Origin of the sequence: Nonomuraea sp. KM90, from assembly GCF_052246675.1 — a bacterium.
Taxonomy (GTDB): Bacteria; Actinomycetota; Actinomycetes; order Streptosporangiales; family Streptosporangiaceae; genus Nonomuraea.
Map to the genome: position 1 here is coordinate 1 of NZ_JBQQCB010000074.1, position 54,610 is coordinate 54,610.

38 protein-coding genes, 6 tRNA genes, 1 pseudogene and 1 riboswitch are annotated in these 54,610 nt (G+C 71.6%); of the genes and pseudogenes, 20 read left to right on the forward strand and 25 right to left on the reverse strand.

Features of this window, described 5'->3' with window-relative positions; translation table 11 throughout:
- A partial coding sequence (locus ACTWPW_RS42780; protein WP_443172060.1) for a DUF6351 family protein occupies positions 1 to 1,034 on the reverse strand: 1,034 nt, incomplete at its 3' end.
- Positions 1,035 to 1,148: 114 nt separating this feature from the next.
- On the reverse strand, positions 1,149 to 2,012 hold the full coding sequence (locus ACTWPW_RS42785; protein ID WP_443172061.1) for a TIGR03620 family F420-dependent LLM class oxidoreductase: 864 nt from the start codon (positions 2,010 to 2,012) through the stop codon (positions 1,149 to 1,151).
- Positions 2,013 to 2,244: 232 nt separating this feature from the next.
- On the opposite strand from ACTWPW_RS42785, the gene ACTWPW_RS42790 reads away from it, so the two are divergent.
- Positions 2,245 to 2,394, forward strand: a complete 150-nt coding sequence (locus tag ACTWPW_RS42790) for a hypothetical protein (RefSeq protein WP_443172062.1) — start codon at positions 2,245 to 2,247, stop codon at positions 2,392 to 2,394.
- A gap of 182 nt (positions 2,395 to 2,576) precedes the next feature.
- Positions 2,577 to 4,733: a DUF6055 domain-containing protein gene (locus ACTWPW_RS42795; RefSeq protein ID WP_443172063.1), complete on the forward strand. Its 2,157-nt coding sequence runs from the start codon at positions 2,577 to 2,579 to the stop codon at positions 4,731 to 4,733.
- Between the two features lie 98 nt (positions 4,734 to 4,831).
- On the opposite strand, the gene ACTWPW_RS42800 is transcribed toward ACTWPW_RS42795, so the two are convergent.
- Positions 4,832 to 5,983 carry a PucR family transcriptional regulator gene (locus tag ACTWPW_RS42800; protein WP_443172064.1) on the reverse strand — a complete coding sequence of 384 codons (1,152 nt, stop codon included), beginning with the start codon at positions 5,981 to 5,983 and terminating at the stop codon, positions 4,832 to 4,834.
- A 381-nt stretch (positions 5,984 to 6,364) separates the two neighbouring features.
- Between ACTWPW_RS42800 and ACTWPW_RS42805 the strand changes: the two genes are divergently transcribed.
- From ACTWPW_RS42805 to ACTWPW_RS42835, 7 genes are all read left to right on the forward strand, one after another.
- Positions 6,365 to 6,742, forward strand: coding sequence for a hypothetical protein (locus tag ACTWPW_RS42805; RefSeq protein WP_375109690.1), 378 nt, complete (start codon positions 6,365 to 6,367; stop codon positions 6,740 to 6,742).
- Positions 6,739 to 7,905, forward strand: coding sequence for an acetamidase/formamidase family protein (locus tag ACTWPW_RS42810; protein ID WP_443172065.1), 1,167 nt, complete (start codon positions 6,739 to 6,741; stop codon positions 7,903 to 7,905). Before ACTWPW_RS42805 ends, ACTWPW_RS42810 begins: the two co-directional genes overlap by 4 nt.
- A 459-nt stretch (positions 7,906 to 8,364) precedes the next feature.
- Entirely contained in the window at positions 8,365 to 8,646 is a 282-nt protein-coding gene (locus ACTWPW_RS42815; protein WP_443172066.1) for a hypothetical protein, read from the forward strand.
- 68 nt (positions 8,647 to 8,714) lie between these two features.
- Positions 8,715 to 9,068, forward strand: coding sequence for a hypothetical protein (locus tag ACTWPW_RS42820; RefSeq protein WP_443172067.1), 354 nt, complete (start codon positions 8,715 to 8,717; stop codon positions 9,066 to 9,068).
- 10 nt (positions 9,069 to 9,078) lie between these two features.
- Entirely contained in the window at positions 9,079 to 10,953 is a 1,875-nt protein-coding gene (locus tag ACTWPW_RS42825; protein WP_375109686.1) for an N-acetylmuramoyl-L-alanine amidase, read from the forward strand.
- A gap of 522 nt (positions 10,954 to 11,475) precedes the next feature.
- Positions 11,476 to 12,060: a class I SAM-dependent methyltransferase gene (locus ACTWPW_RS42830; protein ID WP_443172068.1), complete on the forward strand. Its 585-nt coding sequence runs from the start codon at positions 11,476 to 11,478 to the stop codon at positions 12,058 to 12,060.
- Positions 12,060 to 12,983 carry an NAD(P)/FAD-dependent oxidoreductase gene (locus ACTWPW_RS42835; protein ID WP_375109684.1) on the forward strand — a complete coding sequence of 308 codons (924 nt, stop codon included), beginning with the start codon at positions 12,060 to 12,062 and terminating at the stop codon, positions 12,981 to 12,983. The genes ACTWPW_RS42830 and ACTWPW_RS42835 overlap by 1 nt, the downstream gene beginning before the upstream one ends.
- Positions 12,984 to 13,031: 48 nt before the next feature.
- Here the strand turns inward: ACTWPW_RS42835 and ACTWPW_RS42840 are convergent, their stop codons facing one another.
- The 7 genes from ACTWPW_RS42840 to ACTWPW_RS42870 all read right to left on the reverse strand — a co-directional run bounded on the left by ACTWPW_RS42840 (position 13,032) and on the right by ACTWPW_RS42870 (position 30,744).
- A complete protein-coding gene (locus ACTWPW_RS42840) occupies positions 13,032 to 15,473 on the reverse strand; it encodes a methyltransferase (protein WP_443172069.1) in 2,442 nt (813 codons plus the stop codon).
- A 31-nt stretch (positions 15,474 to 15,504) separates the two neighbouring features.
- The gene (locus tag ACTWPW_RS42845; protein ID WP_443172070.1) at positions 15,505 to 16,950 is read right to left on the reverse strand and encodes an ABC transporter ATP-binding protein; all 1,446 of its coding nucleotides are present in this window, start codon (positions 16,948 to 16,950) and stop codon (positions 15,505 to 15,507) included.
- Positions 16,947 to 17,705 (reverse strand): ABC transporter permease subunit, encoded by a 759-nt coding sequence (locus ACTWPW_RS42850; RefSeq protein ID WP_443172071.1) that lies wholly within the window; start codon positions 17,703 to 17,705, stop codon positions 16,947 to 16,949. Before ACTWPW_RS42850 ends, ACTWPW_RS42845 begins: the two co-directional genes overlap by 4 nt.
- A gap of 125 nt (positions 17,706 to 17,830) precedes the next feature.
- The gene (locus ACTWPW_RS42855) at positions 17,831 to 18,727 is read right to left on the reverse strand and encodes an ABC transporter permease (protein WP_443172072.1); all 897 of its coding nucleotides are present in this window, start codon (positions 18,725 to 18,727) and stop codon (positions 17,831 to 17,833) included.
- A gap of 52 nt (positions 18,728 to 18,779) precedes the next feature.
- On the reverse strand, positions 18,780 to 20,333 hold the full coding sequence (locus ACTWPW_RS42860; protein ID WP_443172073.1) for an ABC transporter substrate-binding protein: 1,554 nt from the start codon (positions 20,331 to 20,333) through the stop codon (positions 18,780 to 18,782).
- An 11-nt stretch (positions 20,334 to 20,344) separates the two neighbouring features.
- Positions 20,345 to 26,848 carry an SDR family NAD(P)-dependent oxidoreductase gene (locus tag ACTWPW_RS42865; protein WP_443172074.1) on the reverse strand — a complete coding sequence of 2,168 codons (6,504 nt, stop codon included), beginning with the start codon at positions 26,846 to 26,848 and terminating at the stop codon, positions 20,345 to 20,347.
- Positions 26,845 to 30,744, reverse strand: a complete 3,900-nt coding sequence (locus ACTWPW_RS42870; protein ID WP_443172075.1) for an amino acid adenylation domain-containing protein — start codon at positions 30,742 to 30,744, stop codon at positions 26,845 to 26,847. The genes ACTWPW_RS42865 and ACTWPW_RS42870 overlap by 4 nt, the downstream gene beginning before the upstream one ends.
- Positions 30,745 to 30,857: 113 nt before the next feature.
- Here ACTWPW_RS42870 and ACTWPW_RS42875 point away from each other — a divergent pair, with 113 nt between their 5' ends.
- From ACTWPW_RS42875 to ACTWPW_RS42885, 3 genes are read left to right on the forward strand one after another with little or no spacing between them, the layout of a single operon-like run.
- Positions 30,858 to 31,976: a class I SAM-dependent methyltransferase gene (locus tag ACTWPW_RS42875; protein ID WP_375109676.1), complete on the forward strand. Its 1,119-nt coding sequence runs from the start codon at positions 30,858 to 30,860 to the stop codon at positions 31,974 to 31,976.
- 60 nt (positions 31,977 to 32,036) lie between these two features.
- Positions 32,037 to 33,980, forward strand: coding sequence for a phosphopantetheine-binding protein (locus ACTWPW_RS42880; RefSeq protein WP_443172076.1), 1,944 nt, complete (start codon positions 32,037 to 32,039; stop codon positions 33,978 to 33,980).
- The gene (locus tag ACTWPW_RS42885) at positions 33,977 to 35,050 is read left to right on the forward strand and encodes a saccharopine dehydrogenase NADP-binding domain-containing protein (RefSeq protein WP_443172077.1); all 1,074 of its coding nucleotides are present in this window, start codon (positions 33,977 to 33,979) and stop codon (positions 35,048 to 35,050) included. Before ACTWPW_RS42880 ends, ACTWPW_RS42885 begins: the two co-directional genes overlap by 4 nt.
- Positions 35,051 to 35,371: 321 nt before the next feature.
- Here ACTWPW_RS42885 and ACTWPW_RS42890 read toward each other — a convergent pair whose 3' ends face one another.
- Both ACTWPW_RS42890 and ACTWPW_RS42895 read right to left on the reverse strand, forming a co-directional pair.
- Positions 35,372 to 37,339, reverse strand: a complete 1,968-nt coding sequence (locus ACTWPW_RS42890) for an alpha/beta fold hydrolase (RefSeq protein WP_443172078.1) — start codon at positions 37,337 to 37,339, stop codon at positions 35,372 to 35,374.
- A 126-nt stretch (positions 37,340 to 37,465) separates the two neighbouring features.
- Positions 37,466 to 37,978: pseudogene (locus ACTWPW_RS42895) on the reverse strand (cupin domain-containing protein); the annotation flags it as partial.
- 565 nt (positions 37,979 to 38,543) lie between these two features.
- Between ACTWPW_RS42895 and ACTWPW_RS42900 the strand changes: the two are divergent.
- On the forward strand, positions 38,544 to 38,834 hold the full coding sequence (locus tag ACTWPW_RS42900) for a hypothetical protein (protein WP_443172085.1): 291 nt from the start codon (positions 38,544 to 38,546) through the stop codon (positions 38,832 to 38,834).
- Complete coding sequence (locus tag ACTWPW_RS42905; RefSeq protein WP_443172079.1) at positions 38,725 to 39,093, forward strand: alpha/beta fold hydrolase; 369 nt, start codon at positions 38,725 to 38,727, stop codon at positions 39,091 to 39,093. Before ACTWPW_RS42900 ends, ACTWPW_RS42905 begins: the two co-directional genes overlap by 110 nt.
- A 154-nt stretch (positions 39,094 to 39,247) precedes the next feature.
- Here ACTWPW_RS42905 and ACTWPW_RS42910 read toward each other — a convergent pair.
- From ACTWPW_RS42910 to ACTWPW_RS42960, 11 genes are all read right to left on the reverse strand, one after another.
- A tRNA-Leu gene (locus tag ACTWPW_RS42910) sits at positions 39,248 to 39,321 on the reverse strand.
- Between the two features lie 115 nt (positions 39,322 to 39,436).
- A tRNA-Pro gene (locus ACTWPW_RS42915) sits at positions 39,437 to 39,512 on the reverse strand.
- Between the two features lie 231 nt (positions 39,513 to 39,743).
- On the reverse strand, positions 39,744 to 40,817 hold the full coding sequence (locus ACTWPW_RS42920; protein WP_364121851.1) for a mechanosensitive ion channel family protein: 1,074 nt from the start codon (positions 40,815 to 40,817) through the stop codon (positions 39,744 to 39,746).
- 19 nt (positions 40,818 to 40,836) lie between these two features.
- Entirely contained in the window at positions 40,837 to 41,832 is a 996-nt protein-coding gene (locus ACTWPW_RS42925; protein ID WP_375109671.1) for a ribonucleotide-diphosphate reductase subunit beta, read from the reverse strand.
- Between the two features lie 12 nt (positions 41,833 to 41,844).
- Positions 41,845 to 44,016, reverse strand: coding sequence for a ribonucleoside-diphosphate reductase subunit alpha (locus tag ACTWPW_RS42930; protein WP_375109670.1), 2,172 nt, complete (start codon positions 44,014 to 44,016; stop codon positions 41,845 to 41,847).
- Positions 44,017 to 44,135: 119 nt separating this feature from the next.
- Positions 44,136 to 44,332, reverse strand: a riboswitch (cobalamin riboswitch).
- Positions 44,333 to 44,336: 4 nt separating this feature from the next.
- Positions 44,337 to 45,302, reverse strand: coding sequence for a tripartite tricarboxylate transporter substrate-binding protein (locus tag ACTWPW_RS42935; RefSeq protein WP_443172080.1), 966 nt, complete (start codon positions 45,300 to 45,302; stop codon positions 44,337 to 44,339).
- Between the two features lie 97 nt (positions 45,303 to 45,399).
- Positions 45,400 to 46,161 (reverse strand): SAM-dependent methyltransferase, encoded by a 762-nt coding sequence (locus tag ACTWPW_RS42940; protein WP_375109668.1) that lies wholly within the window; start codon positions 46,159 to 46,161, stop codon positions 45,400 to 45,402.
- Positions 46,162 to 46,221: 60 nt separating this feature from the next.
- Positions 46,222 to 48,042 carry a glutamine--fructose-6-phosphate transaminase (isomerizing) gene (gene glmS, locus ACTWPW_RS42945; RefSeq protein ID WP_375109667.1) on the reverse strand — a complete coding sequence of 607 codons (1,821 nt, stop codon included), beginning with the start codon at positions 48,040 to 48,042 and terminating at the stop codon, positions 46,222 to 46,224.
- Positions 48,043 to 48,054: 12 nt separating this feature from the next.
- On the reverse strand, positions 48,055 to 48,330 hold the full coding sequence (locus ACTWPW_RS42950) for a hypothetical protein (RefSeq protein ID WP_364121835.1): 276 nt from the start codon (positions 48,328 to 48,330) through the stop codon (positions 48,055 to 48,057).
- A gap of 69 nt (positions 48,331 to 48,399) precedes the next feature.
- Positions 48,400 to 49,185, reverse strand: a complete 786-nt coding sequence (locus ACTWPW_RS42955; protein ID WP_375109665.1) for an ABC transporter permease — start codon at positions 49,183 to 49,185, stop codon at positions 48,400 to 48,402.
- A complete protein-coding gene (locus tag ACTWPW_RS42960) occupies positions 49,175 to 49,981 on the reverse strand; it encodes an ATP-binding cassette domain-containing protein (RefSeq protein ID WP_443172081.1) in 807 nt (268 codons plus the stop codon). The genes ACTWPW_RS42955 and ACTWPW_RS42960 overlap by 11 nt, the downstream gene beginning before the upstream one ends.
- Before the next feature lie 56 nt (positions 49,982 to 50,037).
- Here ACTWPW_RS42960 and ACTWPW_RS42965 point away from each other — a divergent pair, with 56 nt between their 5' ends.
- The 6 genes from ACTWPW_RS42965 to ACTWPW_RS42990 all read left to right on the forward strand — a co-directional run bounded on the left by ACTWPW_RS42965 (position 50,038) and on the right by ACTWPW_RS42990 (position 53,454).
- Positions 50,038 to 50,646, forward strand: a complete 609-nt coding sequence (locus ACTWPW_RS42965) for a TetR/AcrR family transcriptional regulator (RefSeq protein ID WP_364121826.1) — start codon at positions 50,038 to 50,040, stop codon at positions 50,644 to 50,646.
- Positions 50,647 to 50,710: 64 nt separating this feature from the next.
- Positions 50,711 to 52,990 (forward strand): N-acetylmuramoyl-L-alanine amidase, encoded by a 2,280-nt coding sequence (locus ACTWPW_RS42970; RefSeq protein WP_443172082.1) that lies wholly within the window; start codon positions 50,711 to 50,713, stop codon positions 52,988 to 52,990.
- Between the two features lie 90 nt (positions 52,991 to 53,080).
- Positions 53,081 to 53,152, forward strand: a tRNA-Gly gene (locus tag ACTWPW_RS42975).
- A 15-nt stretch (positions 53,153 to 53,167) separates the two neighbouring features.
- A tRNA-Cys gene (locus tag ACTWPW_RS42980) sits at positions 53,168 to 53,238 on the forward strand.
- Positions 53,239 to 53,288: 50 nt separating this feature from the next.
- Positions 53,289 to 53,360: transfer RNA gene (locus ACTWPW_RS42985), tRNA-Gly, on the forward strand.
- 19 nt (positions 53,361 to 53,379) lie between these two features.
- Positions 53,380 to 53,454: transfer RNA gene (locus tag ACTWPW_RS42990), tRNA-Val, on the forward strand.
- 202 nt (positions 53,455 to 53,656) lie between these two features.
- Here the strand turns inward: ACTWPW_RS42990 and ACTWPW_RS42995 are convergent.
- Complete coding sequence (locus ACTWPW_RS42995; RefSeq protein ID WP_443172083.1) at positions 53,657 to 53,872, reverse strand: hypothetical protein; 216 nt, start codon at positions 53,870 to 53,872, stop codon at positions 53,657 to 53,659.
- Between the two features lie 205 nt (positions 53,873 to 54,077).
- Positions 54,078 to 54,610, reverse strand: a 533-nt coding sequence (locus tag ACTWPW_RS43000; RefSeq protein WP_443172084.1) for a GNAT family N-acetyltransferase, incomplete at its 5' end; no start/stop codon positions are given.

A 54,610-nucleotide genomic window follows, 5' to 3' on the forward strand; every position in this document is an offset into this window, starting at 1 on the left:
AAGTTGTCACCCAGGTTGTGCAGCGACAACACGGGCACGCCGATCCTGCCCGAGACGCCGGGCACCTCGGTCAGCCGCCACGTCCGGCGTGCCACCGGGTCGGCCGGATCCACCCGCTGGACGCTCGCGTTGACGTTCACGGGCGTGGCGGGGCGGTAGACGGTGCCGCGGTTGGTCGCCACCCTGGCCGGCTCCTGCGCCAGGGTGCCGCCCGCGTCGGCGTCGGCCAGCCCGAACAGGAAGTCCTGCCAGTACGCGAACGCCGCCGCGGCCCCGGGACGCTCCCCGCCGCTGAGGTTGACGACGATGGAGCGGAACTGCCTGCCGAGCTCGCCGGCCGGCTCGGTCCCGCCGGTCAGCCCCAGCCGCTCCTTGATCTGCGGCACGACCGAGGTCGCGTAGTCCTCCGGGATCGGATAGGCGGGCACGTCGGCCAGGTCCTGCGCGACGAGCTGGAAGTCGAGGAAGAAGTCGAACAGCTCGTGGTCGCCGAGCACCCCGCACATGGGCAGCGCGGCGTCGTACAGGCCGGGGTACTGCTCGATGGAGCGGGCCGTGACGTGACCACCCATGGACACGCCCGCGATGTACGTCCGGTGCGGCCGGCCCACCGTCCTCGTGAAGCGCTCGACGAGGTCGCGGGTGCTGAGCACGCCCGCCCGCACGTCGTAGTCGTTGGCGTAGTAGGAGGAGGCGGCCCAGGCGTATCCCTGCTCCAGCAGGCGCTGCCGCAGGCCGTAGCCGGGCGGGTCCACGGTGAGCACCCGCGTGGCACCGCGGTATCCGTGCGCCCACATCACCAGGTCGCCGTTCCAGCGCGGCGGCACCTCGATGTCGAAGGCCGCATGCTCGTGAACGCCCTGGTGGACCCGGGTCGGCTTACCGTTCACGATGGCCGGGGCCAGGGGCGGGTTGTCGATGGTGTAGCCCGGTAAGGGCTGGTCATCGGGGACGTCGCCGGTCGCTCCCGCGGCGGGTACGGGCAGGATCACGCACAACACGGCGACCAGAACGACCGAGAGGGGGGAACGCATCGGCCGTCACCTTTCTCCTCAGGCGCTCCAGGGAGCGCATGCCAGGTGCATGACCATGACACTATGACGCTCACCGCCCGAGGGGACCCTGGTGCCCCGGTCAGGTGCCGACGCTCATCGCAGGGCGGCGGCGAGCAGGCGCCACTCCCGCCGGGGGAGCACGTTCGAGTCGGCGGTCACCACCTGCACGCACACATGATCCGCTCCGGCCGCGAGGTGCTCGTCCAGCCGGCGCAGGATCGCCTCCTCGTTCCCCCACGCGATCACGTCGTCGAACAGGCGATCGCTCACCGAGGCCAGCTCTTCGGGCGAGTAGCCGAGGCGGAGCAGGTTGTCGGCGTAGTTGGGCAGGGCCAGGTAGCTCCGCAGCCAGCCATCGCCGATCGCCCGCGCCTCCTGCCTGTCCCTGCACAGGATCACGGTCTGCTCCGGAAGCAGGAGCGGGCCGTCGCCCAGTGCCGCTCGCGCGCGCCGGGTGTGCTCAGGGGTGACGAGATAGGGGTGGGCGCCGCGCGCCCGCTTCGCGGCCAGGTCCAGCATCTTCGGGCCGAGCGCGGCAAGCACCCGGTTCGCGGTGGGCACGGGCTGATCCGCCTGGTCGAGCTCGTCGAGGAAGGCCCTCATCGCCTCCATCGGTCTGCGGTAGCGAGCCGGCTCCTGGTCGGTGTTGATCGCCACCGCGTGGCTCACGCCGATGCCCATCAGGAACCGGCCGGCGTACGTGGCGGACACGGACGCGTAGGCAGCGGCGACGCCGGCGGGTTCGTGCATCCAGAGGTTGAGAATGCCCGTGGCCACGACGATCTCGCGGGTGGCGGTCAGCAGGTTGGTGACCGCGTCGAAGACCGGCCCTCCGGCGTCCGGGAACCACAGGGCGCGAAATCCCAGCTCCTCGAGCTCCGCGGCCGCGTCGGCGGCTTCACCCGGGTCGCCGTAACGCAGATGGTGGCTCCACACGCCCACACCGGAAAGGTCCATGACAACCTCCGCCTTCACCTGGCACACCAGCGCCGCCGGTCGACGGCTCAACCCTATCGATGAAGATCCGAAACGTGGAAGCGGGAGACGAGCCGGAAGCGTCGCGCCGCTCCGGACTGAAAGGCGCACGTCCATTTCGCCCGTTCACTCCGCACGACCTCGCCGGGCTCCACAACCCTCCGCGCACCAATACGTCTCGGTCGCGGAGACCGACCACGCCATCGCCGGCTACGTGGCCTGGAGCGTCGACACGGCGCGCAGGAACGGGGTCATCTCCTTCCACGCACCCGCCAGGGCGCTGTACGAGAAGCTCGGGTGCACGGCGCTGCCGGTCGCCTTCTACTACCACCGGCTCTCGGCCCCCGCTCCTCCAAGGGCGTGACCCGGAAAGGCGCCCATGTAATTTTCAGGCCGGCCCGCAGGTCGCCACGGCGATACTTCACGGACGACTCGCTGGACCTTGACAGAGCCTGTTGCGGTGTCGAAACTCAAGCCGCTCAAAGCCATGTGACATACCGCGAGCGCGTTCAGGATGTTAGCGCTAACAGATCCGGAGGACTGCTGATGAGACGATCGCGGGCGGTCGCCACCGCCCTTGTCCTGCTTCTCGGCCTGTTATTCGTGCCCACGGCACCCGCGCAATCCGCGGCCCTGGCCAAGACGGTCTACATCCCGTCGCGCTGGGCCACCAGCGGCGAGGTGCCCTGGGTCCAGGCGCGTACGAAGGAGTCGGCCAACTTCATCCTCCTGTGGGGCGATCGGTCGGGCACCGACCCCAGGAACGCCCCCACGCAGTACCGGTTCGACCCCGACAACATCCTCGGCCAGCTGGAGAACCTCTACTCCTTCTACGTGAACACCATGCGGTTCACGCCCGAGACGGGCCTGCTGGCCCAGCACAAGATCATCGTGATCATCACCAGAACCTGGTCGAACGCCCCGCTCGACGCGTGGGCGACGGGCGGCTCGACGGACGGCAGGGTCGGCGTCATCAACATCGCCCCCGGGGCCGCGCAACCGGGGTCGTGGGGGCTGGCGCACGAGCTGGCGCACGTGTTCCAGAACTACACGTTCCTCGGCAGGCCCGGGTACGGGTTCACGCACGCGAGCGCCGGGACGTTCTGGGAGGCCAGCGCCGAGTTCATGGCGATGCAGGTCTACCCGAAGACGGCCGCGGGCGACCTCACGAGGTTCATCCGCACCGAGAACCTCGCCTACAGCAGCAGCCGCCACCACTACGGCGCCTGGATGCTGCTGCAGTACATCAAGGACCGCGACGGCCTGGCCATGTTCAATCGCCTCTGGAACGAGGCCAGGAACACCGAGCACCCGCTGGAGGTCTACCGGCGCATCGCCGGCATCGACCAGGCGGAGCTCAACCGCCGCGTCGGCGAGTACGCCCAGCGCAACGTCACCTGGGACTACTCCAACCGGGCCGACTTCATGCCGTTCATCAACAGCCTCTATCCGTTCGTCACCGCCTACAACGGCGTGGCGGTGGAGGCCGTCAACGCCTCGGCCGGGCATTTCCGCGTCTCCGACGCCATCGCGCCGTCCGACTACGGCTACAACAAGATCCGCCTCGTCCCGAGCAGCGACGGCGGCCTCATCCGGATGCGCTTCCGAGGCCACATCAACGCCTCCGCGCAGTCCGGCTGGTCGTACGGGTTCGTCGCGGTGAAGAACGGCACGCCCCGCTACGGCCCGGTCCACTCCTCCGCCAACGGCGAGGTGACCTTCCAGACCCAGCCGGGCGAGAAGGACGTCTACCTCGTGGTCGTCGGCGCGCCGGCAACCGTGCACAAGTACGCCTTCCTCGACGGCTACCCCCGCAACTACCGCTACCCGTACCAGTTCCGCCTTCAGGGCGCCACGCCGTGGGGCTTCGAGCCGGGCCATGTACGGCCGTCCGCGCCGGGCAACGGGCACTGGCACTCCAACGGCGGCGGCTGGGTGGACAACCGGGCGAACGTGGCCGCCACCGCCTACGTCGGCCCCCGAGCCGCCGTCTACGGCAACAGCACGGTCAGCGGCAACGCCCGCATCGAGGACCTGGCCTGGGTCAACAGCGGCGCCACCGTCTCCGGCAACGCGGTGGTGAAGAACAGCGCCCTGGTCCAGGGCGGGGCCAACCTCAGCGGCAGCGTGGTCATCGGCGGCGACGCCGAGCCGGCCACGGCCTGCGGCTCCGGGACGTACCTGATGTTCAATCCCGACCGCCGCTGCGACGGCGCCGGCGGCGAGGCGGACGTGAACCCGGCTCACCCGATCTTCAGTGACGACGACCTCGCCTTCGGCGGCGGCTCCACCCCGGATCCGGTCAACCTGGCCGCGAGCGCCACCCCCTCGGCCTCGTACACCTCGCCCTGGGAGAGCGCCGCGGCGATCAACGACGGGGTCGTGCCCAGCCCGCGCTGGGGCACCTGGCCCGAGACCGGCTCCCAATGGGCCGAGCTGACCTGGTCCTCGGCCCGGACGATCAAGTCGGCGGAGGTCTACTTCTTCGACGACGGCGGAGGCGTGCGCGTGCCTGCCTCGTGGAAGCTGCAGCACTGGAACGGCAGCGCGTACTCCGACGTGGCCGCGCCGAGCGGATACGGGATCACGGCCGGCACCTACAACCGGGTCACCTTCACCCCCGTCAGCACCACCCGCCTGCGGGTCGTGCTGGAGAGCGGCCAGGGCTCGGTGGGGCTGCTCGAGGTCCGCGCGTTCGGCTGACGGCCCATGGTTGGCGGCTCCCGGCCCGGGGGCCGCCACGCCGGCGCCGGCACCCTGTCACGCGCGGGCGCGCCACAGCCCGCGGAACAGGCTTCCCTTCATGGGGACGACCGAGGGTTCGATGCGGGCGAGTCTGCGGCGCATCCGCTCAGACGGCGTGCCTTCAGGGCAAGGTGCAGGTGGGAACGCACCAGCCCGTCGTGGAGGTCCGCGCCGAGCATCGCGGATATCCGGTCAAGCCGGTAGTAGACGGTGCTCCGGTGCAGGTGCAGCGACGCCGCTGTGCGTTGGACGTCACAGCCGACATCGAGGTACGTCTCCAAGGTGTGCAGAAGGCCTCTGTCACCTTCCAGCGGGGCGAGCACCGGGTCCGGCCCCGGCGCCGCGACGGGGAACAGCATGCGGTACGGCCCGGCGGCCGACCAGGGCAGGGTACGCGGCAACGCCGGATCCAGCGCGGCCACCTGTGCGGCTGCCCTGGCCTGACCGTACGCCTCGCGTATCGCAGGCACCTCGAAGGGCACCGGATCGCCGATCCCGATGGCGAAGGGACGACGGGCGGCCTTTCGCAGTCCCTCGTCCAAGGCGGTGGCACCACTGCGGCCGTGCGGGAGCAGTGCGGCCACGTGCGTGGGGGTGACGAAGCAGACGAACGCCCGGGGCAGCGCCGCGCCGAGGCGCTCCAACTCGCGGGCGGACAGGGCGGGCACGCGTTCGCGGCTGCGGCTGATCGGCACGGCGGCGCAGAGGAGAACCTCGGAGCGGAGCAGCAACGGATCGAGCACGGCCAGCCGGTCACGGGCGGCTTCCCCGGTCTGGTCCGGATCGAGTAACCGGCGGAGCAGGACCTCGCGCTCGCCGCTCCGCCCGGCGAGGACCCGGGCCAGTTCGCCGGCGCCACCGGTGAGCGTGCCGAGCGCGACCTCGTCAAGCGCCTCGCCGTCCGCGAGGGCCCACAGATAGCCGAGGCATCGCCCGCCGTGCCTGACCGGGACGCACCAGCGAGCTCCTATGCCGAGCTCGGCGTTCGGGGGCAGGCGGACGATCCCGGTCGCCCTGGCGATGCCGTACCGGTTCTGCCATTCACGGATCTCCGGCGCGACCCGGCGCGACAGGATCGAGGCGACGCGTGCCGGGTCCGCGTGTGCGTCCTGCTTGCTGTAGCCGACCAGCCGGCCGTCCGTCGAGTCCAGCAACAGCCCGCGGCCGAGCCGCTGGGCGAGGTCTTCGAGCAGGTCCTGAAGATCCATGCCTGATTCTCTCCATCAGGGTGCGACAGATGTCGAGACCATACGGGGACGATCTCGGCATCGATCCGATGCGTCGACCGCCGGCCGCTGCTTACCGTCGAACCAGACGCGCCCGAACCCGGAGATGAGACCGTGATGCGTGCCCGCTTTCCCCGTCCCTGGATGTCCGCCGCGAGCGAGCGTTTGACCCGCGAAGTAGCCGGCGCCGCGGTCGGACAAGCGGTGTCTGGCCGAACCCGCTGCGCGAGGGCGCGCACCTGGTCACGATGAGTACGTACAAGAGCCTCGGCGGGCCGCCCGGCGGGCTGATCGTCACCGACGACGAGGAGCTGGCGCAGCGCCTCGACGCCATCGCCTACCCCGGGCTGACCGCCAACTCCGATGCCGGCCGCATCGCCGCGCTCGCTGTCACGCTGCTCGACTGGAAGGCGCAGGTCGCACCAGTTCGCCGTACCCGCGCACCGCTACGGCGGCGGGCAGCACGCCTCTCACCGGCTGCGTGCCGCCAACCTGCTCGCAAGCGGCATCGGTCTGCCCATGGAGCCGGTGGCCGGCGACCTGAACGGCCTGCGGCTCGGCACCCCGGAGATCACCCGCATCGGCATGGACGAGGACGACATGTCCACCCTGGCCGTCTTCATCGCCCGCGCCCTCGCCCCCCACGGCGCGCCCGCCACGCTGGCGACCGAGGTCACCGCATGGCGTGCGCCCTTCACCACAGTGCGCTTCACCGCCGCCCCGACCAGTAAGGGCCCATGATGCAGCCGTTCTCCCGCCACAGCGACCGCTATCTGGACGTGCCTCGCCTCACCTGCGACATCGGCGTCCCACTCGCCGAGCAACCCGAGATCGGGCACAACCGCTGGCATCCCGAGATCCCCCCGGCTGTGACGGTGGATCCGGGCGGTGAGGTGATCCTGGAGGCGGCCGCCTACGACGACTATCAGATCCACGACAACGGCAGCCTCGACGAGCTGCGCCGGGTCGACCTGTCCCGCATGCACCCGCTGACCGGACCGGTCTACGTCAACGGCGCACGTCCCGGAGACGTGCTGGTCGCGGAGGTGCTCGGCGTCGAGCCGCTGAGCGGCATCGCCTTCTCCAACATCCTGCCCGGCACGCCGGGGCTGCTCAGCGAGACCTTTCCTGACGGTTACCGATCGACGTGGTACGCCCGCGGCGCCATCGCGGAGTCACCCGAAGTGCCCGGCGTGCGCATCCCCACCCAGCCGCATGCCGGAACCATGGGGGTCGCGCCGTCGTTCGAGCTGATGCGTCTATGGGACATGCGCGAGAGCCCTCTGTACGCCGACGGCCGCGCCTTCGCCCCCGACCCCCGGAACGCGTTGCTGCGCGGCCTCGGAGTCGAGGCCGCGCGAGTTGCGGCCCGCACCCAGCCGCCCCGGGAGAACGGCGGCAACATGGACATCAACACGCTCGGCCCGGGGGCCACGGTCTACTTCCCGGTGTTCGTGGACGGCGCGCTGCTGTCGCTCGGCGACCACCATCTCTCGGCGGCGGACGGCGAATGCAGCTTCAACGCGATGGAAATGGACGGCCGCAGCTGGCTGCGGCTCCATGTCATCAAGGACGGCATGGCCCGCCACCGGATCACCACGCCGATCGTCCGTCCAGCGCCACTGGTCGCTCAGCTCGGCGCCGCCCGCTACCTCGGCTTCACCGGCTTCTGCTTCCGCGGCAGGGAGCAGGGGTATCAGGACGCGAGCTTCGCGGCCCAGGAGGCGGTCCACCGGGCCGTGGACTACCTGATGGGGCTGGGCTACAGCGGCGAGCAGGCGTACGTGATCCTCAGCGTCGCGCCCGTCAAGATCCATGTCAGTTGTATCGTCACGATCCCGAATCCGACGGTGACGCTCTATCTGCCGATCGACATCTTCGACCGGGACATTCTGCCGAGCTGACCTCCATCGTCCGGAGCGACACGCGGACGTGGACAAGGCCCCCGCCCCGGTTCTGGCTCCTTCGACACGCACGCGACAGCCCGCAGTCCGCAAGGTGTGGGCTTCGGACCCCTGCTGCCCTCGAATGCCGCCCCTGGAGGGTGAGTACAACGCCGGGTACCGGTGGCGTACGACGGGTCGGTGAAGCGGCCGCCGTCGGTGTCACCCAGGTTGTGCAGCGACAACACGGGCACGTCGATCCCTGAGGTTGACGACGATGGAACGGAACTGCCTGCCCAGCTCGCCGGCCGGCTCGGTCCCGCAGCCGCTCCTTGATCTGCGGCACGACATCTCGATCCCCTACGGCCTGATCAGGCTCTATGTCCAAAACCAGACGACGCGTCGATGCGACACCCCGCGATGCATGGCGGCTGAGGAAAGGCTGACATTGTCGGTCTCGGGCCAATCGCGGACACCCGGGTGCACATCGCCGGTCTCTTCGGCGGCGGCCTGCACAGCACCACGCCGGACGGCTGGGCCCTCGACGTCGTCAGCCCCGAATGGCCCAACGACCGCGTCCTGCTCTCTGCGGACGGCGACATCTACAAGGACCCGCCGGGACAAGGCTGGTGGCACGTCTTCCACTCCAACTACTCCACCTTCCGCGCCGCCGGATTCTCGCCTTCAGGCCTCACCCTTGCCGTTGCCACCAGCAGCGATCTCACCCTCTGGACGCGGCCGGCTCTCAACGTGCAGGCATGAGGACGGAGCCGGCCTCACCCCATGATCCTCGGCGCTAGGCTCCCGCCGACGTCAACCTCTTCGGTGAGGTGCTCGGCCCGATCCTCGGCATCGACCACTGGATCGCCAAGTACGCCGTGCCCTACCCCAACCTGCCCGTGGTCATCTCCGGCGAGCCCTTCACCGCCACCGCCGCCGTGCCGACCCAGCAGGAGCAGGGCGAGGCGGTCGCAGGCCGGGTACGAGGCCCGGGCCGCGATTGCTCGGCCGGCCGGGCGACGGCCTCGTTGTGGACGGCGCGGGTCTCGGACCGGCTGTGGTGCCGGGCGTACCAGGTCCGGGTGCGGTCGGCCAGGGCCGGCAGGCAGGGATCGTCCGGCGGACGGTTAAAGGCTGCAGGCACTGCTACAAGAAGGCGGAAAACTATGACATATCGCCCCTAGCTGGGCGCGTATGCATGCGACGGTGCAGGTGGAGGTGGTGGTGATGACCACGATGCCGAAAGCGTTCGAACAGGCCGCGAGGAGACACGGCGTACCGGAGAGCGTCCTGCTCGCCGTCTCGTACATGGAGTCGCGCTGGGACTGTAACGGCGGCAAGCCCAGTACGGCCGCCGGGTTCGGCCCCATGCACCTCACCGACGGTGCCGCGCTGAGCACCTCGCGGCACCACCACATCGACGGGGACGAGGACCCCCGCGGCGACGACTCCCGGCCCGCGCTGCGTCCCATCGAGCCGGCGGCGCGGCAGGACGGCCTGCCCGCGTCCCTGCACACCCTGGACCGTGCCGCCGAGCTGACCGGGGAGAGCATCGAGCGCCTGCGCAAGGACCCGGCCGCCAACATCGACGGCGGCGCGGCGCTGCTCGCCGACTACCAGCGCACCCTGGGCGCCCCGCCGAGCGCCGACCCCGCCGACTGGTACGGCGCGGTGGCGCGCTACTCGGGCGCCACGGCCGAGGAGACCGCGGGGGGCTTCGCCGACGAGGTGTACGAGGTCATCCACGAGGGCGCCACCCGGATGACCGACACCGGTACGGAGGTGACACTGCCGCCCTCTCCCGAGGTGCACCCGTCCCGCTCCTGGCTGGCCAGGCTGGACCTGCCCCATCTGGCCCGCGCCGACGGCGTGGAGTGTCCCGGTTCGCTCCCCTGCGAGTGGATCCCGGCGCCCTACAGCCAACTGCCGAACGGCAAGTACGGCAACCACGACCTCGCCGACCGCCCCACCAGCCAGACGATCCACTACATCGTCATCCACGACACCGAGGAGCTGTACGACAAGACGCTCGCCCTCGTACAGGACCCGTCGGAGATGAGCTGGCACTACACGCTGCGCTCACACGACGGTCACCTCGCCCAGCACGTGCTCACCAAGGACGTGGCCTGGCACGCCGGCAACTGGTACGTCAACGCCAAGGCGATCGGCCTGGAGCACGAGGGCTTCCTCGCCGCCGGCGGCACCTGGTACACCGAGGCGATGTACCGCACGTCCGCCAAGCTCGTGCGTTACCTGGCCGACAGGTTCGGCGTCCCGCTGGATCGCGCCCACATCCTCGGCCATGACAACGTGCCCGGCCTGGTGCCGGAGAAGGTGAAGGGGATGCACGAGGACCCGGGCCCGTACTGGGACTGGGCCCACTTCTTCGACCTGATGGGGGCTCCGCTGCGCCCCGACGGCGATTCCGGCACGGCCACGGTCATGATCCTGCCCGACTACGACCGCAACCGTCCGCACTACACCGGCTGCGACAAGAGCCACCCCGCAGCCGCCTGCCCGGCGCACGGGTCGGCCTCGGTCTGGCTGCACACCGAGCCGCGCGAGGGGTCGCCCCTCGTCAAGGACATCGGCAAGCACCCGACGGGCCAGTCCACGTTCAGCGTGTACGATCACGCCGCCCGCGCCGTCACCGGGCAGCGCTACGTCGTCGCCGAGCGGCGGGGTGACTGGACCGCCATCTGGTACCTGGGCCAGAAGGCGTGGTTCCGCAACCCGGGCTCCGCTCCCGTGGCCGTGCCCAGCCGGACCCGGATGGCGACGCCCCGGCCTGGCCTGGCCTCCGTTCCCGTGTACGGCCGCGCGTACCCGGAGGCGGCGGCGTACCCGCCGGGTGTGGCGGTGCAGCCGCTGATCCCGCTGCAGTACACGTTCGCGGCCGGGCAGTCGTACACGGTCGGCCTGACCACGACCGGCGAGTTCTACAAGGCGACGACCTTCGACACCACGCAGCATCGTGTGGTCCGCGGCGCCCAGGAGTACCACCAGATCCAGTTCGGCCACCGCGTCATGTTCGTCAGGAGCGAGGACGTCGTGGTGACCGAGGCGTGAGTGCCCGGAGTCACCGGTGGGCGAGACCTTCGCGAGTGCGGCGAAGGAGCTCCGGAACGCGGGGTTCGAGCTCGTGGCCGGTGCCGAGCAAGCGGTTGCGGTGCAGGTGGACATGGCTGCGGCACACCGCAGGAGGGGGGCGGGTGGACGGCAGGTTCTTACGGCGGACGGCGAGCTTGGGCCCGGGCTCGACCTGGAGCACCGGATTCGATGGGATCTCGCCGAGGCGGAGCTCCGGCCGCGCGTACCGGCCAGGTCTGCCTACCCAGAGCGAAGGCTCGAATCCGAACGGTCCGCAGAGCCGCGTCGCGGTTGGGGGTCTGTACGGGCCGTTCAGAGCATCGGCCGCGAGCTCCTGGTCGAGGTGTCTGATCCCTGCGCTCGCCCCCCTGCCGATTGGCGTTGGTCGGCATGGAGCAGAGCGCACGGCCGGGCCGGTCGGGCTGGAGCCTTGACGGTCACTCCCTTTGCTCTCTAGTCTCAAAAAATGGTAATGATTATCAAATTGACTAGAAGGTGAGCGTGACCGACGAATACGAGCGATCCGCAGAGTTCGTCGATGTGCTGCTCGCGCCGCACCGGGCAGGACTGGGTCCGCCGCTGTCAGCGGCACTGCGCGGGACGACCGGCCCGATCGTGGACGTGGGCGCCGGCGGCGGACAAGGCACTCGGGTGATCGCGAACTCGGTGGCCGAAGCGGAGATCGTGGCCGTAGAGCCGTCGATGACGTCGCGGACGACCCTGCCGGCCCGGGTGAGCGAGAACGCGGAGCTGCGTGACCGGGTGACGGTGCTCCCGGAGCACCTTCTCGAGGCGGCGCTGCCACACCGGCTGGGCGCCCTCGTCGCGATGAACGTCATCGGCCACTTCGACGCGGCCGGACGGCAGGCGATCTGGACGATGCCCGCCGATCGGCTCGCGCCCGGCGGCCGGGCTGTACTGAACCTGGAGCCCCCTGGGGCGCCTGTGACGGTGCCGGAGTCCAGGTTCGCCGACGTGCGGATCGGGCGGCGCAGGTACGAGGGGCGGGACCGCGCCGAGCCGGTGCCCTCGCCCATCGGTCCCGTCGAGCCAGGCATGCACGTCATCAACGGAGGAGACGCGTGATGTACGAGGTGGTCGTGGTCGGTGGCGGGCCCGCCGGGCTCAGCGCGGCACTGGTGCTGGGCCGGCAGCGGCGACGGGTCCTGGTCGTGGACGCCGGCCGGCCGCGTAACGCGCCGGCCGCGGAGATGCACATGTTCCTCGGCAGGGACGGCGGTTCCCCCGCCGAGTTGCTGGCCGACGGCCGCACCGAGGTGAGCACCTATCCGACGGTCGAGCTCAGGCAGGGGCGTGTGAGCTCGGCGGAGGGCGAGGCCGGCCGTTTCCTGCTGACCCTGGAGGACGGCGAGCGCGTCGAGGCGTCCCGGTTGGTGCTGGCCAGCGGGCTGACCGACGAGCCTGTCGCGATTCCCGGGCTGGCGGAGCGGTGGGGAAAGAGCGTGTTCCATTGCCCCTTCTGCCACGGCTACGAGACGAACGGGAAGGTGCTCGCCGTCGTCGGGAACGGCTTCGAGGCGATGCTGGCCGCCTATGTCGCCGATCGATACAGCGATGACGTGGTGCTGTGCACGAACGGCCCGAGCGCCCTGCCCGAACCGGTGGCCGCGGCCGTCAAGGCCCGCGGTGTCCAGGTGATCGAGACGCGGCTGGCGGGCATCGAGGGCGAGCTGGGCGCGCTGGCCCTGAGCTTCACGGACGGGACGACGCTGGCGCGCGAGGCCGTCTACCATCGGGCGCCCACCCGGCCGAACACCGACCTGGCCGTTCAGCTCGGGTGCACGCTGCTGCCCGATGGTTGCGTCGAGGTAGACGAGTACGGCAAGACCAGCGTGCCCGGTGTCTACGCGGCCGGGGATGCGGCCCATCTGAAGGCGGTGCCGGATCCGGTGACGTTGGTGGGGCCGAGCGCGGCCGATGGGGTGCGGGCGGCGGTCTGGCTGGAGCAGGAGTTGTTCCGTGCCGGGTTGCCGGTGGCATTGGGCTGACCCCCGCTGACCGGTACGGCGGGCCCGCGCGCCCGCCGTACCGGAGTGTCAGAGCCTCGCCGCGACGAACAGGTGCTGGGCGGGCGAGGCCAGTGGGGAATCGGCCTTGGGAAGTTCGAGGATCGGGCGCAGCCCGGCCTCCGCCAGCTCGGCCGGAAGCTCCCTACCGGTGAAGAAGACCTTGCCCGTACCGCCGCGACGGTCGCCGGCACCGAGATCCGGCTCCCCTTCCCTGGGGGACAGCAGGAACTGCATGGTGGCGAGCACCAGGTAGTGCTCGCGGATCGCCTCGGTGACCACTACCAACCCGCCGGGCGCCAGCAGTTCCCTGATCCAACGCAAGGATCGTCCGGCGTGCCGCGCGCAGTGGAGCACGTTGGCGGCGATCACCAGGTCGGCGCCGCCGCGTGCCGCTCCCTGGGCGACGAGGTCGGCGTTGATGTCCAGCAGGGCGTAGCGGAGCCGGTCGCCGAACCGGTCCTCGGCCGCCATCGTGAAGAATCTGGACACGTCGGTGAAGAGGTAGTCGGCCTTCGCGGCGCCGAGCCCGTCCAGCGCTGCGGCGGTACTGCCGCCCGCGCCTCCACCGAGCTCCACCACGCGCAGGGGTTCGGCTCGGCTGACCGCCGCCCGCGCCACGAGGTGCCCCATGGCGGCGTTCAGGTAGGTGTTGCTGACGTTGTTCTGGTCCTTGCTGAGCGAGGTGAGCAGGTCCCCGTCGGGGAACAGCAGCGCCTGGGCCATGATCTCGTCCCGGAGCAGCTCGGGAAGGCGGGCGAGAGCGGTGCGGAAGAAGGTCGCCATCTGTTCGGGATAACCCAGCTCGGCGCAGGCGCGATCCAGGCTCGCTCCGTCGTCCTGCGCCGGGATGTCGGCGTCCACGACCTCGAACCGGCCGCCGGGACCCCGGCGAGCGAGCCCTTCGGTCGTCAGCACCTCCAGCCAGCGCCTGACGATCCATTCGTGCCGGGAGGCCACGCCGAGCGTCGCCATGATCTGCTCGGCCGTCTGCGGTCTGCCGGAAGGCACGGCGTCGGCGATCAGCCTCGTCAGCGCCCGTAGCGCGATCTCGTCGAACCGCCGGACGGCGTGCGGGAGATGCGCGAGTGCGGTGTCCGGCACCGGCTCCGATGTCCTCCGCTCCCTCATGACCGGAATCATGCGTGCGAGGGCGAGGCGCCCGGCCAGATCGGCATCGACCGCCTCGCGTGTGAGGCTGACGGCGTCGCGCCCGGGGCCGCTGGAGGTCTGGGTTGTCAGTTCCTCTGGGATCGGCAGCTCCGCACGCCTGAGCTCTCGGCGGGCCACTTCCGCCAGCCGTGCCCGGGCGAACGCGCCCAGCGGCTCGTGCGGCCGGGCCACTCCCGCCGGCACGTCGGGTGCCATGGCGGCGACCGCGGCCGGAATCGCGACCTGCAGCCTCATGGGATCGTCCGGGTCGAGCAGCACCACCCCTTCCGTTCCCTCCAGTGTGGCCCGCAGGCTCGCCCCTGTCGGAGCCGATGTGCCGGGGTCGAACAGGCCGTTGGGGATGCCGGCCAGCCGAACGGGTTCGCCTCCGCGCGCCAGCCCTGCCAGCGCGGCCACCGGGTCGGGCCCGAGAGCGTCCCACAGGTGCGTGGTGGCGGGCGGGCCCTGCGGCGGCTCAACGTGCAGCACGGCGTCGAACCGGTATCGGGTCAGCTCGGTGTCGGCCGTGAGGGTCTTGGCGAACAGGCTGATGGTGACCCGCCGGCCCGCGCTCGCGGCCACGGCGGCGAGCGTCGCGGGGTCGAGCAGCAGCTCGGTGTCGGTGGCGGCACGCTGCGCGGCCCGGTCTGCTGATCCGGGTTCGAGCAGGCGGCAGTGCTCGTCGAGCAGTCCCGAGTGGCGTACGTCCCCGACGACCACGGTCCCTCCCGGCGCCACGAGTTCGATGGCGTCGTGAAGCACCGCCGCCAGGTACTCCACGCTGGGGAAACACTGGGTGACGGAGTTGAGCAGAACGCAGTCGGGCCGTTCGCCGAACCGGGCCACGGCGGAGCGCACCGTGCTGCCGTTGATCTCGTGGGCGGCGGCGCGTACGACCGTGACGCCGTCCAGGCCGAGCCCGTTCAGCCGGGTCACGACGTGCTCGGCGATGTCGGTCCCCACGTAGCCCTTGAGGTGGGGGTGGAGACGATGCAGCAGCATGCCGGTTCCGCAGCCGAGCTCGAGCAGATGGGAAGGCCGGTGTCGCAGGACCAGTTCGGCGGTGCGGTCGGCCCACTCGGCCATGTGCTCGGCGGGCAAGGGCCGGCCCGTGTCGCTGGCGCGCCAGCCGGACAGATCGAGGTCAGGGCGGTGTGCGCCCTGGCGGGAGCGGTAGGTCCAGTCGTAGACCTCTCCCCAGTGTTCGAGATGCTCCGCCACCAGGTCGCCGAGCACGGGCGGCCGTCCCGGCTCATGTCGCACCGCCAGCGCCGCGGGGTCGACCGTGACGACGAGCCCGCCTGTGCCGGTACGGTCCACACGGGCGATCCATGGATGGGCGAGCAACGTTTCATAGGGCGTCAAGAGAGGGCCTCCGGTCATCGTGGTGAGAACAGGGATGGGAGTGCAGCCGGCCTCCTTCGACCTGGAGCACGCGGTCGGCGCGGGCGGCCACGGCCGGGTCATGGGTGACCGCGAGGACGGCGAGGCCGGTGTCATGGCGCAGCGTGTCGATCAGGTCGAGGACCAGGCCGACGGTACGAGCGTCCAGGGCGGCGGTGATCTCGTCGGCCAGCAGCACGGCCGGGCCCCCGGCGAGCGCTCTGGCGAGGGCGACCCGCTGGCGCTGACCGCCCGACAACGCGGCCGGATAGCGGTACGCCAGCTCCACCGGCAACCCGACGGTGGCCAGCAGTTGGAGAGCCTCCGCGCGGGCGACCCTGCGGGAGAGCCCGCGTAGTGTGCGCAAGGGCCGGGCAAGTGCCGCCCCGACGGTGCGGGCCGGGTTGAGCACGTCGAGGGGGTTCTGCCCCACCAGGGCCAGAGCCCGTACCGCGGCCGGGCTCCGCTCGGTCACGACCCAGGGCAGCGGTTCCCCGGCTACGGTGGCGCGTCCGTGTTCGGCGGGGTGCAGCCCGGCGAGCACCCGCAACAACGTGCTCTTCCCCGAGCCGGACGGCCCGAGCACGGCCACGGTCTCGCCTGACGAGATCGCAAGATCGACATCCGACAACAGCGGCAGCCCACCGGGCGGCTGCGCGATGGTCATCCCACGCACCTCCAGCACCGGCTCGCCGCCCGCTCCCGGTCTCCGGGTCGTCTCAGGACGGACCGGCGTCCGTGGTGCGACGTCGTTCCCCTCACCCGGGTCGAGCCGTACGACGTGGTCCGCCAGCTCGCTCACCACGCCCATGTCGTGCGAGACGATGAGCGTCACCGAGCGGCCGTCGCCGCGACGCCGCCGCACCCGCTCCAGGGCCAGTGCGAGCGCGGCCGGGTCCAGTGCGCTGGTCGGTTCGTCCAGCACGAGCAGTTCGGGGTCGGCCGCCAGGGCGCGGGCGAGTGCCACTCGCTGCGCCTGCCCACCCGAGAGCTGGTGGGGGCGGCGTTGACCGATATCGGCGGGGTCCAGGCCGACCTCGGCGAGCGCCTGTTCTTCGGCGCCGCCGGCGCGCGCGGATCTGGGCAGAGCCTCGCGCACGGCCGCCCGCGCGTCCAGCAGGGGATGCAGCGCGGATGCCGGGTCCTGGCCGAGGAAGCCGACAGTGCGCCGGCGCCAGCGACGCGGAGCTCGTACGGAGGCGCCGTGCCACTCGATCCGCCCGCCCGCGTGCGTCAGGCCGAAGGGCAGCGCACCGAGCACGGCCCGCAGCACGGTGGTCTTGCCCGCTCCGGACGGCCCTACCAGGGCGAGCACCTCGCCGGGTGCGATCCGCAGGTCCAGCCGGTCGACGATCACCGTCCCGGTCCTGTCTGTGACGGTGAGCCCGCGAACGGTCAGGCCGCGCCGGCTCACGAGAGGCCGTCCCGGGCGACGAGGGAGTGGGAGAGTGCCGCCACGCTGCCGGCCAGGACCGCCAGGGCCACCGCCGGGGCGATCGTCGCCGCGGGGTTGAGCCCCAGGCCTTGGAGGTTCTCGCGGAGCATGGCGGCCCAATCCGGCGCGGGCGGCGCGGGTCCGAAGCCGAGGACGTTGAGCGCGGCGGCGAGTTGCACGGCCAGCACCATGCGCTGGCCGAGGTCCGCGCAGACGAGCCCAGCGTGCGCGGGAAGGACCTCGCGCAGCAGTACGGCGCCACCCGTCTCCCCTCGGGACAGCGCCGCCTCGACATAGCCCGCCTGCCTCGCCGCGGCCGTGGCGTCGGCGACCACCCGCAGGGTCAGCGGCGTGCCGCCCAGGACGGTGCCGGCGATCACCGCCGCCGGACCCGGCAACGCCACCACCGCGAGCAGCGCGAGCAGCAGCAAGGGCAGGGCCAGCAGCAGGTCGGCGGCCCCGGCGACGGCGCGCCCGAGCCGTCCGCGGCTCCAGCCCACCCAGAGCCCGCCCGCCACTCCCAGAGCCGATGCCGTCAACGCGGCGGCCAGCGAGGTCAGGGTCAGGTCCCGGCCGCCGGCCAGGACCCTGACGAGCACGTCCCTGCCCAGCGCGTCGGCACCGAGGGGCGATCCCGATGCGACCTCCGCCCATGGGGCGGCCACTATCGCGGCCGGGTCGTGCCCGGCCACGACCTCACCACCGAGCGCCACCAGGAGCACAACGCCGGACAAGCCCCCGAAAACGAGCATGGAACGGCGCCCGGCCGGCGGGGATCCGTCCTGTGCGGCGCTGCGCGCCGGAACCGACCTGTCCACCGCATCCCCTGAGCGCTTCAGGAGAGAGCCGTTCGCACGCTTCATAGGCGGGCTGCCTTGGCACGTCGGCGTGGGGCGACAGCATCGGCGGCGAGGAGACCGGCCACCACAACCGCCGCAGCCAGCAGGGCAACGCTCTGGACGACCGGCACGTCCCGTGTGGAGACGGCGATGACCAGCAACTCCCCCAGCCCCGCCAGCCCGAACAGGGTCTCCGCGACGGCCGCGCCCGCCACCAGCCCACCGAGAGTCACGGCGAAGAGGCGGGTGGCGGGCGCCGCGATCATCGGCAGCACGTACCGGAGCGCGATGGCGGCCGGTGACAGGCCGCGCAGTTCGGCGTCACGCACATAGGGCCGGGCCACCACGTCCGCGATCGCCCCGCGGAGCAGGGCGGCGCCGTACGCGGCGATCGGCAGCGCGAGCGTGAACACGGGAAGCACCAGCAGATCGGGCCGGCTCCAGGGAGGCTCTCCGGCGGGCAACATCGACACCGGCGGGAACAGCCCCCATGCCGCGGACAGCCAGGCCACCAGCGCGGCGGCCACCACGGCCTGCGGAAGGGCCGCGCCCGCCACGATCAACGCGTTCGCCGCGGGCCGCAGCCACCTGGGGCCGCGCACGGCCGTCCAGGCCAGGGCCGCCGTAAGGGGGACGCTGACCGCCAGGGCCGCCACGGTCAGGGTGAGCGTCACGCCGGCCCGCTCCGCGACCAGCTCGCCGATCGGCCGCCCGGTGATGAGAGAGACTCCCGGATCGCCGGTCAGCACCCCAGACAGCCAGCCCAGGTAGCGGACGTGCAGGGGACGGTCCAGCCCCTGCTCCGCCCTCAGCCGAGCGAGCTCGTCAGGAGTGGCACGACCGCCACTGACGAGGTCCGCCGCGTCCCCCGGCAGCGCCGCCGTGCACAGGAAGATCACCGCTGAGGCGGCCCCCATCAGCAGTACGCTCCTGGCCAGTGCACGGCCCGGCCACGGCACCCGGCGCATCTCAGCCGTCCAAGCTCACCTGGTCGATGAACGCCGAGGCGAATCCGATCCCCTCGGGAACGCCGCTCAGCCCTGCCTTGGCCAGGTCGAGCCGATCGCTCAGCGCCCAGATCGCGTAACCGCCCTGGTCGCGGAGCCTGGCCTGCAGCTCGCCCAGGAGCCCGCGCCGCTTGGCGTCGTCCGGCTCGGCCAGGGCTTTGTCGAGGTCCGCTGACCAGGTACGGTCCTGCCACGCCGTCTCGTTGGTGGGAGAGTCAGGCGTGAGTGCCACCCGCACCACGTCGAGGAAGGGAATGCCGCCCAGGTAGCTGAGGTAGAAGGGCTTGCGGGCGTAGACGGCGGAGAAGTAGGTGTCGGCCGGCTCCACGGCCACCTTCACCCGCATCCCGATCTCGGCCAGCTGCTGGGAGATCAGCGTGGCGGCGCTGTCCATCCCCGGGTAGGCCGTGGTGGTGTGCAGCGTGAGCTCGACGCCGTCGGCGAGACCGGCATCCGCCATCAGCTTCTTGGCGCGGGCGAGGTCGCGGGTGGTCTGCGCCAGGTTCGCCGGGCTGGTCGGGTCTTTGGGGGTGATGAGGTCGTTGCCGATTTCGCCGTAGCCGAGGAAGGCGGTGTCCAGGAGCTGTTGCCGGTCGAGGGCGAGCCGTACGGCCTCGCGTACCCGCAGGTCGTCGAAGGGCTTGGTGTCCATGCGCATGACCAGCGGGTACAGGGTGGCGCCCGGCCGGCGGAGCAGCCGTACCGCGTTGTTGCCCTCCTGCTGCTTGGCCAGCGTGGCGGGCACTCCCCCGGCCAGGTCGACCTGGCCGGACAGCAGCGCCTGGGCGCGCGCCTGCGGATCGGGCACGGCGCGTACCTCGATGGTCCTGGCCGGGGGCTTGGGGCCCCACCAGTCGTCGTTCCGCTCGTACACCACCGCTTGTGCCCCGCCCTTGTTCGTCGGGCGGAAGGGGCCGGAGCCCGGGACCGGCTTGCCGAAGTCGTCGCTCCCCTCCGGCACGACGAATGTCGCGCCCTCCAGCGCCTTGCCGACCTCGGCGTAGGGCTTCCTGGTCACCAGCTCGAAGGTGGTGTCGTCGATCACCTCGGAGGCGTCGAGGTCGAACATGGCCATGCGGCCGAAGTTCTCCGCCGCCTTCTTGCCCATCCGGCGCAGCGAGAACAGCGCGTCGGCCGCCTTGACCCGGCGACCGTCGGAGAAGGTGGCGTCGCCGCGGATGGTGACCCGCCACTTGGTCAGGGTGGCGTCGGGCCGCCATGCGGTCGCCAGGCGCGGTTGGGTCGAGCCGTCGGCGCCGGGAAGGGTGAGAACGTCGTAGGTCAGGGCCATCCTGACCACATCGCTCTCGCCGGGCAGCAAACCGTGCGGGTCGGTGACGGCGTTGGACGGCGAGCCGGGCGCGGCGTAGCGCACGGTGCCCGTGCCCGTGCCGGAGCCGGTGCCGGTGCCGGTCGGCTGGGCGGCGGTGCCGGCCGGCGCGGTGCCGGAACAGCCCGTCAGGAGGGCGACCGCGGTGACGACCGCCGCCGATCGGCGGCGGAGTTGGGAATGCATGGGAACCTTTCTCAAAGTCGCGCCAGCGCCCTGTCGAGCGCGGCGTTGATCAACCGGGCCACGGCGGGCAGCACGGGAGGGTGCAGGAGGCCGTAGTGGTGGGCGTCGACTCCGGTGGCCTCGACCGGCCCGGCCAGGTAGCGTCCCCAGCCGAGGTCGGGCCGGCCCGGCGGGGTGTCGTCGACGCCCATCCCGATGCCAGAGTTGCGAGGTGAGGGCCGCTCCGCCCGGATCAGCAACGTGGCTGTGTCCGGGTCGGCCAGCCGCCGTGGGGTGTGGGCGGCCAGCGCCCGCAGGTGCCTGGCGAACACGGCCACCCGCCCCGCCAGGTCCTCGCCGCGGCCCAGCAGCCGGTGCTCGCGTAGCCGGTCGGCGACCGCGCTCATGCGCCCTTCCTCGGGTACGTCACCGATGCTCAGGTCGATACCGAGGTAGGCCTCCAGGGCGTGCAGGTGCCGTACCGTCACCTCCCATTCGATCCCGGCGGCATCACGGCCGGGAACGTCGCGGATGAGCGCGGGATCGTTGGAGTCGAGCATCGCCAGCAGCGCGGTGTGCCGGCCACCGGCGTGCAGCAGCCGGGCCATCTCCTGGGCCACGGTGCCGCCCATCGACCAGCCGCCCAGCAGCCAGGGGGCCGTTCCCGGGCCGCCGGAGGCGTCGATCGCCCGCACGTACTGCTCGGCGATGCCTTCAACGGTCTCCGGTCCCGGCCCGTACGCGCCCGACAGTTCGGGATCGGCGAGTGCCACGACGTCCACGCGGGGGTCCAGCAGCCGGGACAGCTCGGCGTAGCACAGCACGTCACCGCCCGAGGGGTGGGCGAGGTACAGCGTGGGGCGGGCCGTTCCGCCCGGCTCGGCCCGCAGCGGCAGCACGATGTCCCGCACGGAGCCGGCCTGGTTCACCACCGCTCGCGAGGCCGGCTCTCGGGGCGCGGGTGGTGCGGCACTGCCCGAGGAAGGAGCGGCTTCTCCCGAGGGCGCCGGAACGGTGTGCCAGGGCTCGGGCCGGATCCAGGCGTCGGACGATCGGGCCAGCTCGCGCACCCGTGTCACGTGCTCGGCGAGCGCCGCCTCCAGCTCGTCGCCGGGCAGGACGCCCTCCAGGACGTCCCATTGCAGCCGCAGTTCGCCGTCGTGTTCGAGCACCTGGTGGTCGAGCCAGGTCTGCGGCGTCTGTGAGACCGCGTATACCTGCTCGCCGGCCCATTCCAGGTGGCCGCCGTCTTCCACCATGTCCGTGATGCCGAGCGCGCTGGTGAACACCACGGGCACCGGCCGTACCTCTCCCGTCCTGGCGGCTTGCTCGGTGAGCACGTCCAGTGCGGAGAAGCCGCGGTGGTCGAGGTCGTCGAACATCCTCGCCTGGGTGGCGGCGGCCCGGTCGGCGAAGACGGCTGCGGGCTCGGCGGGGACCTCGTGCAGCAGCAGGGAGGTGAAGTCGCCGACAACCCGGTTGACGTGCGGATGGATGGCCGGGCGGTCGAAGAGGGTCAGTGTCACGCAGAACCCGGCTGCCCCCGACCAACGGGCCAGTACGTCGGCGTAGACGGTCAGCAGCGCCGCCGCCGGGGTGACCCGGTGCCGGGCGGCGGCTTCCCGAAGCGCTGCCCATTCCTCGCGGTCCAGCCGTGCGGAGCGCCGTACGAACTTCGGGGGTGACCCTTCCGGGTCGTGGACCGGCAGGCGGGGCGGGCCGGGGAGTGTGTCGAGGCGCCGGCGCCAGTAACGCGCGGCGCGGTCGTCACGCCGTCGCTCCAGGGCGGCCGCGCAGGCCGCCGGGTGCAGATCCAACGGCGGCAGCGGGGCATCAGGGTTCTCGTAGAGGGCGTGCAGTTCGGACTCGATGATCCACCAGCTGGCGGCGTCGCAGATGAGCACGTCGACTCCGATGAACAGCCTGATCATGTTTCCGGGCAGCCGGGCTGCCTGGATCTGCGCCAGTGGCCAGCGGTCGGGCGGGCCGGGCTTGGTGGACAGCTTCTCCCGCAGCACGGCCAGCCGTTCCGCCCGGCGGCCCTCTGTCGTCGCGGTCAGGTCGTGCGCCCGGATCCGGTAGCGCGGCAGGTTGTCCAGCACGCGAAGCCGTCCCTCGGGCGTGGCCACGGCGCGGAGCATGGGATGGCGGGCCACGACCTGGTTCCAGGCCTCCTCGAAGCGGTTGAGGTCCAGGTTGTGGCAGTCGTACTCGAGGAAGAAGTGGCAGGGCAGCTCCCCCCACTGGTAGCCGCCGTCCCGCCCGATCCAGTAGGCGTGCTGGACCCGTGTCATGGGGAAGGTGCCGTCGCCGTCGACGGCGTCCTCCTCCGGCGTGCTCTCCTGGGTCGGGTACGGCTGCGAGCCCGCCGATTCGACCAGCTTGGCGATGCCCGCCACGGTGGGCGAGGCCAGCAGGTCCCGCATGCCCGGCCGGACGCCGAAGCGTTCGCCCAGCGCGGCCAGCATTCGCACGCCCAGCAGGGAGTGGCCGCCGAGCGCGAAGAAGTCGGCGTCGGGATCGTTCACCGGGATGCCGAACAGCTCCGACCACAACTCGCTCACCGCTCGCTCGGCCGGAGACAGGCGCGCAACGTCGCCGCCGGTGGCCACGATCGGCCTCGGTTTCCCCGCCGCGATGATGCGCGGGTTGAGATCGGTCCCGGCGACCGACACGATCGGGGGCACCGTGCCCGACTCGCGCGCGGCCAGCAGGCGGTCCAACGCCTTGGTACCGGTGACCGCGTCGAGCGCGCCGGCGAGGACGACGGTGGCCTCGGCACCGTCCTCGGCCACCCGCCAGCCGTCCCAGACCGCGCTGACCCACTGGGTGGCGCCGGGCGCCGCGAGGCCGAGCGCGTCCATCGCGGCGTTGGCCGCCGCGTAGGGGCCCATTCCGACACCGCCGACCAGGGCGGTCACCGAGGACATGAGCAGCACTGTCCGGGGACGGCGCTCCGGCGGCAGCGCGGCGATCGCGTCCCTGAGGGCGAGCACTCCCCCGGCCTTGGCCCGTACATGTGCGGCCGCTTGGCCGGGGTCGAGCGACCGCAGCGGGTCCAGCCGCGCCCCCGCGACCACGCCTGCCGCATGGATGACGAGCTCGATGGGCTCGCCGGCGGACAGCTCCTCCATCAGGGCAGAGGTCGCGGCAGGGTCGGCGGCGTCACAAGCCCGCACGTCCACACCGGCCTCGGCGAGCGCGGTTCCCCGGTGACCGGCCGTACGCGATGTGACGACCACCCGATGCCCGCGCGCGGCCAGATGCCGGGCGAACAGTTGCCCGACCGCCCCCAACCCACCGGTGATCAGCACGCTGCCGGTCGCCGTGGCGCTCCCTCCGGTGCGGGCCGGGCTCCAAGGCGCCAAGCGGCGTCGCCACCTGGTCACGCCACGCATTGCGGTTTCCGTTCCCGTCCCTTCTCCGCTCGCGAGGGCGCTGAGTTCACGGAGCACGGCCCTCGCCTCGGTGGCGGGCTCGGCCTGCGTGCCCAGGTCGAATGTGGCCCATCGCAACCCGGGCTGTTCCTGGCCGAGCACTCGCGGGAGCACGCGGACGGCCGCCTGCGCCGGGTCGGGTGGTGGATCGCCACCGACCTGCTCGCCGTGCCGGGTGACCAAGAGCAGACATGGCTGCTCCGCCTGCCCGGCCAGCTCGGCCGCCACGGCGGCGACCTCGACGAACGCGAGCACGGCAGCGACGACGTCGTCGGCGGCCGGCGTGGCGGCCCGCTCAGCGCCGTCTCCCGTCGCCACCGCGACCAGTCCGGTCAAGGGCTCGTCGGCAGCCGTGAGATCGGCCGCCTCCAGCCGGGCACGCAGCTCATCCGCCAATGTGCCGGTCCCGATCACGGCCCAGCGGCCGGCCGGGACCGGCTCCGACTCGGCGGGGAGGACCTGACTCCACACCGGGACCTGCAGCGGCTCCTCCGCATCGACCTCCAACGACGTGTCCGAAGCTGGAGGGTCGATCCACAGGCGGCGGCGCTGGAAGGCGTACCCCGGCGCGTGCACCCGCCGCCGACCGGCTGCGGACAGCGCGGCGAGGTCCACGGTCCGGCCGTGGGCCCACAGTGTGGCGACTGCCTGCCGCACGCTCGCCGGCTCCGGCTCGTCCGGCACCAGCGTCGCCAGGACCGACCGCAGGCCCGGCAGGGTGTTCCTGCGCGCGAGGGCGGACAGCGTGGTGCCCGGTCCGACCTCCACGAGCAGGGTGTCTTCCCCGGGGCCGAGTGCTGCCTCCAAAGCCTGCGCGAACCGTACGGGGTCGCGCAGTTGCCGCGTCCAGTGACCGGCGTGCGCCAGTTCGGCGCCGATCGAGGCGCCGGTGACCGTGCTGAACACGGGCACGGCGGGGGCGCCGCCCGTCAGTCCGGCCAGTGCCGCGCCCAGGCCGGACAGCTCCGGCTCCATCAGACGGGAGTGCATCGCGGCGTCCACCCGCAACCTCGTGCCCGTGATGTGACGTCCGCGCAGCTCATGCGCCAGCCGGGCGACGGCCGCCGCGGGCCCGGACACCACGCAGGCGGCCGGGGCGTTGACGGCGGCGAGATCGAGGCCGGGATGGCGCGACAGCAGTTCGCGTGCCTCTTCCTCGCCGAGCGGGACGGCGAGCATCGAGCCGCCACCGGCGGCTCGGGCCGCGGCGGCGCACCGGGCGGCGACCAGCTTGGCGGCCTCGGCGAGCGGCAGCGCGCCGCTCACCACCGCGGCTGTGCACTCACCCAGGCTGTGTCCGACGAGGGCGTCGGGCACGATGCCCCATGATGCGAGCAGCCGCGCCAGTCCGTACGACACGGCGAAGACGGCCGGCAATCCGAAGCCGGCGTCGCGGACGCGTGCCTCGCTGATTCCCGGGTCCAGGGCGTCGCGGACGTCGGCGCCAAGCAGCGGGCGCAACCGCTCCGCGCACTCGTCCACGGCCTGGGCGAAGACCGGCTCGTCACGGTAGAGCGCGTTGCCCATCCCGGGATAGGCGCTCCCCGCGCCGGGGAAGGCGAACACCAGGCGCGGGCCGGCCGCCTTGACCGGCGTCGCCGCGGCCAACCCGGCCCGGCCCACGCCCGCCACCCGGTAGGCCAGCTCGGCACGTCCCGTGGCCAGCGTGTAGGCGAGATCGGCCTCGTCGGGTTCGGGCCGGGACGCCAGAGCGCGGGCGGTGGCGACCGCCGCCTCAGCTGTGGCGGCCGAGACCGCCAGCACCTGGGGCCGCCGATCGGCGGGGACGGGCGGGCGGTGCGGGGCCGGCCCGAGCACGGCGTGGCAGTTGGTGCCGCCGATGCCGAACGAGCTCACCCCTGCCAGCGAAGGGGCGTCCCAGTCCCGGGTCTCGGCGATCACCTCGAACGGCGACCCATCCAGGCCGAGCAGCGGGTTGAGCGGGTAGGCGTGCAGTGACGCGGGCAGCACCCGGTGCTGTACGGCCAGGACGGCCTTGATGAACGAGGCGATGCCGGCGGCGGAGTTGGCGTGGCCGACGTTGCCCTTCACCGAGCCCAGCCCGCACCACGCCGGTCCGGTCTCACCGAACACCCGCCGCAACGCGGCCACCTCGATGGGATCTCCGAGCGCGGTGGCGGTGCCGTGCGCCTCAATGAGTCCGATCTCGTGCGGCGACGCGCCGGCCACCGCGAGCGCCTCGGCCACCGCCCGGGCCTGGCCCCGCATGGACGGCGCGGTGAACCCGGCCTTGTCGGCTCCGTCGTTGTTCACCGCCGAGCCGTGCAGCACGGCGAGCACCGGGTCGCCGTCGGCCAGCGCGTCGTCCAGGCGGCGCAGCACCACCACGCCCACGCCCTGGGTGTAGACGATGCCGGTGCCGTCCGCGCTGAACGGCCTGATCGTCCCGTCCGACGCGTACACGCCGCCGGCGACGTGCACGTACCCCTGCCCTTGCGGCACGATCAGCGACACCCCACCGGCGAGCGCGGTGTCGCACTCGCCGGACAGCAGCGACTGCGCGGCCAGATGCACGGCGACCAGCGAGGTCGAGCAACTGGACGCCACCGCCACCGCCGGGCCCGTAAGGTTCAGCCGGTAGGCCGTCTGCAGCGGCAGGTAGTCGGCCTGGGTCGAGATCGCCGTCTGCAGGCTGCCGAGCGGGTCCCGTCCCGCGCCGGTCGGGTTCCACCGCTCGGCGAGGTTGCTCGCCAGGTAGGCGCTCTGCATGGCGCCCCCGAAGACCCCGACCGCGCCGGCCCCGCGTCCGCCGCCATGACCGGCGTGTTCCAGCGCGTGCCAGGCACATTCGAGGAACAACCGCTGCTGAGGGTCAAGCAGGGCCGCCTCGGCGTCGCTGAACCCGAACGGCTCGGGGTCGAAGTCGGCCTGGCCCTCAATGAGCCCGCCGACGGGGACGAACCCTGGGTGCGCCCGCAAGCTGCCCGGCACGCCTCGGGCGGTCAACTCGTCGTCGGTGAACCTGGTCAGCCCTTCGCGACCGTCCCGCAACAGCGCCCAGTACGCTTCGGCGTCAGGCGCCCCGGGAAAGCGGCAGGCCAGGCCGACGACGGCGATCGGATTCTGCGCGGCGCTCATCCGGCGAGCTCCGCCGCACGCGCTCGGGCAGCCCTGCGAGCGGCGGCTTGATCAGAAACGAGATCGGGCTCGGCTGCCGAGGGCGGATCTTCTCGAGGTGACGGGGTGGCGGGGCCGATGCTGCCGGACGCCTCTCTGCGGGCGGTGATGAAGGCGGCCAGGTCCCGGACCGTGGGCCGGGCGAACATGTCCACCACTGTCAGTCCTTCGTCCAGCTCGGCTCTTAGGGCGCGATGGGCGAGCACGACGGTCAGGGATGACGCTCCCAGCCGGAAGAAGGGCGTGGTCACATCGACCGGCGTCTTGAGCAGCTCGCTGAAAACCCTGGCCACGGCCCGCTCCACCTGCGGATCCGGCACCGCGTCCGACCTGGCGGGGACAGGGTGGGGCGGCTCCTGCCGGCCCGCGAACGTGTCGGGTTGTGGCTCGACGGTGGGCGTGGCGAGACGCGGCGATGTGGCGACGTCAGTCGTGGGAAGCCCGTCGGCGCCACCCTCGACGACGAGCTCCATCACCCCGTCGGGCGACACAGTGAGAGTGAGACGTAGCCCGCGCGTGACCGTGGCGCTGATCGCCTGCGCAGGCCGTGCGGTCATCGCAGGAAGGAACGCCCGCGCGCTGGGGGTGGTCTCTCCGGTGACGGCCGTAGGCGCGTTCATGACCGCTGGGCTGCGAGCCTCGTCCCGGGCCGGAGCCCCGGTCGGCTGGTACGGGTTGGCGAGCGCCTTGTAGTCGATCTTGCCGTTGTCCGTGATCGGCAGGGTGTCCATGATCAGGAAGCGGTTGGGCACCATGAACCCGGGCAGGCTCGCCCGCAAGGCCTCGATCAGCTCGTCGTCCGCCGGAGGCGCCGCGGGATCGGCGGGCACCACGTAGCAGACCAGCCTCGGCCGGTCGTCGGGCCCGGGCACCGCGCGGGCCACCGCCTGCCGCACGGCGGGGAGCCGGTCGAGGGTGGCCTCGATCTCGCCGAGCTCGATCCGGTGGCCGCGGATCTTGACCTGCCGGTCCAGCCGGCCGAGGAACTCGATCGTCCCGTCGTACCGCCAGCGTCCGAGGTCGCCGGTCCGGTAGAGACGGCGGCGCAGGATGGGGTGCGTGATGAACCGCTCGGCCGTCTGCCCGGGGTCCCCGACGTAGCCGCGGGCCAGCCCGTCGCCGCCGATGTGCAGCTCGCCCGGCTCGCCCACCGGGCAGGGCCGGCCGTGTTCGTCGAGGATGTGGAAGGACTGGCCGCGTAGCGCCCGGCCGTACGGGATGCTCGGCCAGGACGGGTCCACCTCCTCGATGGGATGGCAGATCGACCAGATCGACGCCTCGGTCGCCCCGCCCAGGCTGACCACTCTGGCGTCCGGGGCCAGTGCCCGGAGCCGGTCGGGCAGCGTCACCGGGATCCAGTCGGCCGACAGGAACACCAGACGCAGCGTGGCCAACGCCTCGCGCACCACCTGCGGCTCCAGCTCCGCGTACTCCACCAGCATCTCCAGCAGGGCAGGAGCGGTGTTCCACACGGTGACGCGGTGGCGGGCCATCAGCTCCAGCCAGTGGCCGGGGTCGCGCTGGCGGTGGGCCTCGGGCAGGACCACGGCGCCCCCCGACCCGAGCACCGAGAAGATGTCGTAGACCGACAGGTCGAAGCTGAACGCCGACAGGGCCAGCACCCGGTCGTCCGGGGCGAGGGGGAACCGGTCGGCGAGATCGTCCAGGGTGGTACGGACCGCACGGTGCTCGACGGCCACCCCCTTCGGCCGCCCGGTCGAACCCGAGGTGAAGATCGCGTAGGCGAGGTCGTCCGGGGCGGGCCGGCGCGGCTCGGACCCGTCCGGAAGCCGGAGAACGCCGTCGGCGTCGAGCCGATGCACGCTGACCTGGTCCGGCCACGCGGTGTCGTCGGCCTCCGCCGCAAGCAGCGCCGTCCGGATCGAGGCCTGCTCGCACAGCGAAGCCACCCGGCCCGCGGGCCAGGACGGTTCGACGGGCACGTACCCGGCTCCGCCGGCCAGCACTCCCAGCAGGGCGGTGACCTGCGCGACGCCCTTGTCCGCCACGACCGCCACGAGATCGCCGGGCCCGATCCCGAGCGCGGCCAGCGCCCGGCCCGTGCGCGTGGCCTGCTCGCTCAGCTCCCGCGCTGTCACCTCGCCGGTCAGGTCGAGCAGGGCGGGCGCGGACGGGTCCCGTTCGGCGGCGGCGCGCAGCGGGTCGTCCAGGAGCGGACCGGCCCCGCCGAACGCCCCACCCGCCACGTCCTCGTCGGCTAGGAACGAGGGGTCCCAGGCGAGCGCGGAGTCGGTCCACAGCTCCGGCTCCGTGGCCAGCCGCCGCAGGAGGCGGACGTGCGCGGCCAGCATGCCGTCGGCGAAACCGGCCGGCAGCGCCCCGTCGACGACGTCCCACGCGATGCGGAGCCTGCCGTCCTCGTCCCAGACGATGTGGTCCAGCATCACCTGCGGCGTCTGCGAGACGCCGAAGACCTCGGCGCCGAGCCAGGCGGTGGGCGCCTCGCCGGGCCCCGCCAGGCCGACGCCGCTGGTGAAGACCACGGTGTGGGTGGGTACGGGCAGCCCGGTGGCGGGGTCGGTCACCCGGGGACGCTCCCCCGACTCGATCGCCGTACGCAGTGCCTCCATCCCCGAGACTGCCCGGTGGTCGAGGTCGGTCCAGAACTGCCGGTTGACGGCCGCGGCGTAGCCGGTGAAGCCGTACCAGCGGCCGGGGTCGGCCATGGGGATTTCCACCAGGACGGTGCTGGTGAAGTCGCCGACGACACTGTCCAGGCCCGGGGTGTCATCTGCGAGAGCCAGGTCGTCGCGGTCGAAGAGGGTGGTGTTGAGGCAGAAGGGATCGCGGGCGCCCCAGCGCTGCAGCACCAGGCCGAAGGCGGCCAGCAGCAGGCCGGTGGGGCTCAGCCCGTGCGCCGCACCCTGCTTGCGCAGCTGCGTCCAGTCCTCCGCGGACAGCTCGGCGGCATGCCGGACGATGCGGTGGCCGCTGAAGTCGGCCGGGCCACGGGTCCAGGGCAATCCCGGGCCGTCCGGCAGGCCGGCCGCCCGCCGCGCCCAGTAGGCCGCGTCGATCTCGCGCCGCCGCAGGTCAGCCGGGTCCTCCAGCCGGCGCCGTACGAGGTCGGCGAAACCGAGCGGCGGTGCGGGCAGCTCCAGGTCAGGGTCGGCCGCGTACTGGCCCCACTCCCTCATCAGCCGCATCCAGCTCATGAGGTCCAGGGCCAGCACGTCCACACCGACGAACAGCCGGGTCCGGCCGTCCGGCAGCAGGGCCGCACGCAGGTCGAACAGCGGCCACCGGTCGGCGGGCAGCACCTGGTGCGAGCATTTCGCACGCAACGCCTCCAACGCCTGCTCCGCCCGTTCCGGACTCTCACCACGCAGGTCCGTACGGGCGATGACGTAGTCGGGCACCTGGGCGAGCACTCTCTGCCTGGCGTCGGCGTCCACGACCATGCGCAGCATCGGATGCCGCCGGACCAGCCGATTCCACGCGCTCTCCAACCGGTCGAGGTCCGCGTCCTGGGCGTCCCGCGGCACGCGGTCGTACTCGAAGTAGTAGAAGGTCGCCACTCCGCCCAAGGGGAAGGCCGGGTCCCGGCCGACCAGGTAGGCGGTTTGGATGGGAGTCAGCGGAAAAGACTCCCCTGCCTCGGCGGGGTCGTCCGGGACGATCCCGGCGGCGACCGTGCGCGCGGTCGCCGCCCCGAGGAAGGCCGTCAGCGGGAGCTCGAGTCCGGACTCCTCCACCAGGCGGCGGCGCAGGCGTACGGCAGTGAAGGACTCCAGCCCCAAGGCGGTGAGCGGGGCGTCGGGGTCCAGATCCGAGGGCCGGAGTTCCAGTACGTCGGCCAGGCGGGCGAGCACTTCTTCGACGGTGGCGGAACCCAAGGGGTGACCCCTTCCACAGAGATAGCAATGGAAACGGTTTTCATTGCTACACAACTTCTCACATTTGTCCAGATCTTGAAAATGATTACCGTTATTTCGTACGATCTCGCCCTATGTCGCTGCTGAACGACCGCGCTGACAGTGCCGCGCACGCCGCCATCGCCGGAACCGGCATCGGTGACGCGGCCGGAGCCGTCCATGACCTGGACCGGCTGATCCTGCTCGGCATCGCGGCCGACCTGCACCGGCGCACCCGGCTGCGCTCGGGCCTGGCACACGGGCCCGGCGCGGTCGCGGACGACCTGGGCGCCGCGCCCCGGCACCGCTGGATCGCCGGGCACTGGCTGACCGCCCTCCACGAGGCCGGCCTGGCAGGCCGGGACGCCACTGGCCGATACCACGACCTGCACGGTCCGCGGCGGGCGGAGCTGGCCGCCGCCCGCACCCGCATGGAGGCCGCGCGGCTGGCGCTCGGCTACCCCACCGAGCTGGCCGAGCTGATGCTGCGCTCGCTGCGGCTGCTGCCGTCCCTGCTGCGCGACGAGATCGGCGTGCAGGCGCTGCTCTACCCCGACGGGGAGCCCGCCACCGCCGAGGCCGTCTACCGCGGCAACGTCATCAGCCGCTACCTCAACGCCGCCGCGGCCGAGGTGGTCCGGGACCTGACCGAGCGCGTCACCCGGCCGCTGCGGATCCTGGAACTGGGCGCCGGCATCGGCGCCACCACCGCCGACCTGCTGCCGGTGCTGACCGGCCGACCGGTCGAGTTCTACCTGTTCACCGATCTGTCACCGTTCTTCCTCGACACCGCGCGCCGCCGCTTCGACGCCGGCTTCCTGCGGTACGCCCTGCTCGACATCGCCCATGACCTGCCGCAGCAGCCGGGCGGGCTGGACCTGGTCGTCGCGGCGACCATGGCGCACAACGCCCCGCATGTCGACCGCCTGCTCGGCCAGGTCGCCGCGTTGCTCGCTCCCGGCGGGCGGGTGCTGCTCATCGAGACCGTCCGCGAGCATCCCCAGTCACTCACCTCGATGCCGTTCGCGCTGTCCACCGACGACGGCCCGCCGCGGCGGCTCGACTGCCGGGCCGGCACCACCCGCACCTACCTGCGTCGCGAGGAGTGGCTGAGCGCGCTGGCAGGCAGCGGGCTGCGGATCGAGGTGGACCTGCCCCGTCCCGGGGATCCGCTGACCGCGCTGTCGCAGCGCCTGCTCGTCGCCATCCGCTGATCACCCGACTGTCCACCCGACTGTTCACCCGACTGTCCACCCGACGATGGGAGCACACGTATGAAGGAGCTGGCCGAGATCTGGTCGGAGCTGCTCGGCCTGCCGCCCGGCGAGATCCCGCACGATGTCGGGTTCCTGCGCCTGGGCGGGGACTCGGTGCTGGCGGTCCGCATGTCGGCGCTGGTCCGCAAGCGGCTCGGCGTCGCGCTCGCCCTCTCGGACGTACGGGTCGAGACCACGCTCGGCGACCTGGCCGAGCTCGTACGGCGGCACACCTCCGGCGGCTCCACCACCCGGGCCCTGCCGCTCACCGTCACGCCGCGGCCGGACCCGCATGCCGAATTCCCCCTGCTCCCCCTCCAACAGGGCTACTTCGTCGGCCAGCAGGACGGCTGGGAGCTGTCCTACGACTCGGCCCACTACTACCTGGACTACGCGCTGACCGGCATGGACGGCGACGAGGCCGCCGACGCGCTGGCGGACGCGGTCGAACGGCTCGCCGCGCACCAGCCCACGCTGCGGGCCCGGGTCACCTCCGACGGCCGCCAGCACGTCCTACCCGCCGACGCACCCGGCGCGGTGCCCCGGGTCCGCGTATACGACCTGCGCGAGGCGGGCCCGGACGAGATCGCCACCGCGCTGCGCGACGTACGGCAGGAGATGAGCACCAGCGGGCCGGACCCCACCAGCGGCCCCGGCATCGACGTCCGGCTCACGCTGCTGCCCGGGGACGAAGGCCGGCTCCACCTCGGGCTGAGCCTGCTGATCTTCGACGGCTGGTCGTCCAGCGTGCTCAGCCGCGACCTGCTCACCTTCGTCGCCGACTGGAACGCCGCCCTGCCGGCCCTGGACATCCACTTCGGCGACTACGTCACCTCGCTCGCCGACTTGCCGGCCACCGAGGCCTGGCAGGCCGACCGGGACTGGTGGTGGTCCCGGCTCGGCACGCTGCCGGGACCGCCGGCGTTGCCTCTGGCCGCCGACCCGCAGGAGGTGCGGCCGGTCACCATGGGCAACCGCGAACACCGCTGGAGCGCCGAAGACTGGGCGGCGCTGCGGCGGCAGTGCACCGATCGGGGCGTGACCCCGTCCACGGCCATGCTGACGGCGTTCGGCGTGGTGCTGGCGCGCTGGGGCGGGCACCACCGGATGTTGCTGAACTCGCTCCAGCTCAACCGCCTGCCCATCCACCCCGAGGTGCAGCGCGTGGTGGGTGCCTTCGCCGCGACCATGCTGCTTCCCCTCGACCTGGACCCCAAGGCCACGTTCGCCGAGCTCGCCACCACCGTGCAGGCGACATCTGGCGAGCACGCCGCCCACAACCTGATCACCGGTGTTGAAGTCGGGCGCGAGGTGGCCCGCCGCCGGGGGAGCTGGCGGCCGGTCGGGCCGGTCGTGTTCCAGAGCGTGCTCGGGGTGGACGCGGCCATGGGCGGCGGGCCGCCGGAGGAGGCGGGGCCGCTGGGCCGAGTGGTCGCCGCCGACTACTTCCACCAGCTCCGCACGCCGCAGGTGGCGATCGAGGTCCGCTGCTTCGAGCTGGGCCCGGAGATGGTGGCGGTCTTCTCCCTGGTCGAGGAGCTGTTCGACACCGATCAGGTGACGGTTGCGTTCGCGGAGTTCGTGGCGTTGGTCGACGCCCTCGCCGACGGGAGCGGCTGGGATCGGGTGCCCGGGTTGCCCGAGGAAACGGAGCCCGGCTCAGCATCTGGTTCGCGGCTCGGCCTGTTGCCCGAGACGGCCGTCCGACACCGGGAGGGGCCACCGGCCGACGATCTGGAGCAGGCCGTCGCCGACGTGTTCGAGGAGCTCTTGGAGGTGCCGGTGCTCGACCGCGCCGCCGACTTCTTCGGCCTCGGCGGGGACTCCCTGCTCGCGGTACGGGCGGTCGTGCGGCTCGCCAAGGAGGCCGGCGTGTCCGTGCCCGTGCGGGAGTTCCTGGCCGACTCCACAGTGGCAGGGGTGGCCACCGCCGTCCGCTCCCGCCTCGGTGACCAGCGGTGATCGGGATCCTGGGCGCCACCGGCGCGGTCGGCCGCACGGCCGCGCAGCGTATCGCCGCCTACGGCCTGGGCCCGGTCCGCGTCGGCGGCAGAAACCTGACGGGGGCCGCGGACCTCGCGGCCACGCTTGCCGCTCCCGCGCACGCGGTCCGGGTGGACCTGAACGACCCCGCCGAGCTGGCCGCCTTCTGCGACGGCTGCCGGATCGTGGTCAACTGCGCGGGGCCCACGTACCAGGTGCTGGACACGGTTGCCCGCGCCGCCTTCGCCGCCGGCGCCCACTACGTCGACATCGGCGGCGAGCTGGCCGCCAAGGATGCGCTCACCGGCGAAGGCGTCGCCGATGACCGGATCGCGGTGTTCTCCGCGGGGGTCATGCCTGGCCTTTCCGGCCTGCTGCCCCGGCTGCTGGCCAAGGGACGCCCGTTGCGCCGCCTCGACGTGTACGTGGGCGGAGCGGCCGTCTTCACCCCGTTGTCCGCGGTGGACGCGCTGCTGACCAGGGGGCCGAGGTTCGGCGAGCCCATGGCGGCCTGGCGGGACGGCCGGGTGGCCCCCGGCACGCTGGCCCCGCTGCACCAGGTGCGGCTGCCGGGCTTCCCGGTACCCGTGCACGCCTGGCCGTACCTCACCACCGAGGCACAGACTCTGGCCACCGACACCGGGGCCGACGAAGTGCGCTCCTACAACGTCTTCGTCTCCAACCGCCTCCCCGAAGCCCTCGCCGCGACCTGGGCCGAGGTGCCGGACGCCCGCCCCGAGACACTCGCACCACACGCGGAGGCCGTGGTGCGGGCCTCGCTGCGGGACAACGCCGACTTCGGCGCCTTCTACGTCATGCTGTTCACCGCGCGACCTCGTCCGGGCGCCCCGCCCGGGCCCACGAGAGTGCTGCTCACGGCCGTGGACTCCTACGCGCTGAGCGGGGTGGTGATGGCGCTGGCCACCCACGCGGTGTCGTCCGGCTCCGTGCCGGCCGGCGTCCACCTGGCGGCCGAAGTGCTGGACCCCGACGCCACCGCCGCCGCGCTGCGAAGTGACGCGCTCGTCGGAGGTCTCAGCATCGAATGAGGCCAGCGCTGAGGTCTCGCCAGGTTGTCGCGCGCGTCTTCCCGTCACAGATCTTGACCGTTGATCGGTCCGGTGGCACGGTCGCTTTGCCGCCGCCGCTGCCGGCCTGCCGGCCGGCAGCGGTCCCTGCGTACGTCACCGGTCCCAGGGCCAGGGCGCCTACCAGCATGGCGGCAACCGTGCATAGGCGAGGAAGGACGAGGTCATCGTGAGCGGCCTGGTGCCGTCGCAGGAGGACGGAGCAGGGGCAGGTGCCGGCCGACTGCGATTTCCACCTGGTCATGGACGTCCTGTCCGGCCGAAGCAGGACGCTACGGCGCGTCAGCGGACCCGGACGGGCAGGGTCTGCAGCCCACGGATGAGGGTGCTGGCGCGCCATTGCAGGACGGGCGAGCCCAGTTCGATGCTGGAGAAGCGGCCGAGCAGCCTTCCGATGGCGATCTGCGCCTCCAGCCGGGCCAGCGGCGCGCCCACGCAGTAGTGGATGCCATGGCCGAAGGCCAGATGGCCGCCGCCTGGCCTGGTGAGGTCGAGCCGGTCGGGGTCGGGGTAGCGGCTGGGGTCGCGGTTGGCGGCCAGCAGGGAGATGAAGACGAACTCGCCCTCGGGGATCTCGACGTCGCCGACGCGGATCGGCTCGGTGGTGAAGCGCAGGGTCGCGATGTTGATCGGCCCCTCGAAACGCAGGAACTCCTCCACCGCACCCGGCAGCAGGGACGGGTCCGCCCGCAAAGCGGCCAGCTGGGCGGGGTCGCCGATCAGGGCGAGCACGCTGTTGGCGATCAGGTTGACCGTGGTCTCGTGGCCCGCCACGAGCAGCAGGAACGCCATGGACACCACTTCGTCCGCGGTCAGCCGGTCGCCTTCGTCGGAGATGTGCACGAGCTCCGACAGCAGGTCCTCGCCGGGCGCGGCCCGCTTGGCGGCGACCAGCCCGGTCAGGTAGGCGTGCATCCACGCGTGGGCCTCGCGCATCTCCTCGGCCGACGAGGCCGCCACGAAGGGCGCGGTCCAGGTCCTGAACTCGTCGTGGTCCGCGGCCGGGATGCCGAGCAGCTCGCAGATGACGGCGATCGGCAGGGGGAAGGCGAACGACTCCATGAGGTCGAACTCGCCCACCTCCGCCATGCCGTCGAGCAGGCCGTCGGTGATCTGCTCGATGCGCGGGCGCAGCCGCGACACCGTCCTGGCGGTGAACGCCTTGTTCACCAGTTTGCGCAGGCGCGTGTGGTCGGGCGGGTCGGAGTTGAGCATGTGGGCCGACAACGACGAGGCGTACGGCCCCGCCGTACCCGGTGGGAACAGCTTCACCGCCCTGGCGCTGTCCTTGGCCAGCCTGGGGTCGTTGAGCAGTTCCCTGGCTTCGGCGTACCTGGTGACCAGCCAGACCCTGAGCCGCCGGTGCGCGGTCGCGGGCCGTACCGGCCCCGCCTCGCGGGCGCGCCGGTAGACCGGATGCGGATCCTGGAAGAAGGCCCGGTCGAGATTGAGTGCCGGGTCCGTGACCGATTCGCTGTACCGCAACGTTCGCCTCTCTCCAGCTCGGCGGGCGCCCGCCGAGACCGCCGTACGATCTCCGCGGGCGGGCAGGACGTCTGTCACCTCGTCGATGAGGCCGGCCAGCTCGCCCGGCCGCGACAGGAACGGAGAATGGCTCCCCGGCAGGTGCCTGACCACCCCGGCCATCGTGAGCTGCCGCTTGATGAACAGGTCGGGCATGCTCCGGTCATCGTCGCAGACGATGAGCGCGGAAGGCACCGCTCGCCACGAGGCCCGCGTCTGCCGCTCGGTGAAGGCACGCGCGCTCTGTGGCCTGAGCCGGGCGACGGCCGCCTCCGCCCACTGCGCGGGTACGTCGTGGTAGAGCGCCTCGACCGGCGGCTCAGGAGCCGGCAGCAGCTCGGCGTCCTGGGGGAACCACGGCCCGCCGAGCGGCGTGACCACGGCCTCCCCCGCCTCCAGCATGTGGGCCGCGAGGTAGACGAGCCGCCGCACGTTCGGCACGGTCTCGGCCACCTCGGTGACGGGGACGCCACCGTAGGAGTGCGCGAGCACGGTGACCGGTCCCTCGATGGCGCGCAGATGTTCCCGTACGGCCCGCGCGTCGTCGTACATCCCCGCGTGTGGATCCCCCGACGTGCTCGGCAGGTCCACCGTGGACGTGCGCCAGCCGCGTTCTTCCAGCTCGGGTACGAGCCGATCCCAGCACGACGGTCCGTGCCAGGCGCCGTGCACGAGCACCAGCGTCTCCTTGTTCACCACGTTCTCACCCCCGTTTTCGCATGACACCCGGCCAGGATGGCAGGGCCGCGTGTACGCGCCGCCTATACGGCATTGACGCGATGTCAGCGCGATGACGCACCGGCCCCCGGCCGCTGATGAGTTCGGCGGGGTGCAGTCCTCAATGATGCGGCCTCATCCAGGACCAGAGGTGGCCTCGTCCGGCACGATGACGGGCGGGTTCACGAGAAGCACGCGACCGGGCGGTCGTCGCCACCGTGTCGCCACCGTGTCGCCACCGTGTCGCCGCCGCGCGCGCAGGCGGTCGGTGGCCGGTTCGATTCGCCAGCCGGTCAGGTGGTCCAGCGGGCTCTGCCCGACGGTCCGCCTGAAGCGGGCGGCGCGTGTCGAACGGGACACTGCCGCGGTCTCGGCCAGGTGCACGCGCAGCGGGTGAAGCAGCATGACCAGGGCGAGATGCTCGGTGACCGGTGTCGAGGCGAGCTTCTGGTCGCGCAGCTCTGCGTCGAGCTGCTCAAACGCCCAATGTACGGTCGCGGCCTCGGTGGTGCGGCAGGGCACATGGATCACTGGCGGCAGCACGTCGAGCAGCAGTTCGCGCGCCCGCTGACCGCCGGCAACCATCCTGACGGACAGGCGGCTGGTCGTGCCGGATCGGCTTGCACCACCGCCCACGAGATCCTCACCGGGCGGCGCATCATCGACACCGGCGGTGCCTCCGGGATCGGCTGGAGACGGTAAGGGCGCCGCGGGGCGCGGGAGCCGAGATCACCGTCGCGGCCCGCAACCCCACCGGCGGCCGGCGAGCCCTCGACCTGAGCGATCTCGGCTCCGTGCGCGCGTTCGCGGACGATTGGAGCGGGCCGGTGCACGTGATCGTGGCGAACGCCGTGACCATGCCTCTGCCTGCCCGCCAGGTCGCCGCCAACGGCTGGGAGCTGCAGCTGCCGGCGAACTTCCTCGGGCACTTCGCACGATCGCCTCGGTGCTGCTCGCCGGTCCCCGCTTCTCTGGGCCTACGCGCTCACAGCGACAGCGGACCACTGAACCGAGGCGTCGTCACCGGCACGTCCCAGGCGCGCTCGCCGATCGCCTCCACCTCGGCACGCATCCGGCAAGGCGGCCGTCATCAGCGTGGCCGGGCCGCTGTCGAGAGAAACTCCGGAGGCCGAGTCCGCGCCGCACCGATCACGAGTTCGCCGACGGCCGTCGGGCGCCCCGGCGGCAGGTCGACAGGCACAGGAGCCCCACCATGTCCGATATTTCGTACAAGAAGCTTGGAGCACCATTCATGACTACTGTGATGCTTGTGCACGGCGCCTGGCACCAGCCGAGCAGCTGGGCCCGGCTTGAGGCCGAGTTGCACGCTCTCGGCTATGGCACGCGCACGCCGGGGCTCCCGAGCGCCGGCGAACATCCCACCGCAGGCATGCATGAGTCGATGTACGCCATCCACGGCCTCGCCGATCCCGAAGACACAAGCGGCCTGTTCCCGCTCAGCGACGAACCCGCGTGTCTCGCTCTACGGCGATCTGCCCGATGAAGAGGCCGAGCAGGCGGTGAGCAAGCTGGTCAACCAGACCATCCGATCGTTCGCGGAGAAGGTCGACGTAGCCGCCTGGCGGAGCATCCCGTCCACCTACATCATCACGGAGCAGGACCAGGCCGTCCCTCTCGCACTGCAGGAGCAGATGGCAGCCCAAGCGGCCGAGACCCGCCGGCTCCCTGGCGGGCATTCGCCGTTCCTGTCCCGGCCACGACGGCTGGCCACCCTCATCGACGAGATCGTACGGTCGGCCTGAACCCTTCGCTGTGCCAGTCCTTCATCTCCTGGTGCTTGGCCTTGGATACCACCGACATAGGAGATTTCTGGCCAGAAGCGATCTCGACGTGTCCCTTCTCGTCCGGGTCTCTCGCAGGAGGCATCCGCGAAAGTGCAGGGTTTGTCCAGTCATGTGCCGCTCCAGGGATTCGAACCCTGAACCTCCGCCTCCTGAAGACGGCGCCTCTGCCAGTTGGGCCAGAGCGGCTGGGCCCCGGGCTTGGCTGGCGTGGGCCGGCCCGGGGCGAGGGCCGGGTCCGGCCGGGGGGCGCCATTCCCGCCGGCCAGGCCGTGGCCCGCGGCCCTTTCCTTTCAGGGCCGTGTCCGAGTGGCAGGATTCGAACCTGCGGTGCTCCTGCTCCCAAGGCAGGCGGGCTGACCAAACTGCCCCACACTCGGTTTCCTCGAATGAAACAAGCCGCCTCGAATTTCTTCGAGACGGCTTTTCCGGTAATCCGCGATCGGATTATCCGGTAAGCCGTCGCCGCAGCTCGGGCAGGGCCGGGAGCGGCCGGGAGAGGCTCAGGTAGCGCACTTCGCCGCCCTTCCTGGACGTTGCTGAACGTTGCTGGACAATGTCCACGGTAAACCGATGATCGGGCGCGTGCCACATATTTAATTCCGGCCGGCTCAGCGGTCCTTGGTCCAGCTCACGCCCACCCGGGTCTCCGGGGTCTCGACGCGGAAGCGGGGCAGGGCGTCCGGGTAGTTGTCGCGGACGTAGTTGACCAGGAACTCGCGTACGTCGCACTTGAGGTCCCACGAGGACGGCGAGTCCGCGGCGCTCATCAGGCCCCGCAGCTCCACCAGGCCGTTCGGCAGCACGTCGGTGACCTGCAGCGTCCAGTCCTTCTGGTCCCACAGCGGGTTGCCCTGGAGGAACTCGTACAGGGCGTCGCGCAGTTTCGGGACCGGCACCGCCCAGTCCACCCGCAGGTACACGACGGCGAGCACGCGGCTGCCGTGGCGGGTCCAGTTCTCGAACGGGGTCTGGGTGAAGTACGACACCGGCAGCACGAGCCGGCGCTCGTCCCACAGCCGCACCACCACGTACGTGAGCGTCAGCTCCTCGATCCGCCCCCACTCCTCCTCGACCACGACCACGTCGTCCAGCCGCAGCGCGTCGCTGAAGGCGAGCTGCAGCCCGGCCAGCACGTTGCCGATGGTCGGCTGGGCGGCGATGCCGACGACCGCGCCCGCGATGCCGGCCGAGGCGAGCAGCCCGGCCCCGAGCGCCCGCACCTGCGGGAAGGAGAAGAGCATCGCGCCGACCGCGATGACGACGATGACCGCGGCGGCGATGCGGCGGACGAGCGCGATCTGCGTCATGATCCGCCGCGCCCGGCGGTTGCGCTCCCCCTCGACCAGCACCAGCCGGTCGAGGACGATGTCCGTGAACGCGTACGTGGCCTGCACGATCAGCCAGGTCACCGCGGCGATCGTGACGAGGCCGAGCACCCGCTCCACCGACCCCGCCACCGCCCGTTCGGACGGCGTGTCGCCGAACATCCCCGGCCCGAACACCACGTTGAACGCCACCACGGCGGCCACCGAGAACGCGGGCCACGTGCAGTGCTCCACCAGGTGCCGGGCGAGCGCGAATTTGCGCCCCATCCTGCTCAGCACCCGCCGGGCCACTTCCACCAGGAGGATCGAACCGACCACGGCGATTACGAGGATCGGCCAGTCCGCTGGAGACTGCACGCTCATGCCCCCTTATGTATTAGAACGTCTCGTCAAAGCTCACATTGCCCTCAACCGCCACTTGGTAAGCAGAAACCCGCCGTTCGAAGAAGTTGGCCAACTCCTGCACGTCCTGCAACTCCATGAACGCGAAGGGGTTCGCCGAGCCGTACCGGCTGGGCAGGCCGAGCCGGGCCAGCCGCTGGTCGGCGACGTACTCCAGGTACTGGCGCATCTGGTCCACCCCCATGCCGGGCATGCCCTCGCCGCACAGGTCCGCGGCGAAGGCCAGCTCCGCCGCGACGGCCTCCTCGATCATGAGGGTGACCTGCTTGCCCAGCTCGTCGTCGAACAGCGACGGCTCCTCGGCCCGCACCGTGTCCACCACGCTGAACGCGAACTCCATGTGCATGGACTCGTCGCGGAACACCCAGTTCGTCCCGGTGGCCAGGCCGCCGAGGAGACCGCGCGAGCGGAACCAGTAGACGTACGCGAACGCGCCGTAGAAGAACAGGCCCTCGATGCAGGCGGCGAAGCAGATGAGGTTCAGCAGGAACTGGCGCCGCTCCGCGGCCGTCTCCAGCCGCCGCAGCCCTTCGATCGAGTCGATCCACCTGAAGCAGAACTCCGCCTTGTCGCGGATCGACGGGATGTGCTCGATCGCGGCGAACGCCTTCACCCGCTCGTCCGGGTCGGGCAGGTAGGTGTCGAGGAGCGTCAGGTAGAACTGCACGTGCACGGCCTCCTCGAAGAGCTGCCTGCTCAGGTACAGGCGCGCCTCGGGGGCGTTGACGTGCTGGTAGAGGTTGAGCACGAGGTTGTTGGCCACGATCGAGTCGCCGGTGGCGAAGAAGGCGACCAGCCGGTTGATCAGGTGCCGCTCCTGCGGGGTCATCCTGGCCAGGTCGGCGAGGTCGTTGTGCAGGTCCACCTCCTCGACGGTCCACGTGTTGCGGATGGCCGCGCGGTAGCGCTCGTAGAAGTCGGGGTAGCGCATGGGCCGCAGGGTGAGGTCCATACCGGGGTCGAGCAGCACGAAAGGGTCTCCTTACTGGCAGGCTTCGCAGGTTTCGGGGTTCTCGAGGGAGCAGGCGATCGCCTCGGCGGAAGGGGCCGCGACCGTCGTCTGGGCGATCCGGGTGGCGGGGCGCGAGCGCAGGTAGTACGTCGTCTTGAGGCCCTGCTTCCAGGCGTAGGCGTACATCGACGAGAGCTTGCCGATGGTCGGGCTGGCCATGAAGAGGTTGAGCGACTGCGACTGGTCGATGTACGGCTGCCGCGCGGCGGCCAGGTCGATCAGCGCCTTCTGCGGCAGCTCCCACGCCGTGCGGTAGAGCACCTTGAGGTCGTCGGGCACGCCGGGCACGGTCTGCACCGAGCCGTCGGCGCGCTTGAGGTCGTCGCGCACCTGCTGGGTCCACAGCCCGCGCGCCTGCAGATCGGCCACCAGATACCGGTTGACCTGCAAGAACTCGCCCGACAGGGTCTCCCGCTTGAACACGTTGGACACCTGCGGCTCGATGCACTCGTAGCAGCCGGCGATGGAGGCGATCGTCGCGGTCGGGGCGATGGCGACCATGAGCGAGTTCCGCAGGCCGGTCTCCGCGATCTTCTCGCGGAGCGCGTCCCAGCGCGGCGAACCGGCCGCGCCGTAGTGGTCGGGGTGCAGCACTCCCCCGGCGGCCCGCGTGTCGGCGTACGACGGGTGCCTTCCGCGCTCGGCCGCCAGGTCGGCCGAGGTGTCGTACGCGGCCAGCGCGATCTCCTCGGCGATCCTGGTGGACAGCTCCAGCGCCCGCGGTGAGTCGAACGGTAGCCGCAGCGTGAAGAAGACGTCGGCCAGCCCCATCACGCCCAGCCCGATGGGCCGCCACCGCTTGTTGGCCGCCTCGGCCTCGGGCGTGGGGTAGAAGCCGAGGTCGATGGTGCGGTCGAGGAAGCGGACGGCGGTGCGCACGGTCCGGCGCAGCCGCTCCCAGTCCATGTCCTGCCCGGCGCCGTCCCCGGTCAGGTGGGCGGCCAGGTTGACCGAGCCGAGGTTGCAGACGGCCGTCTCGGCGTCGCTGGTGACCTCGAGGATCTCGGTGCAGAGGTTCGACAGGTGGATGACGTTCTCGGGGCGGGCGGTCTGGTTGGAGGTGCGGTTGGCGGCGTCCTTGAACGTCATCCAGCCGTTGCCGGTCTGGGCGAGGGTGCGCATCATCCGGCCGTACAGGGTCCTGGCGGGGATCTGCCGGACGTACCGCCCGGCCGCCTCGTACGCGCGGTACGCGGCCGTGAACTCCTCCCCGTACAGGTCCGTGAGGTCGGGCACCTCCTTCGGGTCGAACAGCGACCACGTCCCGTCCGCCTCGACCCGGCGCATGAACTCGTCGGGGACCCAGTTGGCCAGGTTCAGGTTGTGGGTGCGGCGGGCGTCCTCGCCGGTGTTGTCGCGCAGCTCCAGGAACTCCTCGATGTCGGCGTGCCAGGTCTCCAGGTAGACGCAGGCCGCCCCCTTGCGCCGGCCGCCCTGGTTGACCGCCGCCACCGAGGAGTCCAGCGTGCGCAGCCAGGGCACGATGCCGTTGGAGTGGCCGTTCGTGCCCCTGATCAGGGAGCCGCGCGAGCGCACCCGGGTCCAGGAGATGCCGATGCCCCCGGCGTACTTGGACAGCCGGGCCACCTGCCCGTACCTGTCGTAGATGCCCTCCAGCTCGTCGCGCGGCGAGTCGAGCAGGAAGCAGGACGACAGCTGCGGCCGGCGCGAGCCGGAGTTGAACAGGGTGGGCGAGCTGGGCAGGTACGACAGCGTGGACATGAGCGCGTACAGCTCCGCCGCCTCGGCCACCGACTCCGACAACCCGCAGGCCACGCGCAGGAAGAAGTGCTGCGGCCGCTCCAGCACCCCGCGCGTCTCGGGGTGGCGCAGCAGGTAGCGGTCGTACACCGTGCGCAGCCCGAAATACTCGAACCGGTCGTCCGCCTCGGCGGAGACCAGCGCGTCCAGCTCGGCGGCGTGCGCGGCGACGAACTCCGCCAGCCCGTCCTGCACGAGCCCGGCCGCGTGGGTGGCGGCGATGGACTCCGAGAACGTCCGCACGCCGTGCGCGGCCGCCTCGTCGGCGATCTCCTCGGCCAGCAGCCGGGCGGCGACCCGCGAGTTGGCCGGGTCGGTGATCACCCGGGCGGCGGCCTCCTCGATGGCCAGGCGGCGGTCAACCTCAACGATCTGAGTCACGTGCTCTCTCTCCTCGCGAGCTCATCCCCGTGAGGGCACGCGAGAGCACGGCGAACCGGATCACCGGCCGCGTCGCGCTCCGGCCCGCCCTCGAGGCCCTGAACACTTCGTGCCGGACACGGCCCGGCACGACGCTGGCAGGTCTTCGGGCTCGCGGGCGCGCTCCATGGCTCCTACTGGCCGTCGCTTCCCGGATCTCTCCAGTGCACAATGACGGCGGTCGTTCCCGCTCACCGCTGCGGGGCAGCCCCGGAATCTCACCGGGTTCCCTTTTGCTCCGCCTCCGGAGAGGCGAACCAGCGACGACCAGGATCCTACATCTAGTGGCCGTTCCCGCAACTACCCCAGCATGTTGTGGCTTTGGTGGTGTCGAGCAGTCCGAGGTCCCGCAGGACCGCGCGGGTGCGGGCGATCTCGGTGCCGACCCAGCGGGCGAAGTCGTCGCCGACGAGGGGGATCGACAACCAGCCGGCGGCCCGGCACGCCGCCTCCCAGCCGGTCGAGCCGATCACCACCTCGCACATGCGCAGGGCCGCCTCGCGGCTCTCGTCGGCCATGTCCTCGGGCCCGAAGGCGGCCACCCAGTCCGCGAAGTCCACCCGCACGCCGCACTCCAGCAGCGTCGGCACGTCGAGCTCGGGCACGCGGGTGGCCGAGGACACCGCCAGCGCCCTGACCCGGCCGCGGCCGATGCCGGCGCGCCAGCCGGTCAGCGGTCCCGCGGCGGCGGCTCCCTTACCGGCCAGCAGCGCGGTGGCCGCCTCGCCGCGGCTGGGGTAGCCGGTGTACTCGACCTGCCTGGTGTCCGCGCCGAGGGCCTTGGCGATCAGGCCGAACAGCAGGTGGTCGGGCTCGCCCTGCGGCCCGCCCACCAGCGGTGTCCGGCCGGGCGAGGCGACCAGCCGGGCGCCGAGGTCGTCGAAGTCCTTGACCGGCGAGGCGTCGGGCACGACCACGACCTCGACCTCGCCGCTGAGCCTGGCCAGCGGGGTGCCGGTGTCGAGCAGGCTCTGGCCGTTGTTCAGCTCGGCCGCGGCCAGCGCGGGCAGGCCGGTCACCGTGATGGGCGTGCCGGCGCCGGACTCGAACCCGGCGGTACGGGCCGCCCCGGCGAACGCCCGCCCCACGGGGACCCAGCGCGGCCCGCTCGGATTGATGGAGAATCCGGTACGCGGCATGCCCCCGCCGGTGCGCTCCGTACCGCAACCGGCGGCGCAGGCCGTGACTCCCAGCCCCCAGGCCAGGAACCGCCGCCGGCGCATCTGCTTCTCCCCCGAATCCCCCATTACCCTAGGTTAATAACCCATTACGCGCCGCTGCACACCCGGGTCGCGACAAACAACACAAATCGCTTTTCTTCGCGCTTTTTCGTGATTTTTAAACTTATTGGGTTTTCTTGCCGACCCCGGCCATGAGCGACGACGGCAACGACCAGTCGCCCACCAGCTTGGGCCGGTCCGGACGCCAGTCGGTGGCCTGCACGAGCCCCGGCGGCTCCAGCGGGAACCCGCCGAAGAACGCGCGGATCCGGGCCGGGGTCCGGTCGGTCCCGCCCCGGGCGGAGGAGCCGCCGCGCTCCTCGTCCTCCAGATGCGCCATGGTCGTGGCGTGCGAGATCACCAGATAGCCGCCCGGCGCCATCCGCTCGCGGAGCACGCCCACCGCCTGCTGGGGGTGCGCGGAGTCCGGCAGGAAGTGCAGGATCGACACCAGCAGCACGGCGATCGGCTGGTCGAGGTCCAGGAACTCACCGGCCCCGGCCAGCACTTCCGCCGGATCCAGCAGGTCGGCCTGGACGAAACGGGCCCTGCCCGGTGCGTGCCGGAGCAGGGCCGTGGCGTGGGCGGCGACGACGGGGTCGTGGTCGACGTAGACGACCCGGGCCTCCGGGGCCACCTCGTGCGCGCTGCCCTGGGTGGGCAGCCCGCTGCCGAGGTCGAGGAACTGGCGGATCCCGGCGCGCGCCACGTAGCGCACGGCGCGCTGGAGGAAGGCCCGGTTCGCGCGGGCCAGCGCGACCGCCTCCGGGATCAGCTCGGCGAGCTGGTCAAGGGCCAGACGGTCGACCGCGAAGTTGTCCTTCCCACCGAGCATGTAGTCGTACATGCGTGCGGGATTGGGCCTCTGTTGGTCGAACTTCCGCACAGTATCGAATTTATGTCGTCGCAAGCCAGATAACGATAGTTTGCGCTGAATTGGACTCAGTTACTCAACCGTTACGCTCTTGGCGAGGTTGCGCGGCTTGTCCACGTCGCGGCCCAGCGCGACCGCCGCGTAGTACGCCAGGAGCTGGAGGGGAATCGTGAGCAGGATGGGGTCGAGCTCGATCTCGTTCTTGGGGATCACGATCGCGTCGTCGGCCAGCTTGGCGTCCGGCTTCCGGTGGCCCACCATGAGCACCTGGCCGCCGCGGGCGCGGATCTCGCCCAGCGTGGTGAGGTTCTTGTCGAGCAGCTCGTCGTCGGGGACGATCGCGACCGTCGGCATGTCGGGGCCGATCAGCGCGAGCGGGCCGTGCTTGAGCTCGCTGGCCGGGTAGGCCTCGGCGTGGACGTACGAGATCTCCTTGAGCTTCTGCGCGCCCTCGCGGGCCACCGGGTAGCCGCGCACCCGGCCGACGAACATCATGCTCGCGTGCTTGGCGTACTTGTCGGCCAGCTCGGCGATCCTGTCGCCCTGCGCGAGGATCTGCTCGATCTGCCCGGGCAGCCGGCGCAGGCCCTCCACGATGCGCCGCCCGTCGGCCGGCGACAGGTCGCGCACCCGGCCCAGGTGCAGCGCCAGCAGCGCGAACGCCACCGAGGTGGAGGTGAACGCCTTGGTCGAGGCGACCGAGACCTCGGGGCCGGCGTGCAGGTAGATGCCGCCGTCGACCTCGCGGGCGATGGCGCTGCCCACGGCGTTGACGATGCCGATGACCCGGCCGCCCTTGCGCTTGAGCTCCTGCACGGCGGCGAGCGTGTCGTAGGTCTCCCCCGACTGGCTGATCGCGACGTAGAGCGTGTCGGGGTCGACGACCGGGTTGCGGTAGCGGAACTCGCTGGCCGGCTCGGCGTCGGACGGGATGCGCGCCAGCTCCTCGATGAGCTGCGCCCCGATCTGGCCCGAGTAGTACGCCGACCCGCAGCCGATGATCTTCACCCGCCGGAAGCCCCGCGTCTCTCGGGCGTCCATGTTGAGCCCCCCGAGGTGGGCCACGTGGAAGCGCTCGTCCAGGCGGCCGCTCATGGTGCGGGTCATCGTCTCGGGCTGCTCGGAGATCTCCTTGAGCAGGTAGTGCTCGTAGCCGCCGGTGTCGTAGTGGCCGGCGTCCCAGTCGACGGTCAGCGGCTCCTTGGCCGTCTCGCGGGCGTCGCTGGCGAAGGTGTGGAAGCCGTCGGCCTTGAGCACGGCCAGCTCGCCGTCCTCCAGGTGCACGACCTGGCGCGTGTAGCGGACCAGGGCGGAGACGTCGGAGGCGGCGAACATCTCCTTCTCGCCGATGCCCAGCACGATCGGGCTGCCGTTGCGCGCCACGACCACCTCGCCGGGCCGCTCGGCGTCGATCACGGCGATGCCGTACGTGCCCACGACGCTCTTGAGCGTCTTCCTGACGGCCTCCTCCAGCGAGTCGTTCTCGTCGGCCGCGTGGGCGATCAGGTGCGCGAGCACCTCGGTGTCGGTCTCGGAGGCGAACACCACGCCGTCGGCCTCGAGCTTGGCACGCAGCTCGCCGGCGTTCTCGATGATGCCGTTGTGCACGACCGCGATGCGCTCGTCGGCGGACAGGTGGGGGTGGGCGTTGACGTCGCTCGGCACGCCGTGCGTGGCCCACCTGGTGTGCCCGATGCCGAGGTTGCCCTTGAACCGCACCGGCACGACCTTGGCCAGGTCGGCCACCCGCCCCTTGACCTTGCGTACCTTCAGCCCCTTGTTGGACACCACGACCCCGGCCGAGTCGTAGCCCCGGTATTCAAGCCGCTGCAGGCCCTCCAGCAAGATGGGCGCCGCGTCCTTGGGGCCGACGTAGGCCACGATTCCGCACATCGAGGTCTCCTCTTATCCGTAGACAATCCTGCGTAGCTGCCGCAGGGACAGCTCCGGCGCCGCCACCCGGCGGCCCCGTAATTCGCCGGCGATCCGGGGGAAGATCTCGTCGTTGGTGTATCCGCGCGTCTTCAGCTCGCCGTGACGGCGCCGGACGAACTCCTCGACGGACTCGGAGAAGTACGACAGCACGTCGGCGACCACGCGGGCGGCCTCGCCGGGGTCGAGCGGGCTCGTCCTCGTGAGGTGGGTGATGAGATCTTCGTACGGATGCCGTGCCGTGGACACAGACGAGGACACTACGACTCTGGAACGAGACACGCCAACATCCTGCCCGATATCGGGCAGGAATTAACTCTATAGCGCGCTCGAACGGCCCCAACCCCTGGCGAACCGCCGGCAGGCGAAGGCTCCGGCGGCCGTTCCGAGCCCGGCGAGCACCGCCGCGGGCCCGGCCGTACCGGCGATGTCACCCCGCACGGCGGCCTGCAACATGGTCGTGGCCCAGTAGCCGGGCGAGATCGGCGCGACGGCCTGCGCCCAGGACGGCATCAGCGCGAACGGCACCAGCGCCCCGCCCAGCGCGCTGACCGACAGGGCCGCGATGTTGCACAGGGTGCTGAGCTCGCCCTGGCTGCGTACGACGCCGGCGACCGCCGTGCCCGCGCAGAGCAGGACGAAGCACCAGACCACCACGGCCAGGGCGAGCGGCCACAGCGGCCCGGCCGGGCGCATGCCGACCGCGAGCACGCCGTAGACCAGCAGCGCGGCCTGCTGGACGACGAGCACGGCGAAGACGGGCAGGGCCTTGCCGATCAGGATCTCGGGGACCGCGGCCCTGGTCGACCGCAGGCGCTCCCAGGTGTGCCAGGAGCGTTCGGTGAGGGAGGCGTTGGCGACGTCGGCCATGGACAGCACCGAGAACATCACCAGCAGGCCCGTGACCGCCTGGGTGGCCTCGCCGAGCATGCCCTTGAAGATCAGCATGAGCACCATCGGCATGACCAGGTAGCTGACGAAGTGGGCGGGGTCCCGCCTGCGCAGCAGCGCGTTGTGCCCGGCCAGCACGGCCACGCGCCGCAGCGACGCCCGCACGGCGACGCCGCGCGCGCCCTCGCTCTCCCGGCTCGGCTCACGACGCATGGGACAGCTCCCGGTAGAGGTCGTCGAGGGACGGCTGGCGGATGTCGATGCCGCGTACCGGACGGTCGAGCTCGCGCAGGAGGCGGGCCAGGGTGGCGGTCGGGTCGGTGGTGGCCACGGTGATCTCCTCGCCGCCCTCCACAACCACCCTGACCTCACCCGGCAGGTCCTTGAGCAGCTCGGTGCCGGTGCCCCTGGCGATCACCCGGCCGTTCCTGGCCACCGCGATCGTGGCCGACAGCTCGGTCAGCTCCGGCAGGTAGTGGGTGCAGTAGACGACAGTCGCGCCGCCGTCGGCCCGGCGACGCACCGCCGCGAGCAGCGCGGCGCGCGTCCCGGGGTCGGCGCCCGCGGTGGGCTCGTCGAGGAGCAGCACGTCGGGGCCGGGCAGGAGGGCGGTGGCGGCCTGGACGCGGCGCTGCTGGCCGCCGGACAACACGCTCACCCTCCGGTCGAGGACGTCGGTGAGCGCGAGCTCCTCGGCCGTGCCCTCCACGGCCGCCGCCAGGGGCGGCCCGCGCAGCCCGGCGAGGCCGCCGAAGAGCCGTAACGTCTCCCGTACGGTGATCGTGGGGTAGAGCGCGAGCTGCTGCGGCGCCACCCCCACGTCGCCCTTGACGCGCACGTGCCCGGCATCCGGCGCCGTCAGCCCCGCGGCGATCTCGAAGAACGTGGTCTTGCCCGCCCCGTTGTGCCCGACCAGCCCCGCGATCTCCCCTGGCTCCACCCGCAGGTCGAAGCCGTCCAGCGCGGTGACGGCACCGTACCGCTTGACCAGCCCGCTCGCGATCAGCATGATGATCGACCTCCCTAGTCTACGATGTAGACTGCTCTACACTGTAGACTGCGGTCGTGCGAAAGCTCAAGACCTCCCGGCAGCCGGAAATCCTCGACGCGGCGCTCGCGATCGCCGACGAGCGCGGGCTCGACGCCCTGTCCATGCGGGCCGTGGCGGAGCGGGTCGGGGTGACGCCGATGGCCCTTTACGGGTATTTCCGGAACAAGGATGAGCTGCTCGACGGCCTGGTGGGGCGCCTGCTCACCGAGCTGGCCCCCTCGGACCCCGGGCGGACGTGGGAGGAGCGGCTGGGCGCGATCGCGTGGGCGACCCGGCGAGTGGCCCGGGAGCACCCTTCGGTCTTCCCGCTGCTGCTGTTCCGCGCCTCGGTGACGCCGGACGGGGTGCGCGTGGTGGACCTGATCTACCAGGCACTCCTCGACGCGGGGGTGCCGGATGCCGACGTTCCGCGGATCGAGCGGCTGGTGAGCACGTTCGTGCTGGGCTTCGCGGTCTCGGAGGTGAACGGGCGCTTCTCCGGGGCCTCGAACGAGACGCGGGCGCGGCGCGGGGGCGACGCTCCGGCGCATCGTCGGCTGGCCGGGCACCTGACGCCCGATGACTGGGATGCCGAGTTCGCCGCGGATCTGGCTGATCTCATGCGTATCATCCGACCCGTCTGACACATCCCTTTCTGGGAATGGTTACGGTGAGTAGTCGCATCGTGACGTTCCTGGGGAGATGTTCATGCAGCTCTGGCTCGCCGCCGTCCTGGCCGCCGGCGTCCTCACCGCACCCGCCGACGTCCCGTCCGCCGCTTCCGCCGGACCGCCGCTCACCGCATCGCCGGGTCTCGTCACCGGGCAGGCTTCGGGGCGGCAGGCTTCGGGGCGGGAGACTTCGGGGCGGCAGGCCGACTTCGCCGCGGCCGCCCGCGAGTACGGGGTACCGGAGAGCGTGCTGCTCGGTGTGGCGTACCTGGAGTCCCGGTGGGACGCGAACGGCGGGAGACCGAGCACGGCGGGCGGCTACGGCCCGATGCACCTGGTGGACGCGTTCCCCGCCGACGCCCGCGGCCACGGCCACGCCGCCGGCCCCGCGCACGCCGGTTCGCTGGACACCCTGCACGGCGGCGCCGCGGACGGCGGCTCCCGTGACTCCCACGGCGACCCCCACAGCGACCCCCACAGCGGCCTCATCGGGGACCCGCGCGGGGACGATCGCCGCCCGATGGGCCGCACGCTCGCCGAGGCCCTTTCCCGACCGGCCCTGCGCACGTCGGCCGCCCAGCCCCGCACGACCCTCCCGGAGGCGAGTCGCCTGATCGGCGTGGAGCCCGCCCGGCTGCGTGACGACGCGGCCGCGAACATCCGCGCCGGTGCCGCCCTGCTCGCCTCCTACCAGGGCCGGCCGAGCTCCGACCCGGCCGACTGGCACGGGGCCGTCGCGCGGTACGCGGGAACGGAGGACCCGGTGGCCGCCAAGGCGTTCGCGGACGAGGTGTTCTCGGTGATGCGGCAGGGTGCGCAGCGGCGTACCGACGATGGTCACCTGGTGCGGCTGGACCCCGTACCGGACCTGGCGCCCGGCACCGCCGGGCAGGCCGGGTCCACCGCCCAGGCCGCCCCGGACGAGCAACCGGACACCGCCCCCACACCCGCCACGAACGAGCAGACCGACACCGGCCCGGCCCCCGGAACCGCCGGCCAGAGGCCGCAACCGCAGCCGCGGATCGACACCACCGACGAGACCATCGGCGCGCCCACCTGGGACTCCGCCGACATCAGCACCGCGCAGGAACCGGAGCTGGCGTGGAGCACCGGCCCCAAGGCACAGGGCCGGGCGGAATGCCCCTCCTCCCTCACCTGCGAATGGATGCCCGCCGCCTACAAACGCTTCGGCAAGAAGAAGAACCGCGACTACGGCAACCACGACCACCTGTCCCGCACCCGCTCGATCGACTACATCGTCATCCACGACACCGAGGGCACCTACGAGGGCATCCCCTCCATGATCCGGAACCCGAAGTACGTGAGCTGGCACTACACGATCCGCTCGCGCGACGGACATGTCGCCCAGCACGTGCCGACGAACGACATCGCCTGGCACGCGGGCAACTGGGATGTCAACACCCGTTCGATCGGCATCGAGCACGAGGGCTACCTGGCCAAGGGGGGCACCTGGTACACGGAGGCGATGTACCGGTCGTCGGCCAGGCTGGTGAAGTACCTGGCCACCAAGCACGACATCCCGCTCAACCGGGCCCACATCCTGGGCCACGACAACGTGCCGGGCACGACCCCGCAGACGGTGGCCGGCATGCACGAGGACCCGGGACCGTACTGGGACTGGGCTCATTACTTCGAGCTCATGAACAAGCCGTTCAAGGCCGCCAAGGAGGGCGATTCCATCATCATCCGCCCGGCGTACGCCACCAACCGCCCGCGCTTCACCGGCTGCGTGTCCACCAAGCCCGCCCAGCCCTGCCCCGTGCACGGGGCCTCGACCGTCTGGCTGCACAAGTCGCCCAGCGAGAGCGCTCCCCTGGTCACCGACCTGGGCAAGCACCCGGGCAAGCCGAGCACGTACAGCGTGTACGACCACAGCGCCCGCGCCTCGACCGGCCAGCGCTACGCCGTCGCGGGCAGGCAGGGGGACTGGACGGCGATCTGGTATCTGGGGCAGAAGGCCTGGTTCCACAACCCGGCCTCGAACCCGACCGCCGTCCCGGCCAAGGGCCCGATGGTGACGCCGCTGTCGGGTCAGGTGAAGGTGTACGGGCGCGCGTACCCGGAGAAGTCCGCCTATCGGAACGGGGGGTCCCAGCCGCTGACACCGCTCAAGTACAAGATCGAGCCCGGGCAGACGTACACGGTGGGTGACACGATCACCGGCTCCTACTACGCCGCCAACGCCTTCAGCCCGTCCAAGCACGTCACCACCACCGGCCGCACCCGCTACCACCAGATCCAGCTCGGCCACCGGGTGATGTTCGTGATGGCGAAGGACGTGCGGCTGATCGACTGAATTTGGCCCGCCCGCCCGCTCGGTGCGCACGGGCACTCCGCGAAGACGATATGGTTTTCCCGTGGCCCGGGCGCACACCCAGGGCTTCACGCGGAAGTGGCTCAGTGGTAGAGCATCACCTTGCCAAGGTGAGGGTCGCGGGTTCGAATCCCGTCTTCCGCTCGGAGCAAGACTCCTGGTGGAGTGGCCGAGAGGCGAGGCAGCGGCCTGCAAAGCCGTCTACACGGGTTCAAATCCCGTCTCCACCTCGGCAGATCTGCGGAGCCCCCGGGATCCGCTAAAGTAAGTGCAACACCATGCGGAAGTGGCTCAGTGGTAGAGCATCACCTTGCCAAGGTGAGGGTCGCGGGTTCGAATCCCGTCTTCCGCTCTGAGTCCCAACTCAATACGGACGATTAGCTCAGCGGGAGAGCGCTTCCCTGACACGGAAGAGGTCACTGGTTCAATCCCAGTATCGTCCACCAACAGCAAAGAAAGCCCCAGCTCACGGCAGATGCCGGGAGTCTGGGGCTTCTTGTTGTCCGGCGCTGGTCGTGGTGCCCGGCGTCGGTTCCGACAGCATGCCCGGGCCGAAACGGGATCGAAGTCGTTCCGGCTGACCGGCCCAACGAGGTTGGTCTCCTGGTGTCAGCGATCGGCAGGGCCACCGCAGGTTTTTCCTCGCCGTCAGCCGGTGGTCTCGGAGGTCACGGTGTCGGGGTCCGGGGCCTTGATCGAGACCTTGGCGGCCCAGCAGGTGAAGCGGCTGTCGATCGTGATGGTCCTGCCGTCGAACTCGCTCTTGTCGAACACCCCCGTCGCCGCGTACGAGCTCTTCACGCTGCTCACGAGCCCGGCGACGGTCAGCGTGAGCGTGTAGGAGACCTTCGTGTCGTTGTGCATGCGCGGTGGTCTCGGTGAAGCGCACGCCGTGGCCGGTGGTCAGCTTGCTCTTCAGGGCGCGGACCGGGTCCTTCGGGGCGGCCTGCGCGAGGGCGGCCTGAGCTGGGGCGGTGGCGAGGAGGGCGCCGCAGGTCAGCAAGGTTGCGGTGATCGTCTCCTTCATGGGAGGTGATCATGCCGGAGGCCGGTCACGGGCGGGGCACGGTCACCGCTGCGCCGGGCCGAGGCCCCGGCGTTCGAGAATCCGGGCGAGCCGCTTCTCCAGGTGTGTCCGGCATTGCGGCCACTCCTCCGCGATCACCGAGAACATCGCCGAATCGCGGAGGCGGCCGTCCTCGCCCGGCGCCCACGACTGGGACCAGCTCCGCAGGACGCCCTCGAAGCGGGCGCCCACCGCCTCGATCGCGGCGCGGGAGCGGGCGTTGCGCGCGTCCGTCTTCAGGTCGACCCGCGCGACGTCCCACTGCTCGAAGGCGTGCCGGAAGAGCAGGTATTTCGCCTCCGTGTTCAGGCCGGTGCCCTGCGCCGGGCCCGCCAGCCAGGTGAACCCGACCTCGACCGCGCACAGTCGTTCCCCGTCCGGCCACAGGCGCGGGTCCCAGTAGGCCGTCGCCCCGACCGCCCGGCCCGTCGACGTCGCCACCTGCGCGTACGGAGCGAGCCTGCCCGTGGCGGCGCGGGCCAGCTGGGCGTCGACGTACGCTCCGACCTCGGCCGCCGTCGGCACCCAGGTGAACG

Coding starts and splice junctions, on each gene's coding strand:
- ACTWPW_RS42900 (WP_443172085.1), top strand. CDS start 38,544: ATGTCCGATATTTCGTACAAGAAGCTTGGAGCACCATTCATGACTACT.
- ACTWPW_RS42955 (WP_375109665.1), bottom strand. CDS start 49,185: ATGCGTCGTGAGCCGAGCCGGGAGAGCGAGGGCGCGCGCGGCGTCGCC.
- glmS (WP_375109667.1), bottom strand. CDS start 48,042: ATGTGCGGAATCGTGGCCTACGTCGGCCCCAAGGACGCGGCGCCCATC.
- ACTWPW_RS42935 (WP_443172080.1), bottom strand. CDS start 45,302: ATGGGGGATTCGGGGGAGAAGCAGATGCGCCGGCGGCGGTTCCTGGCC.
- ACTWPW_RS42835 (WP_375109684.1), top strand. CDS start 12,060: ATGTACGAGGTGGTCGTGGTCGGTGGCGGGCCCGCCGGGCTCAGCGCG.
- ACTWPW_RS42795 (WP_443172063.1), top strand. CDS start 2,577: ATGAGACGATCGCGGGCGGTCGCCACCGCCCTTGTCCTGCTTCTCGGC.
- ACTWPW_RS42905 (WP_443172079.1), top strand. CDS start 38,725: ATGAGTCGATGTACGCCATCCACGGCCTCGCCGATCCCGAAGACACAA.
- ACTWPW_RS42810 (WP_443172065.1), top strand. CDS start 6,739: ATGATGCAGCCGTTCTCCCGCCACAGCGACCGCTATCTGGACGTGCCT.
- ACTWPW_RS42865 (WP_443172074.1), bottom strand. CDS start 26,848: ATGAGCGCCGCGCAGAATCCGATCGCCGTCGTCGGCCTGGCCTGCCGC.
- ACTWPW_RS42875 (WP_375109676.1), top strand. CDS start 30,858: ATGTCGCTGCTGAACGACCGCGCTGACAGTGCCGCGCACGCCGCCATC.
- ACTWPW_RS42970 (WP_443172082.1), top strand. CDS start 50,711: ATGCAGCTCTGGCTCGCCGCCGTCCTGGCCGCCGGCGTCCTCACCGCA.
- ACTWPW_RS42785 (WP_443172061.1), bottom strand. CDS start 2,012: ATGGACCTTTCCGGTGTGGGCGTGTGGAGCCACCATCTGCGTTACGGC.
- ACTWPW_RS42960 (WP_443172081.1), bottom strand. CDS start 49,981: ATGCTGATCGCGAGCGGGCTGGTCAAGCGGTACGGTGCCGTCACCGCG.
- ACTWPW_RS42860 (WP_443172073.1), bottom strand. CDS start 20,333: ATGCATTCCCAACTCCGCCGCCGATCGGCGGCGGTCGTCACCGCGGTC.
- ACTWPW_RS42995 (WP_443172083.1), bottom strand. CDS start 53,872: ATGCACAACGACACGAAGGTCTCCTACACGCTCACGCTGACCGTCGCC.
- ACTWPW_RS42800 (WP_443172064.1), bottom strand. CDS start 5,983: ATGGATCTTCAGGACCTGCTCGAAGACCTCGCCCAGCGGCTCGGCCGC.
- ACTWPW_RS42805 (WP_375109690.1), top strand. CDS start 6,365: ATGCCGGCCGCATCGCCGCGCTCGCTGTCACGCTGCTCGACTGGAAGG.
- ACTWPW_RS42825 (WP_375109686.1), top strand. CDS start 9,079: ATGCATGCGACGGTGCAGGTGGAGGTGGTGGTGATGACCACGATGCCG.
- ACTWPW_RS42880 (WP_443172076.1), top strand. CDS start 32,037: ATGAAGGAGCTGGCCGAGATCTGGTCGGAGCTGCTCGGCCTGCCGCCC.
- ACTWPW_RS42855 (WP_443172072.1), bottom strand. CDS start 18,727: ATGGGGGCCGCCTCAGCGGTGATCTTCCTGTGCACGGCGGCGCTGCCG.